Origin of the sequence: Microbacterium sp. (genome assembly GCF_035687345.1) — a bacterium.
Taxonomy (GTDB): domain Bacteria; phylum Actinomycetota; class Actinomycetes; order Actinomycetales; family Microbacteriaceae; genus Microbacterium.
On record NZ_DASRXZ010000072.1, the window covers coordinates 1 to 43,777 of the forward strand.

The 43,777-nt window shown below is 71.0% G+C and carries 43 protein-coding genes; 39 read left to right on the forward strand and 4 right to left on the reverse strand.

Going from position 1 to position 43,777, the window contains the following annotated elements; translation table 11 throughout:
- Together VFF97_RS08490 and VFF97_RS08495 are read left to right on the forward strand one after the other, a co-directional pair.
- The coding region (locus tag VFF97_RS08490) for a GTPase (protein ID WP_325033063.1) at window positions 1–532 on the forward strand (532 nt) is incomplete at its 5' end.
- Window positions 519–899 (forward strand): DUF5655 domain-containing protein, encoded by a 381-nt coding sequence (locus VFF97_RS08495; RefSeq protein WP_325033064.1) that lies wholly within the window; start codon window positions 519–521, stop codon window positions 897–899. The genes VFF97_RS08490 and VFF97_RS08495, both read left to right, overlap by 14 nt.
- 15 nt (window positions 900–914) lie before the next feature.
- Here the strand turns inward: VFF97_RS08495 and VFF97_RS08500 are convergent, their stop codons facing one another.
- Window positions 915–2,843, reverse strand: coding sequence for a S9 family peptidase (locus tag VFF97_RS08500; protein WP_325033065.1), 1,929 nt, complete (start codon window positions 2,841–2,843; stop codon window positions 915–917).
- Window positions 2,844–3,093: 250 nt separating this feature from the next.
- Here VFF97_RS08500 and VFF97_RS08505 point away from each other — a divergent pair, with 250 nt between their 5' ends.
- Both VFF97_RS08505 and metE read left to right on the forward strand, forming a co-directional pair.
- Entirely contained in the window at window positions 3,094–4,020 is a 927-nt protein-coding gene (locus tag VFF97_RS08505) for a methylenetetrahydrofolate reductase (protein WP_325033066.1), read from the forward strand.
- Window positions 4,017–6,380, forward strand: a complete 2,364-nt coding sequence (gene metE, locus VFF97_RS08510; RefSeq protein WP_325033067.1) for a 5-methyltetrahydropteroyltriglutamate--homocysteine S-methyltransferase — start codon at window positions 4,017–4,019, stop codon at window positions 6,378–6,380. The genes VFF97_RS08505 and metE overlap by 4 nt, the downstream gene beginning before the upstream one ends.
- On the opposite strand, the gene VFF97_RS08515 is transcribed toward metE, so the two are convergent.
- Together VFF97_RS08515 and lexA are read right to left on the reverse strand one after the other, a co-directional pair.
- Window positions 6,370–7,815, reverse strand: a complete 1,446-nt coding sequence (locus VFF97_RS08515; RefSeq protein WP_325033068.1) for a hypothetical protein — start codon at window positions 7,813–7,815, stop codon at window positions 6,370–6,372. The genes metE and VFF97_RS08515 overlap by 11 nt on opposite strands.
- 166 nt (window positions 7,816–7,981) lie before the next feature.
- A complete protein-coding gene (lexA, locus tag VFF97_RS08520; RefSeq protein WP_325033069.1) occupies window positions 7,982–8,665 on the reverse strand; it encodes a transcriptional repressor LexA in 684 nt (227 codons plus the stop codon).
- A 274-nt stretch (window positions 8,666–8,939) separates the two neighbouring features.
- On the opposite strand from lexA, the gene VFF97_RS08525 reads away from it, so the two are divergent.
- The 7 genes from VFF97_RS08525 (at window position 8,940) to VFF97_RS08555 (ending at window position 14,774) form a co-directional block, all read left to right on the forward strand.
- The gene (locus VFF97_RS08525) at window positions 8,940–9,302 is read left to right on the forward strand and encodes a LysM peptidoglycan-binding domain-containing protein (RefSeq protein WP_325033070.1); all 363 of its coding nucleotides are present in this window, start codon (window positions 8,940–8,942) and stop codon (window positions 9,300–9,302) included.
- Window positions 9,303–9,317: 15 nt separating this feature from the next.
- Entirely contained in the window at window positions 9,318–10,412 is a 1,095-nt protein-coding gene (locus tag VFF97_RS08530; protein WP_325033071.1) for a histidinol-phosphate transaminase, read from the forward strand.
- Window positions 10,409–11,020, forward strand: coding sequence for an imidazoleglycerol-phosphate dehydratase HisB (gene hisB, locus VFF97_RS08535; protein WP_325033072.1), 612 nt, complete (start codon window positions 10,409–10,411; stop codon window positions 11,018–11,020). Before VFF97_RS08530 ends, hisB begins: the two co-directional genes overlap by 4 nt.
- Window positions 11,017–11,673 carry an imidazole glycerol phosphate synthase subunit HisH gene (gene hisH / locus VFF97_RS08540; protein WP_325033073.1) on the forward strand — a complete coding sequence of 219 codons (657 nt, stop codon included), beginning with the start codon at window positions 11,017–11,019 and terminating at the stop codon, window positions 11,671–11,673. The genes hisB and hisH overlap by 4 nt, the downstream gene beginning before the upstream one ends.
- 64 nt (window positions 11,674–11,737) lie before the next feature.
- Complete coding sequence (gene priA, locus VFF97_RS08545; RefSeq protein ID WP_325033074.1) at window positions 11,738–12,484, forward strand: bifunctional 1-(5-phosphoribosyl)-5-((5-phosphoribosylamino)methylideneamino)imidazole-4-carboxamide isomerase/phosphoribosylanthranilate isomerase PriA; 747 nt, start codon at window positions 11,738–11,740, stop codon at window positions 12,482–12,484.
- Entirely contained in the window at window positions 12,468–13,295 is an 828-nt protein-coding gene (locus VFF97_RS08550; protein ID WP_325033075.1) for an SseB family protein, read from the forward strand. Before priA ends, VFF97_RS08550 begins: the two co-directional genes overlap by 17 nt.
- An 87-nt stretch (window positions 13,296–13,382) precedes the next feature.
- Window positions 13,383–14,774, forward strand: coding sequence for a pyridoxal phosphate-dependent decarboxylase family protein (locus VFF97_RS08555; RefSeq protein WP_325033076.1), 1,392 nt, complete (start codon window positions 13,383–13,385; stop codon window positions 14,772–14,774).
- On the opposite strand, the gene VFF97_RS08560 is transcribed toward VFF97_RS08555, so the two are convergent.
- Entirely contained in the window at window positions 14,767–15,186 is a 420-nt protein-coding gene (locus tag VFF97_RS08560) for a DUF1844 domain-containing protein (RefSeq protein WP_325033077.1), read from the reverse strand. The genes VFF97_RS08555 and VFF97_RS08560 overlap by 8 nt on opposite strands.
- Window positions 15,187–15,379: 193 nt before the next feature.
- Here VFF97_RS08560 and infC point away from each other — a divergent pair, with 193 nt between their 5' ends.
- The 28 genes from infC to VFF97_RS08700 all read left to right on the forward strand — a co-directional run bounded on the left by infC (window position 15,380) and on the right by VFF97_RS08700 (window position 43,284).
- Window positions 15,380–16,066 carry a translation initiation factor IF-3 gene (gene infC, locus VFF97_RS08565; RefSeq protein ID WP_325033078.1) on the forward strand — a complete coding sequence of 229 codons (687 nt, stop codon included), beginning with the start codon at window positions 15,380–15,382 and terminating at the stop codon, window positions 16,064–16,066.
- Between the two features lie 97 nt (window positions 16,067–16,163).
- Entirely contained in the window at window positions 16,164–16,358 is a 195-nt protein-coding gene (rpmI, locus tag VFF97_RS08570) for a 50S ribosomal protein L35 (protein WP_179490915.1), read from the forward strand.
- Between the two features lie 32 nt (window positions 16,359–16,390).
- Window positions 16,391–16,774: a 50S ribosomal protein L20 gene (gene rplT / locus VFF97_RS08575; RefSeq protein WP_325033079.1), complete on the forward strand. Its 384-nt coding sequence runs from the start codon at window positions 16,391–16,393 to the stop codon at window positions 16,772–16,774.
- A 123-nt stretch (window positions 16,775–16,897) separates the two neighbouring features.
- On the forward strand, window positions 16,898–17,698 hold the full coding sequence (locus VFF97_RS08580; protein WP_325033080.1) for an RNA methyltransferase: 801 nt from the start codon (window positions 16,898–16,900) through the stop codon (window positions 17,696–17,698).
- Window positions 17,699–17,881: 183 nt separating this feature from the next.
- Window positions 17,882–18,601, forward strand: a complete 720-nt coding sequence (locus VFF97_RS08585) for an amino acid ABC transporter ATP-binding protein (RefSeq protein ID WP_325033104.1) — start codon at window positions 17,882–17,884, stop codon at window positions 18,599–18,601.
- Between the two features lie 124 nt (window positions 18,602–18,725).
- Window positions 18,726–19,628: a glutamate ABC transporter substrate-binding protein gene (locus VFF97_RS08590; protein WP_325033081.1), complete on the forward strand. Its 903-nt coding sequence runs from the start codon at window positions 18,726–18,728 to the stop codon at window positions 19,626–19,628.
- 82 nt (window positions 19,629–19,710) lie between these two features.
- Complete coding sequence (locus VFF97_RS08595; protein ID WP_325033082.1) at window positions 19,711–20,367, forward strand: amino acid ABC transporter permease; 657 nt, start codon at window positions 19,711–19,713, stop codon at window positions 20,365–20,367.
- Complete coding sequence (locus tag VFF97_RS08600; RefSeq protein ID WP_325033083.1) at window positions 20,364–21,278, forward strand: amino acid ABC transporter permease; 915 nt, start codon at window positions 20,364–20,366, stop codon at window positions 21,276–21,278. Before VFF97_RS08595 ends, VFF97_RS08600 begins: the two co-directional genes overlap by 4 nt.
- Window positions 21,279–21,331: 53 nt before the next feature.
- On the forward strand, window positions 21,332–22,396 hold the full coding sequence (gene pheS / locus VFF97_RS08605) for a phenylalanine--tRNA ligase subunit alpha (protein WP_325033084.1): 1,065 nt from the start codon (window positions 21,332–21,334) through the stop codon (window positions 22,394–22,396).
- Window positions 22,396–24,927 carry a phenylalanine--tRNA ligase subunit beta gene (gene pheT / locus VFF97_RS08610; RefSeq protein WP_325033085.1) on the forward strand — a complete coding sequence of 844 codons (2,532 nt, stop codon included), beginning with the start codon at window positions 22,396–22,398 and terminating at the stop codon, window positions 24,925–24,927. Before pheS ends, pheT begins: the two co-directional genes overlap by 1 nt.
- A 241-nt stretch (window positions 24,928–25,168) precedes the next feature.
- Complete coding sequence (locus VFF97_RS08615; RefSeq protein ID WP_325033086.1) at window positions 25,169–25,495, forward strand: GIY-YIG nuclease family protein; 327 nt, start codon at window positions 25,169–25,171, stop codon at window positions 25,493–25,495.
- Between the two features lie 146 nt (window positions 25,496–25,641).
- Complete coding sequence (locus VFF97_RS08620) at window positions 25,642–26,379, forward strand: dienelactone hydrolase family protein (protein ID WP_325033087.1); 738 nt, start codon at window positions 25,642–25,644, stop codon at window positions 26,377–26,379.
- Window positions 26,380–26,421: 42 nt separating this feature from the next.
- A complete protein-coding gene (locus tag VFF97_RS08625; protein ID WP_325033088.1) occupies window positions 26,422–27,192 on the forward strand; it encodes an ABC transporter ATP-binding protein in 771 nt (256 codons plus the stop codon).
- Window positions 27,174–28,754 (forward strand): hypothetical protein, encoded by a 1,581-nt coding sequence (locus VFF97_RS08630; protein WP_325033089.1) that lies wholly within the window; start codon window positions 27,174–27,176, stop codon window positions 28,752–28,754. The genes VFF97_RS08625 and VFF97_RS08630 overlap by 19 nt, the downstream gene beginning before the upstream one ends.
- 70 nt (window positions 28,755–28,824) lie before the next feature.
- Complete coding sequence (locus VFF97_RS08635; protein WP_325033090.1) at window positions 28,825–29,805, forward strand: NAD-dependent epimerase/dehydratase family protein; 981 nt, start codon at window positions 28,825–28,827, stop codon at window positions 29,803–29,805.
- Between the two features lie 214 nt (window positions 29,806–30,019).
- Window positions 30,020–31,096, forward strand: coding sequence for an N-acetyl-gamma-glutamyl-phosphate reductase (argC, locus tag VFF97_RS08640; protein WP_325033091.1), 1,077 nt, complete (start codon window positions 30,020–30,022; stop codon window positions 31,094–31,096).
- Window positions 31,093–32,250, forward strand: a complete 1,158-nt coding sequence (argJ, locus tag VFF97_RS08645) for a bifunctional glutamate N-acetyltransferase/amino-acid acetyltransferase ArgJ (protein ID WP_325033092.1) — start codon at window positions 31,093–31,095, stop codon at window positions 32,248–32,250. Before argC ends, argJ begins: the two co-directional genes overlap by 4 nt.
- Window positions 32,247–33,146 carry an acetylglutamate kinase gene (argB, locus tag VFF97_RS08650; protein WP_325033093.1) on the forward strand — a complete coding sequence of 300 codons (900 nt, stop codon included), beginning with the start codon at window positions 32,247–32,249 and terminating at the stop codon, window positions 33,144–33,146. Before argJ ends, argB begins: the two co-directional genes overlap by 4 nt.
- Window positions 33,143–34,396 carry an acetylornithine transaminase gene (locus tag VFF97_RS08655; protein ID WP_325033094.1) on the forward strand — a complete coding sequence of 418 codons (1,254 nt, stop codon included), beginning with the start codon at window positions 33,143–33,145 and terminating at the stop codon, window positions 34,394–34,396. Before argB ends, VFF97_RS08655 begins: the two co-directional genes overlap by 4 nt.
- Complete coding sequence (argF, locus tag VFF97_RS08660; RefSeq protein WP_325033095.1) at window positions 34,393–35,319, forward strand: ornithine carbamoyltransferase; 927 nt, start codon at window positions 34,393–34,395, stop codon at window positions 35,317–35,319. The genes VFF97_RS08655 and argF overlap by 4 nt, the downstream gene beginning before the upstream one ends.
- Before the next feature lie 13 nt (window positions 35,320–35,332).
- Window positions 35,333–36,508, forward strand: coding sequence for a heparan-alpha-glucosaminide N-acetyltransferase domain-containing protein (locus VFF97_RS08665; RefSeq protein ID WP_325033096.1), 1,176 nt, complete (start codon window positions 35,333–35,335; stop codon window positions 36,506–36,508).
- On the forward strand, window positions 36,505–37,935 hold the full coding sequence (gene argH, locus VFF97_RS08670) for an argininosuccinate lyase (RefSeq protein WP_325033097.1): 1,431 nt from the start codon (window positions 36,505–36,507) through the stop codon (window positions 37,933–37,935). Before VFF97_RS08665 ends, argH begins: the two co-directional genes overlap by 4 nt.
- Before the next feature lie 57 nt (window positions 37,936–37,992).
- The gene (locus VFF97_RS08675; RefSeq protein ID WP_325033098.1) at window positions 37,993–38,640 is read left to right on the forward strand and encodes a SatD family protein; all 648 of its coding nucleotides are present in this window, start codon (window positions 37,993–37,995) and stop codon (window positions 38,638–38,640) included.
- The gene (locus VFF97_RS08680; RefSeq protein WP_325033099.1) at window positions 38,637–39,350 is read left to right on the forward strand and encodes a hypothetical protein; all 714 of its coding nucleotides are present in this window, start codon (window positions 38,637–38,639) and stop codon (window positions 39,348–39,350) included. The genes VFF97_RS08675 and VFF97_RS08680 overlap by 4 nt, the downstream gene beginning before the upstream one ends.
- 70 nt (window positions 39,351–39,420) lie before the next feature.
- Window positions 39,421–40,374: an aldo/keto reductase gene (locus tag VFF97_RS08685; RefSeq protein ID WP_325033100.1), complete on the forward strand. Its 954-nt coding sequence runs from the start codon at window positions 39,421–39,423 to the stop codon at window positions 40,372–40,374.
- A 72-nt stretch (window positions 40,375–40,446) separates the two neighbouring features.
- Window positions 40,447–41,751 carry a tyrosine--tRNA ligase gene (gene tyrS, locus VFF97_RS08690; protein ID WP_325033101.1) on the forward strand — a complete coding sequence of 435 codons (1,305 nt, stop codon included), beginning with the start codon at window positions 40,447–40,449 and terminating at the stop codon, window positions 41,749–41,751.
- A gap of 4 nt (window positions 41,752–41,755) precedes the next feature.
- Window positions 41,756–42,586 carry a DUF4184 family protein gene (locus VFF97_RS08695; RefSeq protein WP_325033102.1) on the forward strand — a complete coding sequence of 277 codons (831 nt, stop codon included), beginning with the start codon at window positions 41,756–41,758 and terminating at the stop codon, window positions 42,584–42,586.
- Between the two features lie 62 nt (window positions 42,587–42,648).
- A complete protein-coding gene (locus VFF97_RS08700; RefSeq protein ID WP_325033103.1) occupies window positions 42,649–43,284 on the forward strand; it encodes a UdgX family uracil-DNA binding protein in 636 nt (211 codons plus the stop codon).
- The last annotated feature ends 493 nt before the right edge of the window (window positions 43,285–43,777 follow it).

The following is a 43,777-nucleotide window of genomic DNA, read 5'->3' on the forward strand; positions in this document are numbered from 1 at the left end:
GTCCGACGGTCGCGTGTACACGCTGACCGACACGGTCGGTTTCGTGCGCAACCTGCCGCACCAGCTCGTCGAGGCCTTCCGTTCAACACTCGAGGAGGTCGGCGAAGCCGACGTGATCCTCCATGTCGTCGACGGTTCGCACCCCGACCCGGCCGCGCAGCTCGCGACCGTACGGGACGTCATCGGCGACGTGGGCGCGCGCGATCTCCCCGAACTCGTCGTGTTCAACAAGGCCGACCTCGTCGACGACGACACGCGGATGCTGCTCCGCGGTCTCGAGCCGAAGGCGCTCTTCGTGTCGTCGCGCACCGGCGAGGGCATCGCCGAGCTGCGCGCCGCGATCGAGGACGCGCTGCCCCTGCCCGAGGTCGAGGTGCACGCGCTCGTGCCGTACGACCGGGGCGACCTCGTCTCGGCTGTGCACGAGCAGGGCATCATCCTGGCGCAGGACCACGAGGAGGAGGGCACACTCTTGCACGCGCGCGTGGGGCAGCACCTGGCTTCGAGGCTTGCGCCGTATGCCCGAACGTGAGGGCTGGACCGTCGAGGACCACCTCCGCGACAAGCCGGAGGCGAGCGTCGCGCTGTTCCGCGCCGTCGAGGCACTCGTGCTCGCGTGCGGGCCGGTGGAGTACTCCGTCTCTAAGACGACGATCACGTTCAAGGGCTCACGCCGCGGGTTCGCGGGCGCTCGCCCCGACCGCAACGGCGTCGTCGGCTATCTCGACCTCATGCGGCCGCTGACCGGCGATCCGCGCATCCGCTCGTCGTCGCTCTTCAGCCGCAATCTGTACGCGAACCACTTCCGTCTGCGCTCGCCGGACGAGCTCGACGACGCATTCGCGGATTGGGTGCGCGAGGCGTACGCCGTCGGCGAGGGCGCCCACCTCAGCCGCTGAGCGGGCGCGGTCGCGTCATGCGAGCTCGAGCCGCTCGACGCCGGGCGGATCGAATCCGAACACTTGTCCGAGGAAGCTGAGCTCGGCCTCGAGCGTGCGCACGATCGTCTCGGCGCGCCGGAAGCCGTGGCCCTCGTTCTCGAACGGCAGGTATGCGTGCGGCACGCCCCTGCGGGCGAGCGCGTTGCGCACCGCCTCGGACTGTGCCGGTGGCACGACGCGGTCCTCGAGCCCCTGCTCGATGAGCAGCGGTGTTGTGAGCCGGTCGAGGTGCGAGAGCGGTGAGCGCTCGAGGTAGAGCTCCTCGGCCTCGGGAAGCGGGCCGACCATGCCGTCGAGGTACCGCGACTCGAAGTCGTGCGTGTCGCGCGCGAGCGCGCGCAGGTCGGCGACGCCGTAGCGGCTGATGCCGGCCGAGAACACGTCGCTGCGGTAGAGCGCGCACAGCACGGTCCAGCCGCCGGCCGATCCGCCCGCGATGGCGAGGCGGTCGGGGTCGGCGAGACCCGCGTCGGCGAGGCCCCGTACGGCCGCGACGACGTCGTCGACGTCGACGACGCCCCACTGACCGAGGAGGCGCTCGCGGTAGGCGCGGCCGTAGCCGGACGATCCGCCGTAATTCACGTCGAGCACGCCGATTCCGCGGCTCGTCCAGTACGCGACCTTGGCGGATGCCGCGCCCCCGACATGCGACGTCGGGCCGCCGTGCACGAACACGATGTACGGCGGCTTCTCACCCGCGGGCGCGGTGTGGTGGTGGTTCGTCGGCGGGTACGCGAACGCGTGCACGGGTCCGTGCGGACCTTCGTACGTCACGGGTAGGGCTCGGGGCGACCATTCCGCACCCCACGGCGCGGTGCCCCCGCTCACGGTCACGATCTCGCCCGGGGCGTCCGCGTCGACGATCCACAGACCGCCCGGGGCATCCTGGCCGGCGCCCGACACGAGCACGCGCGACCCCGAGGCGTGCTCGACGCTCACGCCCGCGACCGCGGGGCAGGGGAGCGGCGTCGGCTCGCCCGACTCGAGGTCGATCGCGACGAGCTCGTCGGCGCCGTTCGTGCGCGCCGCGACGATGCGGCCGCCGTCGATGAGCGCGTACCAGCGGGTTCCGAGCGTCCACAGCGGCCCGCCGGTGTCGGCGTCGGCCGGCGACACCGGGCGGTGGTCGAGATCGGCGGACAGGCGCATGCGCCACAGGTTCCATCGGCCGGTCGGGTCGTCGACGTAGAGCAGGTCGTCCTCGTCGAGCCACAGCGGCTGGAGCGGGGCCGTTGCGGCATCCGGAGACACCGTCGTCCACTCCGCGACCGTGCCCTCCTCGATGCGGCCTACGCGCAGTTCCGTGCGGTCCCACGGCATGTTCGGGTGGTTCCACGCGATCCACGCGAGGTGGCTGCCGCCGGGCGACAGCGCCGGCTGCGCGAGGAAGTCGCTGTCGGCCACGAGGTCGGTGACCTCGGGCTCGTCGCCCAACGAGATCGCGACCAGGTCGCGGCGCGGGTGCCGGCGGCCGTTGTGGTCCTCACGGACGGCGATGAGCCGGCCCTCCTGCCACGAGAGAGCACCGTAGCGCGTGTCGCCCGCGGCGGGCGTGAGGGGGCGCGGCGGCTCACCCGGAGCCAGCAGCCACACGCGCTGATCGTCCTTCTCGACGAACGCGAGGCGACCGCCGTCGACCGCCGTCCAGGCGCCGCCGCCGTACTCGTGCACGCGCGAACGCGCGTTCCACGGCGCGGGCAGCACCTCTTCGACATCGCCCGAGGCAAACCGCCTGCGAATCGTCGTGCGTCCGCCTTCGGACGGCACGGTCTCGCCCCACCACACCTCGTCGGCGCCGCGGGGGCCGACGAACTGCGCGCCCTCGATGCGCGGAGACGCGGCGGCCACCGACTCTGCGGTGATCGGGGAGGGCCAGGTTCCGTAGGGCAGCTCGGTGGTCACTCCTCAACGCTAGCCGCGCGCGTGGACTGTCGCATGCGCGGAACGTTGCGAAACACGCGGCAATACGCCGACACATCCCGGCGAGGCGGAGCGCGCGGCGGCTATCGTGCTCGCACATGCCCGGCGCCGCCCGGGCAGGGAGCGACAGCCGAGCCCGGCACCCGCCCGCCGAGATCCTCATGCCCCAGCAGGCATGTGCGAGACCTGCGGCCACCAGGCCACTGAGACCGTCCCTGTCCGAGAGACCGCCATGACCGACAGCCCGAGCATCCTCACCGGCCGACCCGGCGCGGTGCCGTTCTCGTTCGAGGTCTATCCGCCGCGCACACCGGATGCCGCGGCCGCCCTGCACGAGTCGGTGCAACACCTCGCCGACGCGGGACCCCGCTTCATCTCCGTCACGTTCGGAGCGGGCGGGTCGACCGGCGGCCGCTCCCTCGAGCTGCTCCGGTACATCCGCGAGTCGACCGACGTCGAGCCGCTCGCTCACCTCACGTGCGTCGGACACACGACCGCGCGGGCGGAGGCGCTCGTGCGCGAGTTCCTCGACGCCGGCGTCGACCGCTTCCTCGCCCTGCGAGGCGACCCGCCCGCAGGCCTCGGCGAGGACGACGTGTTCCTCGGCGACCTCGCGCGCGCGGCCGACCTCGTGCGGCTCATCCGCCGCGTGCGCGCCGAGCGCGGTGTCATCGAGGTGCCCGGCGCACCCGACATCGCGGTCGCGGCGTTCCCCAACGGCCACCCGCGATCGCGAAACGCGCGGCATGACATCGACGCCCTCCTCGAGAAGCAGGCCGCCGGCGCGACGCTCGCGATCACTCAGGTCGTGTTCCGCGCCGACGACCACCTCGCCTTCGTGGAGCGTGCTCGGCGTGCGGGCGTGCACATCCCGATCGTGCCGGGCATCATGCCCGTCACGTCTCCCGCGCGCCTGCGCCGCGTGCTCGAGCTCACGGGGGAGCGGGAGCCGACCGACCTCGCGCTCGACCTCGAGCTCGCCCCCGACGCGCATGCCCGCCGCGAGGCCGGCATCGCCCACGCCGCGCGGCTGGCGCGCGAGCTGCTCGCGGGCGGCGCATCCGGCATACACCTCTACGCCTTCAACGTCCACGACACGGTGCTCGCGGTGCTCCGCGAGGCCGGCATCCCCACCCACGAGAAGGAGACCGCACGATGACCGCATTCCCCGCCGGGACGATCCTCGGCTATCCCCGCATCGGACGCCGCCGCGAGCTCAAGCGCGCGCTCGAGGCGCACTGGGCCGGCGAGATCGACGACGCGGAACTCGAGACCCGCACCGCCGCCCTGCGCCGAGCGACGCGCGAGCGGCTCGCCGAGCTCGGCCTCGGCCGCGACGACTCGTCGATCCCCGAGTCGTTCTCCCTGTACGACCAGGTGCTCGACGCGGCGCTCGCGGTCGGCGCCCTCCCCGCACGCTTCGACGCGCTGCGCGAGCCCGACGGCTCGATCGGGCTCGCCGCGACCTTCGCCGCCGCGCGCGGAGCGGCCGACCAGCCGCCGCTCGAGCTCACGAAGTGGTTCGACACGAACTACCACTACCTCGTGCCCGAGATCGGCCCCGAGACGGTGTTCGCGCCGTCGTCCGATCGCCTCGTCCGCCAGTTCGTCGAGGCGCGCGAGGACGGGTTCGTGATGCGACCCGTGCTCGTGGGGCCGGTGACGCTGCTCGCACTGTCGAAGGCGACGGATGCCGCGGCCCCGCGCCACGGCGGCGCGCACGCCCCCGCCTTCCGTCCGCTCGACCGGCTCGAGTCCGTCGTCGGCGCCTATGCGAGCCTTCTCGCCGACCTCCACGAGGCGGGAGTCGCGTGGGTGCAGCTCGACGAGCCGGCGCTCGTGAGCGAGAGCCTGCCCGTGCCCGCCGTCGAACTGGCGGCCGCGGCATCCGTCGCCTACCAGACGCTCGGGAGAGCGGCACGCCGCCCGTCGATCCTCGTCGCCGCCCCCTACGGACGACTCGGCGACGATGCGTGGCGCGCGCTCGCCGCGGCCCCGATCGAGGCGATCGCACTCGACCTCGTTCGCGGCGTCGTGCCGCTGCCGACGTCCGGGCTCGAAGGCAAGACGCTCGTGGGCGGCGTCGTCGACGGCCGAAACGTGTGGCGCGGCGACCTGGAGGCCGCATGGTCGTCGCTCGAGGCGCTGCGCGAGCTCGGGGCACGGGTCTCCGTGGGCACCTCGACGTCGTTGCAGCACGTGCCGCACGACGTCGCCGACGAGACGGCGCTCGATCCGCGGCTCGTGTCGTGGCTCGCGTTCGCCGACCAGAAGGTCGGCCAGGTGACGACGCTCGCGCGGGGTCTCGCCGACGGGCGCTCCGCGATCGAGCACGCGCTCGCCGAGGCATCCGCCGCCCTCGCCGACCGCCGTGACGCGCCCGGGGTGCGCGACGAGGCGGTGCGCGCACGCGTCGCCGGGCTCTCCGACGACGCTTTCCGGCGCACGGATGCCGCGCGCCGTCGTGCCCTGCAGGAGGACGAGCTCGACCTGCCGCTGCTGCCGACCACCACGATCGGGTCGTTCCCGCAGACCGCCGAGATCCGGCGCCTGCGCGGGCGCCGCGACCGCGGAGAGCTGAGCCGGGCCGAGTACGAGGAGCTGCTGCGGCTCGAGATCACGACGGTCGTGGGACTGCAGGAGGAGCTCGGCCTCGACGTGCTCGTGCACGGCGAGCCTGAGCGGAACGACATGGTGCAGTACTTCGCGGAGCACCTCGACGGCTTCGCGGTGACGCGGCACGGCTGGGTGCAGTCGTACGGGTCGCGTGTCACACGCCCGTCGATCCTGTGGGGCGACGTCACCCGCCCGGCGCCCATCACGGTCCGATGGTCGCGCTTCGCGCAGTCGCTCACCGAGAAGCCGGTGAAGGGCATGCTCACCGGACCCGTCACGATCCTCGCGTGGTCATTCGTGCGCGACGACCAGCCGCTGCGCGACACCGCGAACCAGGTCGCGCTCGCGCTGCGCGACGAGATCCGGGACCTCGAGGCCGCCGGCATCCGGATCGTCCAGGTCGACGAGCCCGCGCTGCGCGAGCTGCTGCCGCTGTCGCGTGCGGCCCAGCCCGACTACCTCGACTGGTCGGTGCGCGCGTTCCGGCTCGCGACCGGGGGAGCCGCCGACACGACCCAGGTGCACACCCACCTCTGCTACTCGGAGTTCGCCGACGTCATCGACGCGATCGCCGCGCTCGACGCCGACGTCACGTCGATCGAGGCGGCGCGCAGCCGCGGCGAGCTGCTCGGCGACCTCGGCGAGTCCGGGTTCGAGCGCGGCATCGGGCCGGGTGTGTACGACATCCACTCGCCGCGCGTGCCCTCGGTGGCGGAGCTCGTGGCGCTCATCGAACGCACGCTCCAGCACGTGCCGCTGTCGCAGGTGTGGGTCAACCCCGACTGCGGGCTCAAGACGCGCGCTTATCGCGAGACGGTGCTCTCGCTGCAGAACCTCGTCGAGGCGACGCGGCTCGTCCGTGAGCGCGCGGGGATCGCGGGCGCGGTGCGGGTCAACGGGTAGCGCGCGTTTCGACCGGCTCGGAGTGATCGGCGAGGTCGCCGACAGCGGATGCCTCGGCTGCGGCAGGAGCATCCGCTGATCCGTGTGCATAGGCGGTCGCGCCCGTCGCGTCGGGATCGCGTTGCACGAGCTCGGCGATGAGCCATACGACGAGTGCGAGCACGACCGTGAGGACGATATCGCCGACCGACAGCGGTCTCAGCGCGAAGAGGAGGACGATCGCGAGCACGAGGATCACGATGCGCACGAGCAGGCGCTGCCGGTGCATCCAGTCGCCGAAGGCGCCGGTGTCGAAGCCCCAGCGGCGCAATCCGGTGCGCGCACGGCCCGTGAGCGAGGCCGCGAGGGCGCGGACCCGCGCAGCCGGCTCCCACCGGCCGCCGAGCCAGGCCGCGATCGCGATGACGATGCCGAGGACGGTCGCGACGATCGCGGTGTCGCGCATGGCGCCCGTCACGGCGAAGAAGATCGAATCGGTCGTGGCAGGGGCGACGCCGAGCGCGGGGGCGTTCAGCGAGAGGATCGCGCGGGCGGTGCCGAGCACGATCACGAGGACCGCTCCGCCGACGGCGAGGGCGACGCCCGTGCCGAGGAGCGCCGTCGAACGCCGGCGCGCGACGAGGATGCCGACCACGAACAGAGCGAGCGCGATGAGGGGGAGCCACCATCCGATCGCGACCGCGACGTTGTAGATCGCGATGACGAGCGGGAGCGCGTCGGACTGGGCTATCACGATCGTGCGGTCGACGGGAGGGATCGCCTCGGCGAGGCCGATCCCGCGGTCGACGAGTCGCTGCTTGAGCTCTTCGACGATGGGCCCGAGCTGGATGCCGAGAACACCCGCTTGGTCGATCGTCACGACTCCCGAGCCGTCGCCGGTCGCCGCCGCGACGAGTGATCGGTGGCTCGCGATGAGCGCACGCTGCCACACCTCCGTGAAGGCATCCGATTCGACGACCCGCGTGACCGTGTTCTCGATGAGGTTCTGAAGCCCCGAGGCGGCCGGCGTGCGCAGCAGCTCGAGAGCGCGCAGCGCCGCGGGCGGGAGGTCGAGCCGCGCGAGACCGTCGAACAGGTCGTCGGTGAACGACTCGACGTCGAGCGATTCGTCGATCGCCGCGGTCGACTGCTCGATGACGAGCTCCTGGACTCCGGGGTCATCGGCGAGAGGTGCGAACGTCTGCACGAAGGTCGCCTCGTCGACCAGCTGCGCACGCGTCCACGTCGAAACGATCGTGACCGGCACGAGGATGCCGGCGAGCACGATGCACACCGCCGAGACGAACGCGCGCCATCCGTTGCGACGACGGGGCGGGGCGGTGTCGGATGCCGCGCCTTCGGGTTCGACGGATTCCGTGCGCATCGCGCGGAGCCGCTCGTTCTCACGGCGAAGCTCCTCGAGCTGCGCGCGGAGGTCGTCGACGTCGGATGCCATCGTCCCACCCACCTCTCGGCCGTCCGCGCCGCATCGGCGGCGGAACCTCGTTCGGCGGACCGCGTCCGGTGTGCGTGGGCGCGGCCGACGAGGCTCACACTAGCGGGGCATCGCGCCGGCGCGCAGGCGTATCACCCGGGACGGGCGAGAGTTCGGCTGCGGGGGATCAGACGGCGCGCAGCACCGCGACGACCTTGCCGAGCACGACGGCTTCGTCGCCGAGGATGGGCTCGAACGCGGAGTTGCGGGGGAGCAGCCACGTGTGGCCGTCACGGCGACGGAACGTCTTGACGGTGGCCTCGCCGTCGAGCATGGCGGCCACGATGTCGCCGTTCTCGGCGGTGTTCTGCGAGCGGACGACGACCCAGTCGCCGTCGCAGATCGCGGCGTCGATCATCGAGTCCCCGCTGACCTTGAGCATGAACAGGTCGCCCTTGCCGACGAGCTGGCGGGGGAGCGGGAAGATCTCTTCGATCTGCTGGTCGGCCGTGATGGGCACGCCCGCCGCGATGCGGCCGACGAGCGGCACGAGCGCGGCGTCGCCGACGGGAGGCGCGACATCGGCGGGGTTCTCGGCGGCGGTGCCGGGCAGGTCGATGAGCACTTCGAGGGCGCGCGTCTTTCCGGCGTCGCGCCGCAGGTAGCCGCTCAGCTCGAGCTGGTTGAGCTGGTGCGTCACGCTCGAAAGCGACTTCAGGCCCACGGCGTCGCCGATCTCGCGCATGCTCGGCGGATAGCCGTGGCGGGCGATCGACCGCTGGATCACCTCGAGGATGGCGAGCTGCTTCTCGCTCAGGCTCTTGCGGCGGCGCGTCTGGGGCTTCTCTCGCCCGATGCTCGCGTCGGTCATCTTCGTGCTCCTGTCTCACGCGCTCGGCCTGCATGGCGGGTGCAGCGGTATTCGAATGTCGGAGCCCTGTGGTGGGGTGCTCTTGTCGAAACCGTATCCGGTTGCGACGGGTTCGTCGGACACCCGGCGGGCGTGTCGTCTTTCGAACGATCCGGCTTCGGCGCCGCACTTGACAGCCTACAGCATCGAAGATACGTTCGGTACAGAGGTTCGCATCCGGCTCTCCCGGCCGAGTGCCGGATGCGAATCTCTTCCCACCGCACAGGAGGATCCCATGAGCGCGATCACCGTTCCCGCCCCCGCAGCTCCTGTCACGCGCCTGCGCCTGACGGTGCGCGGCCGCCGGGTCCTCGCCGCTCTCGCGGCGCTCCCGGCCGTCATCGCGCTCTGGATCGCGATCATCGGCGGCGGCTCCGCGCTCGCGTCGCGCGACGAGGGCGTTCCCGGCGGTGGATTCGTGACCGTCACGGTCGAGCCGGGCGACACGCTGTGGGCGATCGCCGAAGAGGTCGCGCCGGCCGCAGACCCGCGCGATGTGGTCGACGCGATCGTGCGGCTCAACGCGCTCGAGGGCGTGACCATCGCCGCGGGGCAGGAGATCGCGATCCCGGCGCAGTACGCGCCGACGGCTCCCTGACGCACGCGCTCTACGATGGGACGGGTGACCGCCACCCTCGATGACCTCCCCCTACGTGATGACCTCCGCGGCCAGAAGCCGTACGGCGCGCCGCAGGCGCCGCTTCCGGTCGCGTTGAACGTCAACGAGAACACGCACCCCGTTCCGCAAGAGGTCGCCGACGACATCCTCGACTCGGTCGCCCGTGCGCTGCGCGACGTCAACCGGTATCCCGACCGCGAGTTCACCGCGCTGCGCGAGGCGTTCGCCGATTACCTCGGGCACGGACTCATGCGTGACCAGATCTGGGCGGCCAACGGCTCGAACGAGGTGCTGCAGCACATCCTGCAGGCATTCGGCGGTCCCGGGCGCACGGCGTTCAGCTTCGCGCCGACGTACTCGATGTACCCGATCATCACGCGCGGCACGGGCGCCACGTGGACGGCCGGCACGCGGGGTCACGACTTCACCCTCGACCCCGCCGACGCCGCATCCCAGGTCGAGGCCGCGGCGCCCGACATCGTCTTCCTGTGCGCGCCGAACAACCCCACGGGCACACCGCTCCCGCTCGACGTCGTCGAGGCGGTGTACGACGCCACCGACGGCATCGTCATCGTCGACGAGGCGTACCAGGAGTTCGCCCCGCGCGACGAGAGGTCGGCGCTGACCCTCCTTCCCGGGCGCGAGCGGCTCGTCGTGTCCCGCACGATGAGCAAGGCGTTCGCCTTCGCCGGAGCCCGCGTCGGCTACCTCGCCGCCGATCCCGCGTTCATCGACGCGCTTCGCCTCGTGCGCCTCCCGTACCACCTGAGCGCCCTCACCCAGGCGGCCGCGACGGCGGCGCTGCACCACGCCCCGACGATGCTCCGCATGGTCGACGAGATCGTCGCGCAGCGCGACCGCATCTCGGCCACGGTCGAGGCGCTCGGTTACCGCCCGTACGAGTCGTGGACCAACTTCGTCCTCTTCGACGGGGTCGAAGACAGCGCCGCGACGTGGCACGCGCTGTACGAGCGCGGCATCCTCGTGCGCGACGTCGGGATCCCGCACCACTTGCGCGTGACCGCCGGCACCGAGGAGGAGACGACCGCGTTCCTCGATGCCCTGGCCTCGGTAGGATCGGCGTCATGACCGGCGCAGCCCACCGCACCGCCTCGCTGCGTCGCGCGACGAGCGAGTCGACCGTCGAGCTCGAGCTCGACCTCGACGGCACGGGTCGCAGCCGCATCGACACGACCGTCCCGTTCTTCGACCACATGCTGACGGCGTTCGCCAAGCACTCGCTCACCGACCTCACGGTGCGCGCCTCGGGCGACACCGAGATCGACGTGCACCACACCGTCGAGGACGTCTCGATCGTGCTCGGGCAGGCCATCCGGCAGGCGCTCGGCGACAAGTCCGGCATCACCCGGTACGGCGACGCGCTCGTGCCTCTCGACGAGGCCCTCGCGCAGGCGGTCGTCGACATCAGCGGCCGGCCCTACCTCGTGCACAGCGGCGAGCCCGCGGGGTTCGAGTTCCACCTCATCGGCGGCCACTTCACGGGCTCGCTCGTGCGCCACGCGTTCGAGGCGATCGCGTTCAACGCCGCGCTCACGGTGCACGTGACGGTGCTCGGCGGACGCGACCCGCACCACATCGCCGAGGCCGAGTTCAAGGCGTTCGCGCGCGCATTCCGCCAGGCGAAGGCCCTCGACCCGCACGTCGAGGGCGTCCCGAGCACGAAGGGCGCGCTGTGACCGACGACCGGCCCTTGGTCGCGGTCCTCGATTACGGCTCGGGCAACGTCCACTCCGCCGTCAAGGCCCTGCAGGCGGCGGGGGCGGATGCGCGGCTGACGGCCGACCGCGGACTCATCCTCGACGCCGACGGCCTCGTCGTTCCCGGCGTCGGCGCGTTCCGCGCCGTCATGGACGCGCTCCGCGCGCGGCGTGGCGACGAGCTCATCGGCCGGCGACTCGCGGGCGGACGCCCCGTGCTCGGCATCTGCGTGGGCATGCAGGTGCTGTTCGAGCACGGCGTCGAGCGGGGCGCCGACACGGAGGGCATGGGCGAGTGGCCCGGCGCCGTGACCGAGCTCGATGCGCCCGTGCTGCCGCACATGGGGTGGGACACCATCCAGGCCGGCGAGGGCTCGCGCCTGTTCCACGGCATCGAGAACGAGCGGTTCTACTTCGTGCACTCGTTCGGCGCGCAGCACTGGCCGATGGAGCCGCAGACGCCGTTCCCGCAGCCCATCCTCACGTGGTGCTCGTACGGACGACAGCCGTTCCTCGCCGCGGTCGAGAACGGGCCGCTGTCGGCGACGCAGTTCCACCCCGAGAAGTCGGGTGCTGCCGGCATCCGTCTCCTCTCCAATTGGATCGGCGGGCTCGGCGGGCGTAGCCTTTGACCTCGTGCCCACCGGGGGCAGCCGGTACGCGCTCGCCCCGCACCCTTCCGCCGCACGAGGAGCCATGAACGATTTCGCGTCCACGCCCGAACTGATCCTGCTTCCCGCCGTCGACGTCGCCGACGGCAAGGCGGTGCGCCTCACGCAGGGAGAGGCGGGCACGGAGTCGAGCTTCGGCGACCCCGTCGAAGCGGCCGAGGAGTGGGCGCGCCAGGGCGCGAAGTGGATCCACCTCGTCGACCTCGACGCGGCGTTCGGCCGTGGCAGCAACTCGAACGTGCTGCGCAAGGTCATCCGCCAGGTCAAGGGCGTGCAGGTCGAGCTCTCGGGCGGCATCCGCGACGACCGCTCGCTCGAGACCGCGCTCGAGATCGGCGCCGCGCGCATCAATCTCGGCACAGCGGCTCTCGAGAATCCGGAATGGGCGGCCGACGTCATCAGCCGCTACGGCGAAGTCGTCGCCGTCGGCCTCGACGTGCGTGGCACGACGCTCGCGGCCCGCGGTTGGACCCGCGAGGGCGGCGACCTGTGGACCGTGCTCAAGCGACTCGAGGAGGCCGGCTGCAGCCGCTACGTCGTGACGGATGTCACGAAGGACGGCACGCTGCGCGGACCGAACCTCGACCTCCTGCGCGAGATCACGTCGCGCACCCCCAAGCCCATCGTCGCGTCGGGCGGCGTCGCGACCCTCGACGACATCGCAGCGCTGCGCGACCTCGTGCCGCTCGGCGTCGAGGGCGCCATCATCGGGAAGGCGCTCTACACAGGCGCCTTCACCCTCACCGAGGCGCTGGATGTCGCCGGCGGCTGACCGTCACGAGGACGACCACCCCCACGGCGGACCTGTCCACGGGGGCGAGCACGCGCACGGCGACAGCGCCGACTCCGCCGGCGTGCCCTGGCAGGGCCGCAGCTTCCAGGCCAATCCGCACGCGGGCGACGACGGCTCCGCCGATCCGGCGCTCCTCACCGCTCTCACGGCGTTCCGAGAGGGATGCGGCGACCAGGTCGCGATCGTTGACGCGTTCCGCGCGGCGCGGCTGCTGATCCCGCTCATCGCCGAGAAGGGCGACGAGGGGGTCGGCCCCACGGGGCTCGCCGTCGACAAGACGCAGGAGCTGTCGATCGTGACGGTCGCGGCTCCCGACGGGCGTCGTGTGCTCCCCGTGTTCACATCGGTCGAGACGATGACCCGTTGGGACGCGTCGGCGCGCCCGGTCCCCGCCGACGGCGTGCGCGTGGCTCTCGCCGCATCCGCCGATGACACGGATCTCATCGTGATCGATCCGGGATCCGGGACCGAGTTCGTCATCCGACGCCCGGCCGTGTGGGCGATCGCGCAGGGGCAGCCGTGGGAGCCGGCGTTCACGTCGCCCGACGTCTACACCGCGCTACAGGCGAGCATCGCGGGGGAGCTCGCGGTGATCGACCTCTCCGTGCAGCCCGGCGACCCGACCGGGCGGCTGCGCGGGCAGGAGCTCATCGTGCGTCTGCACCTCATGGCCGGGCTCACGCAGGAGGAGCTCGACGCCGTGCTGCAGCGCCTCGCGAAGCGCTGGGCCGCCGACGACCGCATCGCCGTGCTCGTCGACTCCCTCACGGTCAAGCTCGTCCGGTCCTGACCGGCGGCGCGGGCGGACGCGCTCCCGTCTGCGTACTGCGAAGCGGCCTCTTGCGCACCCGTCGGCGGGGGCGAAGGATCGGCACCCATGGGGCGAATCGACGACGAGCGCCGCGCCGCGCTCGAGGCGGCACACCGTCATGCGCGGGAGTGGCTCGCATCGGTGACCGAGAGGCCCGTTCGGCCGGAGCTCGACGTCGAGGGTGTGCGGGAGCGGCTCGGCCTGGAACTCCCCGAGGAAGGACTCCCCGCCGCGGACGTGGTCGATGAACTCGCCGCCGCGGCCGGCGACGGTCTCATGGCGATGGGCTCGCCGCGGTTCTTCGGCTTCGTGATCGGCGGCGCGTACCCCGCCGCGCTCGGGGCGGACTGGCTCGTGGCCGCGTGGGATCAGAACAACGGCTCGCGACAGACCACCCCTGGGGTGGCGGCCGTCGAGGAGGTCGCCGCCGCGTGGCTGCTCGAGCTGCTCGGGCTTCCGGTCGGGAGCGGCGTCGGCTTCGTGACCGGCGGCACGATGGCGAACTTCTCGTGCGTCATCGCGGCGCGCGACGCGGTGCTGCGCGCGAGGGGCTTCGACATCGCGACGGGCGGATTGCAGGCCGCGCCGCGCGTGCGGTTCCTCGCGGGAGACCAGGTGCACACGTCGATGGTGCTGGCCGGTCGTCTGGCGGGCCTCGGGCCGCCGCACACGGTCGGCGCCGACGACCAGGGGCGCATCGACGTCGACGGGCTCGAGCGGGCGCTCGCGGAGGATCCGGATGCGGCGACCATCGTCGCGCTCCAGGCGGGCGACGTGCACTCGGGTGGCTTCGACGACTTCGCCCGCGCGATCGACGTCGCCCACGCCGCCGGTGCGTGGGTGCACGTGGACGGCGCGTTCGGGCTGTGGGCCGCGGCGAGTCCGCGCTTCGCCCCCCTCGTGCGCGGGCTCGCCGACGCGGACTCATGGGCGACCGACGCGCACAAGACACTCAACGTGCCGTACGACTGCGGTGTGGCGATCGTGCGCGACGAGGCGGCGATGACGGCGGCGCTCGGCGCGCACGCCGCGTACCTCCCGGCCGTCGCGAGCATCTCCGACCCCTACGACCGCACCCCCGAGCTCTCGCGACGCGCGCGGGGCGTGATGGTGTGGGCCGCGCTGCGCTCGCTCGGGCGGACCGGCGTGCGCCGACTCGTCGAAGGGCTGGCGGATGCCGCATCCGCCCTCGCCGACGGATTCCGCGCGATCGGCGGCCTCGAGGTCCTCAACGACGTCGTCTTCACGCAGGTGTGCCTCGCCGCGCGGGACGACGAGACGACGGTCGCGCTGGGGGAGTGGCTTCGCTCGGAGGGGACGATCTGGGCGTCGTCGTCCCAGTGGCGGGGGCGCACGGTCGTGCGGTTCGCCGTCAGCAACTTCGCGACCGACGCCGAAGCGGTGCGGCGCACGGTCGACGCGGTCGAGCGAGGCCTCGCGGCCGTCACGACTAGGTGACGGGGCCGGTCCACTTCTCGCCGGGGCCCTTGCCGATCGGGTCGGGAATGACGGATGCCTCGCGGAACGCGAGCTGAAGAGACCGGAGGCCGTCGCGCAGCGAGCGGGCGTGCATGTCGCTGATCTCGGGCGCGCCTGCGGTGATGAGCCCGGCGAGGGCGTTGATGAGCTTGCGGGCCTCGTCGAGGTCGAGCTGCGAAGCCGGGTCGTCGGCGAGGCCGACCTTGACGGCCGCGGCGCTCATGAGATGCACGGCCGTCGTCGTGATGACCTCGACCGCCGGGACGTCGGCGATGTCACGCGTGGCGGATGACGCGGCCCGTTCCTGCTCCTCCCAGCGCGCGAGACGCTCGGCGTCGGTGGTCTGGTCGGTCGGCCGGGCGTTGTCGCCGGCATCCGGAATCGTGCTCACGTGCCACTCTCTGATAGACTTTGCCGGGCTCCGGAGTGATCTGCTCCGGAACGAAAGAGGATCACATCCCACCCGCGCTTGCCGCTCCAGGCTACCGGGTCACGCGCTCCGCCCCGTCCGCACAGCGGCCGGGGTAGTCCCGATCTGGGATCAGGGTGCAGCAAGCAGGTGCTTCGGCGCCTCGCCGGGTGGAGTGAGACTCTTCGCCCGCGACACACCGTGTCGCGGTGCCATCCATCCGCACGAAGAGGAGTTCCGCATCAGCGATCCCCGCACCAACGAGCGCATCCGTGTGCCCGAGGTCCGACTCGTCGGTCCGAACGGCGAGCAGGTCGGCATCGTCCGCATCGAGGTTGCGCAGCGTCTGGCTCAGGAGGCGGATCTCGACCTGGTCGAGGTCGCCCCGAACTCGAGGCCTCCCGTGGTCAAGATCATGGACTATGGCAAGTACAAGTACGAGGCCGCGCAGAAGGCGAAGGAAGCACGCCGCAACCAGGCCAACACCGTCCTCAAGGAGGTCCGGTTCCGCCTGAAGATCGAGCCGCACGACTATGAGACCAAGCGCAAGCGCGCCGAAGGGTTCCTCAAGGCGGGCGACAAGGTCAAGGCGATGATCCTGTTCCGCGGTCGCGAGCAGTCGCGTCCCGACCAGGGTGTGCGCCTGCTGCGCAAGTTCGCCGAAGACGTGGCCGAGTTCGGCACGGTCGAGTCCAACCCGACCATCGACGGCCGCAACATGGTGATGGTGATCGCTCCGCACAAGAACAAGTCCGAGGCGAAGGCGGAGCAGAACGCGCAGCGCGCGGCGAACCGCGAGGCGGCCCGTTCGGCCCGCACCGGCGCCGGCGACGCGCCCGCCGAGGGTGAGAGCGAGAGCTAGCACCCTCCCCACGATCTCCCGCACGACGCGGGATCCGACTCCCGCGCTGCGGGATGCCACACGAAGCCCGTACGGGCGAAATCGATAAGGAACGAAGATGCCGAAGCAGAAGACCCACTCGGGCGCCAAGAAGCGCTTCAAGGTCACCGGCAGCGGAAAGCTCATGAAGCAGCAGGCGAACCTTCGCCACAACTTCGAGGGCAAGCCCACGCGCCGCACCCGCCGCCTCTCGCAGGACCAGGTCCTCGCCAAGGGCGACGCGAAGGTCGCGAAGAAGCTTCTCGGCCGCTGACGCGGCCTGCGCACGAATAGGAACGAAACGAAATGGCTAGAGTCAAGCGGGCCGTCAACGCCCACAAGAAGCGTCGCGTCATCCTCGAGCGCGCCTCGGGATACCGGGGTCAGCGCTCGCGCCTGTACCGCAAGGCGAAGGAGCAGGTCACCCACTCGCTCGTCTACGCGTACCGCGACCGCCGCAAGCGCAAGGGCGACTTCCGCCGCCTGTGGATCCAGCGCATCAACGCCGCCGCGCGTCAGAACGGCATCACGTACAACCGCTTCATCCAGGGCCTCGGCCTCGCGGGTGTGCAGGTCGACCGCCGTATGCTCGCCGAGCTCGCGGTGAACGAGCCGAAGACGTTCGCGTCGCTCGTCGAGACCGCGAAGAAGGCGCTGCCGTCCGACGTCAACGCTCCGAAGAGCGCCTGACGCCGCATCCGTCGCCTGACGAGGGCGTCCTCCGCAGGGAGGGCGCCCTCTTCGCGTGTCCGGACGGACGAGACGGATGCCGCGGCGCACGGGCCCGACGGGCGCGGGACATACACTGATGCTGTGCTCGAGAACCCGCGTTCGCCGCGCGTGCGCGCGGTCGCGAAGCTGACCAAGCGCAGCGCCCGGCAGGAGACCGGGCTGTTCCTGTTGGAGGGTCCGCAGGCCGCGCGGGAGGCGCTCGCGTACCGTCCCGACACGCTCGTGGAGATCTTCGCGACGCCCACGGCGCTGGAGCGCCACCCCGATCTGCGCGACACGGCGCGCGACGCCGGCGTCGAGGTCGTGTTCACGACAGAGCCCGTCCTCGACGCGATGGCCGACACCGTCACCCCGCAGGGCATCGTCGCCGTCGCCCGGCAGTCGCCGACCTCCGTGCGCGACGTGTTCGCCGCCGCGCCGCGCCTCGTCGCGATCTGCGAGGAGGTGCGCGATCCGGGCAACCTCGGCACGATCATCCGCGCCGCCGACGCCGCCGGGGCCGATGCCGTCGTGCTCACGGGGCGCACCGTCGATCCGTACAACCCCAAGGTCGTGCGGGCGACCACGGGGTCGCTGTTCCACCTGCCCGTCGCGCTCGGCGTCGACCTCGCGACGGCGGTCGAGCGCGCCCACGCCGTGGGCGTGCGCGTGATCGCGGCGGATGTCGGGGGAGAGGACTTCCTCGAGTCGCGGAACCTCCTCTCCGAGCCCACGGCGTGGCTGTTCGGCAACGAGGCGCGCGGCCTCGGCGAAGAGGCCCTCGCGCTCGCGGATCTCGCGCTGCGGCTCCCGATCTACGGCAAGGCGGAGTCGCTCAACCTCGCCACCGCCGCCAGCGTGTGCCTCTATGAGACCGCTTTCGCGCAGCGCGCGGGCGAATGAGCGCCCGCGCGGGCGCCGCGGCGCGGCATCCGCACCTGTTACAGATCGGTAAAGGGTCGCGTCGCGAGTGGAACAGCGTCCGACCACCGCCATAGGGTGATCGTCATGGCGACACCTGACGTGCCGGCTGCGGCACCGCAGACCTCGAACATCAACGTCCGCAGGGGTGAGCCCCTCGTCGTCATGACCGACGTGCAGAAGCACTACGGCGACTTCCAGGCGCTGCAAGACATCAACCTCACGGTGAACCGGGGCGAGGTCGTCGTCGTGATCGGGCCGTCCGGCTCGGGCAAGTCGACGCTGTGCCGCACGATCAACCGGCTCGAGACGATCACGAGCGGCACCATCACGATCGACGGCAAGGAGCTGCCGAAGGAGGGCAAGGCGCTCGCTGCGCTCCGCGCCGACGTCGGCATGGTGTTCCAGTCGTTCAACCTCTTCTCGCACCTCACGATCCTCGACAACGTCACGCTCGGGCCGATCAAGGTCAAGGGCATGAAGAAGGCGGATGCCGAGCGTGCCGCGCACACGCTGCTCGAGCGCGTCGGGGTGGCGCAGCAGGCGTCGAAGCTCCCGGCGCAGCTGTCCGGTGGTCAGCAGCAGCGCGTCGCGATCGCGCGCGCTCTCGCGATGAACCCCAAGGTCATGCTGTTCGACGAGCCCACGAGCGCCCTCGACCCCGAGATGATCAACGAGGTGCTCGACGTCATGGTGAACCTCGCGCAGGAGGGCATGACGATGATCGTGGTCACCCACGAGATGGGCTTCGCCCGCAAGGCCGCCGACCGCGTCGTGTTCATGGCCGACGGTCAGATCGTGGAAGAGGCCACCCCCGACGAGTTCTTCACGAACCCCCAGAGCGCGCGTGCGAAGGACTTCCTCTCGAAGCTCATCACGCACTGACGCGAAGCCCCATCGACGAAAGGATCACGCCAGAGCAGCACCACCCCGCCCCATCGGCGGAGTCCGCACGACCCGAAGTCGGATACCAACGCACCCCACAAGGAACAACCCCAGGAGAACTCACATGCGAAAGTCACGAATTCTCGTCGGCGCCGCGCTCGCGATCGCGGCACTCACGCTGACCGCCTGCAACACCGGCACGCCCGGAGGCACATCCACCGACGCGGGCGGTGACACCGGCGGAGACGAGGCACTCTGGGAGGTCGCCACGGATGTCTCGCTCGAAGGCAGCCCGACGTTCGAGGCCATGACCGAGCGCGGCGGCGTCGTGGTCGGCGTCAAGAACGACCAGCCCGGTCTCGGCTACGAGGACGCCACGACCGGCGAGCGCACCGGCTTCGACGTCGACATCGCGCGCTGGATCGCCGCGTCGCTCGGCTTCTCGGAGGACCAGATCGAGTACGTCACGATCCCGTCGGCCAACCGCGAACAGGCGCTCGTGAACGGCGACATCGACTATTACGTCGGCACCTACTCGATCACCGACAAGCGCAAGGAGCAGATCGACTTCGCCGGCCCGTACTTCATCACGGGTCAGGGTCTGCTCGTCGCGGCGGACAACGAGGACATCAACGGCCCCGATGACCTCGAGGGCAAGATCGTCTGCTCCGTGACCGGTTCGACGCCGCTGCAGCGCATCCGCGACGAGTTCAACCCCGGCGACACGGTCGAGTACGACACGTACTCGCAGTGCGTCGAGCAGCTGCTCGCCGGCTCGGTGGACGCGATCACGACCGACGAGGCGATTCTCGCAGGCTACGTCGCGCAGCGTCCCGACGAGCTCAAGATCGCCGGTGAGCCCTTCAGCGAGGAGCGCTACGGCGTCGGCATCCCGAAGGGCGACACCGCTCTTCAGGACCACATCAACCAGCTGTTCACCGACGGCGGCGACGTGTGGCAGGCGCTGTTCGACCAGCACCTCGCTCCGGCGGGCATCGCGGGCGACCAGCCTCAGGTCGACGACTGATCCACGCGGGTGGGGCGGCCGCGAGGCCGCCCCACCCCTCAGCCGTCGCACCGACGGCTGACCGACAAGGAGAGGAGCGCGAGTGGGCGTCATCACCGACAATCTGGATCTCTGGCAGGAGACCCTGATCGGCACGCTCATCCTGTTCATCGCGGGCGGGCTCGTCGCGCTCATCCTCGGCACGATCGTCGGAGCGATGCGTGTGTCGCCGATCCCGATCGCGCGCGCGGTGGGAACCGTGTACGTGAACACGATCCGCAACACGCCGCTCACACTCGTCTTCTTCGCGTTCGCCTTCGCGCTGCCGCCGTTGCTCGGCCTCAGGCTGACCGCGCCGGTGTCGCTCACCCTCGCGATCTTCGCGCTCGGCATCTACACGGCGACCTATGTGGCCGAGACGATCCGCTCCGGCATCAACACGGTGCCGGTCGGCCAGGCCGAGGCCGCTCGCGCCCTCGGCCTCACCTTCGGGCAGGTGATGAGCCAGGTCGTGATGCCGCAGGCGTTCCGCTCGGTCATCCCGCCCATGATGAGCGTGTTCATCGCGCTCCTGAAGAACACGACGGTTGCGGCGGGCTTCTCGGTCGTGAACCTCGGATCGATCCGCAGCTACATGAGCGAGCGCGGCGAGAACCAGTTCCTCGTGATCCTGTGGGTCATGGCGATCTTCGTCGCGCTCGTGCTCCTGCTGTCATGGGCTCAGCGAGCTCTCGAGAACCGGTGGAAGGTGGCGCGATGAGCTCGTCCGTCCTCTACGACGTCCCCGGACCTCGGGCGATCGTCCGCAACCGCATCCTCGGCGTCATCACGGTGCTCGTGGTCGCGGCGGTCATCGGATTCTTCGTATGGCGGCTCGCCGCCACGGGGCAGTTCTCGGCCGAGAAGTGGGCCGCGTTCACGTACACGAACGTGTGGATCCAGATCGGGCTCGCGACGCTGCGCACGCTCGGCGCATTCGCCGTCGCAGCGGTCGGCGCGCTCGCGCTCGGCTTCATCCTCGCGCTCGGCCGACTCTCGCTGCACCGCTGGGTTCGTTGGCCGGCCGGCGCTCTCGTCGAGGTGCTCCGCGCGATCCCGGTCCTGATCTTCATGTTCCTGCTGTACTACGGCCTTCCCGTGCTCGGCATCCGCATGGAGCCGTACTGGGCGGTTGTGATCGCGCTCATCGCGTACAACGGCTCGGTGCTCGCCGAGGTCATCCGCGCAGGCGTCGAGTCGCTCCCGCGTGGCCAGAGCGAGGCGGGGTACGCGATCGGCCTGCGCAAGTCCGGCGTCATGCGCCTGATCCTGCTGCCGCAGGCGATCCGAGCGATGCTCCCGGTGATCATCGCCCAGCTCGTCGTGACACTGAAGGACACGGCGCTCGGCTTCATCATCACGTACCCCGAGCTGCTGTTCTACGCGCGATTCATCGGGTCGCAGTCCACGCTGGGGTCGCCGATCGTGCCCGCCACGATCATCGTCGGCGCGATCTACATCGGCCTGTGTCTGATCCTGTCGGCGATCGCGACGCTCGTCGAGCGGCGCCTGCGTCGCTCGGCCCGCACGACCCGCGTCGCAGGTGCGAACCAGCCGACGCAGGAGGTCACCGACACCGAACTCATCGCGATGCAGAAAGGCGCGGGCAAGTACGACGCCCAGGGCCTCTGAGCGGGAGACGGCGCGCGAAGTCACCCTCGCCGCCGTCGGTAGACTCGGTACTCGTGTCCGACGCACCCGAGAACCCCGTCGCCGCTCCGGCGCAGATCACCCCTGAGGCGGTCGAGAGTGCGGTCCAGTCCGCGCTCGAAGCGATCGCCGCGGCATCCGACTCCGCCTCCCTCAAGGCCGCGCGCTCCGCGCACGCCGGCGAGGGCTCGCCGCTCGCGAAGCTGAACGCGCGGCTGCGCGACGTCCCGCCAGAGAAGAAGGCGGAGTTCGGCAAGCTCGTCGGCCAGGCGCGTGGGCGTGTGAACCAGGCGTTCGCGGCGCGCGAGCAGGAGGTCATCGCCGCCGAGACAGCGGCCCGCCTCGAGGCGGAGCGCGTCGACATCACGGCGCTCCCGAGCCGCGCGCGCGTGGGGGCGCGGCATCCGATCTCCCTCCTTCAGGAAGAGGTCGCCGACATCTTCGTCGGCATGGGGTGGGAGATCGCCGAGGGCCCCGAACTCGAGCACGAGTGGTTCAACTTCGACGCGCTCAACTTCGACGAGGACCACCCGGCACGCCAGGAGCAGGACACGTTCTACGTCGACCCCGTCGCGCGTCACCTCGTGATGCGCACGCACACGAGCCCCGTGCAGGTGCGTTCGATGCTCGAGCGCGACCTTCCGATCTACGTGCTGTGCCCGGGCCGGGTGTACCGCACCGACGAGTTCGACGCGACGCACCTGCCCGTGTTCACGCAGTTCGAGGGCCTGGTCGTCGACAAGGGCATCACGATGGCGCACCTCAAGGGCACGCTCGACCACGCCGCGCGTGTGCTGTTCGGACCCGAGGCGAAGACCCGGTTCCGCGCGAACTTCTTCCCCTTCACCGAGCCGTCGGCCGAACTCGACCTGTGGCACCCGACGTTCAAGGGCGGTGCCCGCTGGATCGAGTGGGGCGGCTGCGGCATGGTCAACCCGAACGTGCTCCGCGCGGCGGGAATCGACCCCGAGGAGTACTCCGGCTTCGCGTTCGGCATGGGCATCGAGCGCACGCTCATGTTCCGCAGCGATGTGCAGGACATGCGTGACATGGCCGAGGGCGACGTCCGTTTCAGCGAGCAGTTCGGGATGGTGGTGTGATGCGCGTCCCGCTTTCGTGGCTGCGTGAGTATGTGGACGTTCCGGCGGATGCCACGGCCGAGGACGTCCTGGCGGCACTCGTGTCGGTCGGGTTCGAGGAGGAGGACGTCCACCGCTTCGAACTCCAGGGTCCGATCGTCGTCGGCGAAGTGCTCGAGTTCGTCGAGGAGCCGCAGTCCAACGGCAAGACGATCCGCTGGTGCCAGGTGCAGGTCGCGCCCGAGGGTGAGACCGCGGCGGACGGCGGCCCCGCGGTGCACGGGATCGTGTGCGGCGCGCGCAACTTCTTCGTGGGCGACAAGGTCGTCGTGACGCTGCCCGGCTCGGTGCTCCCCGGGCCGTTCCCGATCGCGGCGCGCAAGACCTACGGCCACATCTCCGACGGCATGATCGCATCGGCGAAGGAGCTGGGGCTCGGCAACGAGCACTCCGGCATCCTGCGCCTGGTCGAGCTCGGCATCGACGCGCCGGTCGGCACCGACGCGATCTCGCTCCTCGGCCTCGACGATGTCGCGATCGACATCAACGTCACCCCCGACCGCGGCTACGCGCTGTCGGTGCGCGGCGTCGCGCGTGAATACTCGCACGCGACCGGCGCGGAGTTCCGCGACCCCGCGGCGCGGTACGCGTCCGAAGAGCTCGCTCCGGGTTCGGGCTTCCCGATCGCCGTGGACGACGAGCATCCGATCCGCGGGCGGGTCGGCGCATCCGAGTTCGTCGTCCGCGTCGTGCGCGACGTCGACCCGACCAAGCCGACGCCGCCGTGGATGGTGGCGCGGCTCGGGCTCGCCGGCATCCGCTCACTCGGGGTCCTCATCGACATCACCAACTACGTGATGCTCGAGCTGGGCAACCCGATCCACGGCTACGACCTCGACAAGCTGCAGGGCGGCATCACCGTGCGTCGTGCGCGCGAGGGCGAGAAGCTCGAGACGCTCGACGGCCAGCTGCGCGCGCTCAACACCGAGGACCTGCTCATCACCGACGACTCGGGGCCTATCGGCCTCGCGGGCGTCATGGGCGGCGGCACGACCGAGATGTCGGATGCCACGCGCAACGTCCTCATCGAGGCGGCGATCTTCGACACGGTGTCGATCGCGCGTACCGCGCGTCGCCACAAGCTGCCGAGCGAGGCGTCGCGCCGCTTCGAGCGCGGCGTCGACCCGGCCATCCCGTTCGTCGCGGCCCGCCGCGTCGCCGACCTCATGGTCGAATACGCGGGCGGAACCCTCGACACCGAGTACGGCGGAGCGCTCTTCGCCGAGATCGAGCGCACGACGATCGACCTGCCGGCCGGCTTCGTATCGGGTCTCATCGGCGTCGACTACACGGCGGAGCAGATCGCGCACGCGCTGCGCCTCATCGGATGCGACGTCACGACGACCTCGCACGGCTGGACGGTCGTGCCGCCGACGTGGCGACCCGACCTCACCGACAGGTGGACCCTCGCCGAAGAGGTCGCGCGCATCGAGGGGTACGACCAGATCCCGTCGGTGCTGCCGCTCCCGCCGTCGGGCCGCGGCCTGACCCCCGCACAGCAGGGCCGCCGCCGCGTCGCGAACGCGCTGGCCGCGGCGGGCTTCGTCGAGACGCCGTCGTTCCCGTTCACCACGGAGGAGCAGAACGACCTGCACGGATCCGCGTCGGGGGAGCACCTGCCGAGCATCCGCCTCGCCAACCCGCTCGACGGGCAGGCGGCGTTCCTGCGTCGCTCGCTCGTTCCGGGACTGCTGCAGGTCGCGCACCGCAACGTGTCGCGCGGATTCACCGACCTCGCGCTCTTCGAGACCGGGACCGTCTTCCTGCCGGAGCCGGGCGTCGAGTACGGCACGTCGTTCATCCCGCCTCTGGCGGTGCGACCGGATGCCGCGACCCTCGCCGAGCTCGACGCGTCGATCCCTCCGCAGCACCGTCACGTCGCGGTCCTGCTCACGGGCAACCTCGTCGCGAAGCAGCCGGGCCAGCCCGCGGTGCCCGCCGAGCTAGCCGACGCGCTCGACGCCGTCCGCACGATCGCGGCGGCGGCCGGGGTCTCTGTCGTCGTGGAGCAGGGAGAGCGCGCGGCGCTGCATCCGGGTCGTACGGGCGTCGTGTCGGTCGACGGAAGCGAGGTGGGCTACGTCGGAGAGCTGCTGCCGGCGGTCGCCGAGGCATCCGACCTGCCGGGCCGCGTCATCGTGGCCGAGCTCGACCTCGATCTCGTGCTCTCACTTGCGGGGCAGCGTGTCGTCGCGGCGTCGCTGTCGGGCTTCCCGGCTGCGACGCAGGACGTGTCGCTCGTCGTGGGGGCGGACGTGCCGGCCGCCGAGGTGCGCGACGCCCTCGTCGAGGGGTCGGGTGAGCTGCTCGAGTCACTGCGGCTCGTCGACGACTATCGCGGCCAGGGGCTTCCCGACGGCACGAAGAGCCTCACGTTCGCGTTGCGCTTCCGCGCGCCCGACCGCACGCTCACCGCTTCCGAGGCGAGCGAGGCGAAGCTCGCGGGCGTCGCCGTGGCCGCCGAGCGGTTCGGCGCCTCCCTCCGCGAGTAGACCTCCCCCCGGGTCCGTGAGCCCGTCGAAGGGTCGGTTCCTGAGGCGGTTGGTCCCTGAGCTTGTCGAGGGGTCGGTTCCTGAGGCGGTTGGTCCCTGAGCCTGTCGAAGGGTCGGTTCCTGAGGCGGTTGGTCCCTGAGCTTGTCGAAGGGTCCTCCACAGCGCGCCCGCTCTCAGCATCCGCCCACAGTTCCGCAGAGCACCGCCGCGCTGCGTAAGCGGGGGCGACACGCTGGCGGCATGCCCTCCATGTACATCGCCCGCTGCCAGGACGGCAGCTACTACGTCGGAAGCACGGACAAGGATCCCGAAGCGCGGATCTGGGAGCACAACAACGACGACGACCTCGCCGCGCGCTACACGATCAAGCGCCGCCCGGTGACGCTGGTGTACACGGAGTCGTTCGAGCGGATCGACGAGGCGTTTCGTCGCGAGAAGCAGGTTCAGGGTTGGAGCCGCGCGAAGAAGGAGGCCCTCATGGAGGGCCGAATGGACGAGCTTCCCGTTCTCGCGCGGGGCCGGCGGCGAGACGCTTCGACGAGCTCAGCGACCGGGGTTGCGGACTGAGGTGGGGCGACGCTTCGACGGGATCAGCGACCGGGGTTGGGGCCGCGCTTCGACGGGCTCAGCGACCGCGCTTCGACGGGCTCAGCGACCGGGTGGGGGCGACGCTTCGGCGGGCTCAGCGACCGGGGGCGGGGTAGCGTGGCGTCATGCCTGAGACGATCACGCCCGAAGTCGACGGCGACCCGTTCGACGTCTACGTCGCGCGCCCCGCGGGGGAGCCCGTGGGCGGGCTCGTGCTCATCCACGAGATCTGGGGTCTGGTCGACCACATCAAAGACGTCGCCGACCGCTACGCCGCCGAGGGGTGGGTCGTCGCGGCGCCCGACATCCTGAGCCACGCGGGCGTCGAGCCGGCTCTCGGGGCGGAACTCTTCGCCCTCCGCAACGGCGACGATGAGGAGGCGAAGGCGGCGACGCAGCCGCGCATGCGCGAGATGCTGTCGGCCGCGCACGCCCCGGAGTACGCGCGGTGGGCGGTCGCGGCGCTCCGCGCGACCGTCGACTGGCTCGTCGAGGAGGCCGGTGTCGGCGACCGCCTCGCCGTGACCGGATTCTGCTTCGGCGGCACGTACGCCTTCGCGCTCGCGGCCGCCGACGACCGCATCCGCGCCGCGGTGCCGTTCTACGGCACCGCACCCACGCCCGATCGGATCGCGGAGATCAAGGCACCGGTCCTCGCCCTCTACGGGCACCACGATCCCGCCCTCATCGACGCGCTCCCCGAGGTGGCGAGGGCGATGGCCGACGCGGGCGTCGACTTCGAGAGCGTCGTCTACCCCGAGGCGGGTCACGCGTTCTTCAACGACACGGGACTGCGATACGACGCGGATGCCGCCGCCGACGCCTGGCGTCGGACGCTCGCGTTCCTGCGCGAGCACGTCTGACGCGTCATCCGCACCCTCCACGGCCCGTTAGGGTCGAGAGTGATGAGCCTCACCACCGCTGCTCCCGCCCTTCAGCTCGCGGGACTCGTCAAGAGCTTCGGTCCGAAAGTCGCGGTCGCGGGGTTGGACCTCGTCGTCCCCACGGGGTCGTTCTTCGGGCTCGTCGGCCCGAACGGCGCCGGCAAGACCACGACGCTTTCGATGGCGACGGGCCTCCTGCGCCCCGACGCCGGACGAGCGTGGGTCCACGGGATCGACGTGTGGGAGCATCCGGTCGAAGCCAAGCGCATCATCGGCAACCTGGCCGACGGCGTGCAGCTGTTCGACCGGCTCACGGGTGAGCAGCTGATCACCTACACCGCGATGATGTTCGGCATCCCGCGCCACGAGATCGCCGGTCGGGTCGCCGACCTGCTCGAGCTCATGGGATTGCAGGAGGCGGCGGGCACCATCGTCGCCGACTATTCGGCCGGCATGACGAAGAAGATCGCGCTCGCATGCGCGCTCGTCAACGCGCCGCGGCTGCTCGTGCTCGATGAGCCGTTCGAGTCGGTCGATCCGGTCTCGGCCGCGAACATCGAGGACGTGCTGCGCGGGTACACCGCGTCGGGCGGCACGGTCATCGTCTCGAGCCACTCGATGGACCTCGTGCAGCGCATGTGCGACCACGTCGCCGTGATCGCCGAGGGCCGTGTGCTCGCGGCGGGGACGGTGGAGGACGTGCGGGCCGGTCAGACACTCCAGGAGCGATTCCTGTCGCTCGTCGGTGGCCGTCACGTGTCGGAGGGGCCGCAGTGGTTGCGACAGTCCTGAGGCTTCGCTACCGCATCCTCGGCAACACCCTCGCCCGTCGCCCGTGGCAGCTCGTCGGGTTCTGCATCGGCCTGCTGTGGGCGCTGTGGGCGCTCGTCGGCGTCGTGGCCGGATTCATCGCGCTCAACGCCTTCCAGGGGCTCGACGTCGCGCGCACCGTCGCCGTGCTGGCAGGGTCGGCGCTCGTGCTCGGCTGGACCATCGGCCCGGTGCTCGTGGCGGGGACCGAGTCCACGGTCGACGCTCGGCGGCTCGCGCCGTTCCCGCTTACGACCCGCCAGATCATGTCGGCGCTCGCAGCCACCGGCCTGACCGGAATCCCGGGGATCGTCACGAGCCTCGGGGCGCTCGCGAGCGTCGTGCTGTGGCTGAGGTGGCCGGCGGCCGCCGTGATCGCGGTTCCGTCGGCCGCGCTCGGCGTGCTCATCTGCGTCGTGGCGAGCCGCCTCGTGACGACCCTGTCGACCGGCTTGGGCGGACACCGGCGGGGTCGCGAGATCTTCGGCACGATCCTGCTCGGCGTCGTGATCATGACGGGGCCGATCATCACAGGCATCCTCGCGCTGCTGAGCTCCGCGGGCGACGTCCTCGGCCGCTTGGCGCAAGCCGCGGTCGTCCTCGGCTGGACGCCGATCGGGGCGGCGTGGGCCGTCCCCGGAGACGCGGCGGCGGGAGACTGGATCCCCGCGATCGCCAAGTTCGTCATCGCCGCGGGAACGCTCGCCGTGCTCGGGCTCCTGTGGGAGCGCGCGCTCGAGGCGTCGGTCAGCGCCCCGCCGCGCCAGACCGCCCGCACCGTCGCTCCCGGTCGGCTCGGCTTCTTCGCCGTCATGCCCACGGGAGGGGTCGGCGCCACGTGGGCGCGGTCGCTGACGGCGTGGCTTCGCGATCCGCGCTACTTGCGGCAGCTCATCTTCGTACCGCTGTTCCCGGTGCTCTTCGCCTTCACGACGGGCATCGACGGCTGGCTGTTCAGCGTGTCGCCGCTCATGGTCGCGCTGATCCTGTCGATCGCCGGGTACGCCGACATCTCGTACGACGGTACGGCCTTCGCCTCGGTGCTCTCGACGGGAGTCAGCGGTCGTGCGGATCGCTGGGGGAGACTTCTGGGCGCCGCATCCGTCGGCGTGCCGGCCGTCACCGTCGTCGCGATCGTGACCGCCGCGATCGCGGGCACCTGGACGACCCTGCCTGCAGTGCTGGCCGCTGCGCTCGGCATCCTGCTCGCCGGCTACGGCGTGTCGGCTGTGTCGTCCGCGCTCCTCGTCGTTCCCGTCGCGAAAGCCGGTGACAGCCCGTTCAAGACCGTGCCGGGTCAGACGTTCGTCAACGGCCTCGTCGTGTTCCTCGTGCTCGGCGTCACGATCGTCCTCGCCGCGCCGGCGCTCGTGCTCGCGATCGTGTCGACGGTGACCTCGTCGGCTATCCTCGCGTGGATCGCGCTCGCCGTCGCCGTCGTCGCCGGAGCGGGGATCATCCTCGGCGGGATCGTCGTGGGCGGACGCACTCTCGAACGCACGGGCCCCGACCTGCTCGCGCGCATCAAGGCGTTCCCGTCCTGATCGGCGGGCGCGTTTCCGCCCTGAGCGGAAACGGATGCTGCGTCCGCGCCGCCTCTGCTGGGATGAGGCCATGACGAACGTTCTGATCCTCGGCGGAACCGGCTGGCTGAGCGGACGGGTCGCCGGTCGCTGGCTCGAGGAGGGGGCCGCCGTCACGTGCGTCGCGCGAGGGGCGCGCCCCGCGCCCGACGGGGCTGAGCTCGTGATCGCGGATCGCGCCGAGCCCGACGCGTACGCGGCCGTGGCGGACCGCGAGTGGGACGAGATCGTCGACATCTCTTCGCGCGCTGAGCACGTCGCGGCGGCCGTCGAGGCGCTCGGAGCCCGCACGAAGCACTGGACGTACGTCTCGACGATCTCGGTGTACGCCGACGCCACGATGGCCGGTGCCGACGAGTCCTGTCCGCTGGCCGAGCCGGCCGAGCCGGGCGACGAGTACGACTACAGCCGCGAGAAGGTGGCGGCCGAGGCATCCGCCCGCTCCGCCGTCGGCGATCGTGCCGCCATCGTGCGCGCGGGACTCATCGTCGGCCCCGGCGACCCGACAGACCGTTTCGGGTACTGGGTGTCCCGCTTCGCGCTCGCGGGGAAGGAGCCCGTGCTCGTTCCGGAGGCCGCGGGCCTCATGGTGCAGGTCATCGACGTCGACGACCTCGCCGCGTACATCGTCGCGGTCGGTCGCGGTCGGTGGAGCGGCACCGCCAACGCGACGGGGGATCCGATCCCGTTCACCGAGTTCGTCCAGCTCGCGCGGCGCACCGCGGCGCACACCGGTGAGCTTGTGGCGGCCGATCCCGATTGGCTCGCCGCGCACGAGGTCAACCATTGGATGGGGCCGCGCTCGCTGCCGCTGTGGCTGCCCGCCGACATGCCCGGCCACTCGACGCGCACGAACGCCGTGTACCGCTCGACCGGGGGAGCGCTGCGCCCCGTCTCCGAGACCCTGGCGCGCACGCTCGACGACGAGCGCGCCCGCGGCCTCGACCGCGAACGGCAGTCGGGCCTGACCCGCGCCGAGGAGCTCGCGCTGATCGCCGACCTCACCGGCTGACGCCTCGTGCGATTTGCGGATGCCGCGCCCCGCCCGCTATCGTCGCTCCATGCTTTCGGCGAACCGGGGTCTCGAGACGCTCTTCACGAGCGCCGCTCCCTCGCGCCGACGTCTGCCTCGCCGACTCTAGGCGACTCCGCGTCGTGCCCGCTCTGCGGGCATCTGCGGGAGTCGCCCGTCTCAGGCCCCGATCCGCAGACAATAAGGTTGAAGCATGACCTATTCGGTCGCCGTATCCGGCGCATCCGGCTATGCAGGAGGCGAGATCCTCCGCCTCCTCGCCGCGCACCCCGACATCGAGATCCGCACCGTCACGGCGCACTCGAACGCCGGCCAGCGCCTCATCGAGCACCAGCCGCACCTGCGTTCGCTCGCCCATCTCGAGCTGCAGGAGACGACTCCCGAGATCCTCGCGGGGCACGACATCGTCTTCCTCGCGCTTCCGCACGGCCAGTCCGGTCAGTACACGGACGCTCTCGGCGACGTGCCGCTCATCATCGACGCGGGCGCCGATCATCGGCTCGAATCCGTTGCCGATTGGGACCGGTTCTACGGCGGCTCATTCCACGATCCGTGGACGTACGGCGTGCCCGAGCTGCCCTTCCGCGGTGGCAAGCAGCGCGAGCGGCTCGTGGGGGCGACCCGCATCGCGGCTCCCGGCTGCAACGCGTCGACCGTGAGCCTGTCGCTCGCGCCGGGAGTCGCCGCGGGCGTGATCGACCCGTCCGACATCGTGAGCGTGCTCGCGGTCGGCCCGTCGGGCGCGGGCAAGAGCCTCAAGCCGCACCTGCTCGGCAGCGAGCTGCTCGGCACGGCGAACCCGTACGCGGTCGGGGGCGTGCACCGGCACATCCCCGAGATCCGGCAGGCGCTCGCGGCGGCGCGGGTGCCCGGCTCAGCGACCGGGGATGAGGCTGCGGATCGCGGCATCCGCATCTCGTTCACGCCCGTGCTCGTGCCGATGGCACGCGGGATCCTCGCGACCTCGTCCGCGCCGATCGCGGAGGGTGTGACGGATGCCGACATCCGCGGCGCGTGGGAGGCCGCGTACGGCGACGAGACGTTCGTGCAGCTGCTGCCCGAGGGCTCGTTCCCGCGCACGGCTGACGTGCTCGGCGCCAACACCGCGCTCATGGGGCTCGCGATCGATCGCGCCGCGAACCGCGTCGTGGTCGTGACCGCCGTCGACAACCTCGTGAAGGGCACGGCCGGCGCCGCGATCCAATCCATGAACATCGCGCTGGGACTCCCCGAGGACCGCGCCCTGACCGTGAACGGAGTCGCCCCGTGAGCGTCACCGCAGCGAAGGGCTTCGAGGCGGCGGGTGTCGTCGCCGGGCTCAAGTCGACCGGCAAGGCGGATGTCGCGGTCGTCGTCAACCGCGGGCCGCTCAAGGTCGGCGCGGCCGTGTTCACGAGCAACCGCGCCAAGGCGAACCCGATCCTGTGGTCGCAGCAGGCGATCCAGGACGGCGTCGTCGAGGCGGTCGTGCTCAACTCCGGCGGGGCGAACTGCTTCACGGGGTCGTTCGGGTTCCAGACGACGCACCAGACGGCCGAGAAGGCGGCGGAGCTGCTCGGCGTGAGCGCGGGCGATGTCCTCGTGTGCTCGACAGGCCTCATCGGCACGGGTGACGACGTCTTCCGGCAGAAGGTGCTCGAGGGCACCGAGCGGGCGATCGCCGAGCTGTCCGAGGACGGCGGCGTCGCCGCATCCGAAGCGATCATGACGACCGATTCGCGCCCGAAGCGCGCCGAGCGCTCGCAGGACGGTTGGACGATCGGGGGAATGGCGAAGGGCGCCGGCATGCTCGCGCCGGGCCTCGCGACCATGCTCGTCGTCATCACGACCGACGCCTTGCTCACCGCCGAGGAGGCCGACGCACACTTGCGGGCGGCGACTCGTGTGACGTTCGACCGGCTCGACTCCGACGGGTGCATGTCGACCAATGATCAGGTGACGCTCATGGCGAGTGGTGCGAGCGGGGTCACGCCCGACCCCGAGGAATTCCGCGCGCGTCTCACCGAGGTGTGCGACGACCTCGCGGCCCAGCTGCAGGGCGACGCCGAGGGCGCGAGCCACGACATCACGATCCGCGTGACGAACGCGGCGTCCGAGCACGACGCGGTGGTCGTCGGACGCTCCGTCGCACGCAACAACCTCTTCAAGGCCGCGATCTTCGGCAACGATCCGAACTGGGGCCGGGTCCTCGCGGCGATCGGCACGACCGACGCCGCGTTCGACCCGTACGACGTCGACGTGTGGATGAACGGCGTGCGCGTGTGCACCGCCGGCGGTCCGGACCGACCTCGCGAAGAGGTGGACCTCACGCCCCGTGCGACCGACGTGCTCATCGACCTCAAGACCGGCCCGGCGTCGGCGACGATCCGCACGAACGACCTGACCCACGACTACGTGCACGAGAACAGCGCCTACTCCTCATGACCGATCTGCAAGACACCGACCCGGCCGAGGCATCCGCCAAGGCCGCGACGCTCATCGAGTCGCTGCCGTGGCTGCGGCGATTCCGCGACCAGATCATCGTGATCAAGTACGGCGGGAACGCGATGATCAGCGATGAGCTGCAGGACGCCTTCGCGGCCGACATCGCCTACCTGCGGTACGTCGGGGTCAAGCCCGTCGTCGTCCACGGCGGCGGTCCGCAGATCTCCTCGATGCTCGACCGGCTCGCCATCCCGAGCGAGTTCAAGGGCGGCTATCGCGTCACGAGCACCGAGGCGATCTCGGTCGTGCGCATGGTGCTCACGGGCCAGATCAACCCGCAGCTCGTGTCGAAGATCAACGCGCACGGGCCGTTCGCGACCGGCCTGTCGGGCGAGGACGCGGGCCTGTTCGGCGGCCGCCGCCGCGGGGTCGTCGTCGACGGCGTCGAGCACGACCTCGGTCGCGTCGGCGATGTCGTGCAGGTCGACCCGCAGCCGGTCCTCGACCACCTCGCGGCAGACCGCATCCCGGTGGTCTCGAGCATCGCGCCGGATCTCGACAACCCGGGGCACTCCTTGAACGTGAACGCGGATGCCGCTGCCGCCGCTCTCGCCGTCGCGCTGGGCGCCGCGAAGCTCGTCGTCCTCACCGATGTGCCGGGCCTGTACGCCGATTGGCCCAACCGCGACTCGCTCGTGTCGCACCTGACCTCCGACGAGCTGCGTGCGATGCTGCCGCGGCTCGAGTCCGGCATGATCCCGAAGATGCAGGCGTGCCTCGACGCGGTCGAGGGCGGCGTCGAGACCGCCGCCATCATCGACGGGCGAGTGCCGCATTCGGTGCTCGTGGAGATCTTCACCAGCAAGGGAATCGGAACAGAGGTGGTGGCACGGTGACCGACAGCGACAAGGCGGCATGGCAGGAGGACGCGCAGCGCGATCTCCTGCGCAACGCGGGGGACCGGCTCGCGCTCATCGTGCGCGGCGAGGGCGCGCACGTGTGGGACGACGAGGGCCGACGCTACCTCGACTTCCTCGCCGGCGTCGCGGTCAACTCGCTCGGGCACGCGCACCCCGTGTTCGTCGAGGCCGTGTCGAAGCAGGCGGCGACCTTGACGCACATCTCGAACTACTTCGCGACGCCGCCGCAGCTCGCGCTCGCGGCGCGCCTCAAGCGGCTCGCCGGCACGGGCCCCTCGGGCCGCGTGTACTTCGGCAACTCGGGCGCGGAGGCAAACGAGGCCGCGTTCAAGCTCGCGCGTCTGCACGGCGGCAGCGAGCGCCCGCGCATCCTGTCGCTGCGCAACGCGTTCCACGGCCGCACGATGGGCACGCTCGCGCTCACGGGCAAGCCCGCCATGCAGGAGCCGTTCCTGCCGATGGTCGCCGGGGTCGAGCACATCGACTCGACGATCGAGGCGCTCGAAGCCGCGATGGACGACCGCGTCGCCGCCCTGTTCGTCGAGCCGATCAAGGGCGAGGCGGGCGTCGTCGAGTTGCCGGGCGGCTACCTGAAAGCCGCGCGCGAGATCACCGAGAGACACGGCGCGCTGCTGATCCTCGACGAGATCCAGACCGGAGCCGGCCGCACGGGGGCGTGGTTCGCGTTCCAGCACGAGGGCATCACGCCCGACGCCATCACGGTAGCGAAGGGCATCGGCGGTGGCTTCCCGATCGGCGCGCTCATCACCTTCGGCGCCGCGGGCGACCTGTTCTTCCCCGGCAGCCACGGCTCGACGTTCGGCGGCAACGCACTCGCGACGGCCGTCTCGGACGCGGTCCTCGCCGAGATCGAGTCCGCCGGGCTCGTCGAGAACGCGGCCGAGCGCGGCATCGAGCTGCGCGAGGCCGTAGAGGCCATCGGCTCGCCGCTCGTGAAGGGCAGCGCCGGCCAGGGTCTGCTGATCGGCATCCGTCTCACGCACGCCGTCGCGGGCGCCGTGGCCGCCGCAGCGCAGCAGCACGGCCTCATCGTCAACCCCGTCAACGACGAGACGATCCGTCTCGCGCCGCCGCTCACGATCGGCGACGAGGAGATCCGCGAGTTCTCCGAGCTGTTCGCCGCCGCGCTCGCGACCGTCGAGTCGGCGGTGCTGCTCGATGTCGACACGGATGCCGCGACCGACCCCGAGGGGGTGACCTCGTGACCCGCCACCTGCTGCGCGACGACGACCTCACGCCCGCCGAACAGGACGAGATCCTCGATCTCGCGGTCGCGCTCAAGAAGGACCGCTGGAAGCTCAAGCCCCTCGCCGGTCCGCAGACCGTGGCGGTGATCTTCGACAAGTCCTCGACGCGCACGCGCGTGTCGTTCGCCGTCGGCATCGCCGACCTGGGCGGCTCCCCGCTCATCATCTCGACCGCCAACAGCCAGCTCGGCGGCAAGGAGACGCCCGCCGACACGGCGCGCGTGCTCGAACGGCAGGTCGCCGCGATCGTGTGGCGCACGTACGCGCAGGCCGGCCTCGAGGAGATGGCGCGCGACACGCGCGTGCCCGTGATCAACGCGCTGAGCGACGACTTCCACCCGTGTCAGCTGCTCGCCGACCTGCTCACGATCCGTGAGCACAAGGGCGACCTGAAGGGCCTCACGCTCGCGTTCTTCGGTGACGGGCGCTCGAACATGTCGCACTCGTACGTGCTCGCGGGTGTCACCGCCGGCATGCACGTGCGGGTCGCGTCGCCCGAGTCGTATGCGCCGCGCGACGACGTCGTCGCCGACGCGGATCGTCGCGCCGCCGAGACGGGCGGCTCGGTCACGCTCTTCACCGACCCCAACGAGGCGGCGGCGGGTGCCGACGTCATCGTGACGGACACGTGGGTGTCGATGGGCAAAGAGGAGGAGAAGCTCGCGCGACTGCGCGACCTCGGCGGCTACAAGGTCACGCAGGAGCTCATGTCCCTTGCGAAGGACGACGCGATCTTCATCCACTGCCTGCCGGCCGATCGCGGCTACGAGGTCGACTCCGAGGTGATCGACGGTCCGCAGAGCGTCGTGTGGGACGAGGCCGAGAACCGGCTCCATGCGCAGAAGGCCCTGCTGGTCTGGCTCCTGCGGCAGCAGGGCTGACCGGAGGCCGCCGATGAGCCAGGAGGCCGGGCGCATTCCGACCGAGAGCGGTGCGCAGACCCGGCCCTGGCTCGCGACCCGCTGGGATCGCCTCAACGGGCCGGCGCGCGTCGCGGGCGTCGACCTCGCTCGCGGGCTCGCCGTCCTCGGCATGTTCGCGGCGCACCTCCTGTGGATCCGCGAGGTCTTCGACTGGGGGGACCCGACGACGTGGATCCACATCGTCGACGGACGCTCGTCGATCCTCTTCGCGACGCTCGCCGGGGTCTCGATCGGTCTCGTGACGGGTGGGCCCTCACCTCTGGCGGGTCGGCGGATGGAGACCGCTCGCCTGCGGCTCGTGGTGCGCGCCTTCCTGCTCTGGCTGCTCGGCCTGCTGCTCGACTCGACCGGCGTACCGGTGTACGTCATCCTGCAGGCCTACGGCATCCTCTTCATCCTCGCGGTGCCGTTCACGAGGCTGCGCGCACGCACGCTTTTCGTCACCGCCGGCGCGGTCGCCCTCGTCATGCCGTTCGTGCAGGTATGGCTCGACGCGAACCCTTTCTGGCTCACGGCGACCGGCGCCCTCACCGCGACGGCGCTCGGCTGGCACTACCCGTTCACCGTGTGGATCGCGTTCGTGCTCGCCGGGCTCGGCGTCGCCCGGGCGGGCATCCTGCGCACGCGCGTGCAGGTCTGGACTCTCGTCGTCGGGGCGGCGCTGGCGGCCGTGGGGTACGGCCTGCACGCTGTGAGCGGGTCGGATGCGGCATCCGAGCAGTCGTCGTTGGGCGCGGCGCTGTGGACGGCGCGTCCGCACTCCACCGGGCTCCTCGAGGTGATCGGCACGGGCGGGTTCGCGCTCGCGGTCATCGCGACGTGCGTGCTCGCGTGCCGCACCGTGCTCGTGTGGATCGTGCTCCCGCTGCGTGCGGTGGGCTCCATGCCGCTCACGGCCTACACGGCGCAGCTGCTCGTGTGGGCGGGGGTCGCGTCCGCCGTGCTCGGCACGTCGCGAGACCTCGGCGGCTTCCGCGACCTCGAGCCGTTCGTGCCACTCGCGGTGTGGACGGTGATCGGGTGCACCGCCTGGGCCCTGCTCGTCGGGCGCGGTCCGCTCGAGTGGGCTTTCGACCGCTTCACACGTCTCGTCGTGAAGGAGCCGGCGAGTGTCGGAGGACAGCCCCTCGATAGGGTGGAGCGGTGAGCGACGAGAAGGCCGACGGCACCAACCCCGGCGCCCTGTGGGGCGCCCGATTCGCGGGCGGACCCTCGCCCGAGCTCGCTGCGCTGAGCGTCTCGACCCACTTCGACTGGGAGCTCGCGCTGTACGACATCGCCGGGTCGCATGCTCACGCCACGGCTCTCGCGGCCGCCGGGTACCTCACCGCCGACGAGGAGCGCCGCATGCACGCGGGCCTCGACTCCCTCGCCCGACGCGTGTCGGACGGATCGCTGCGCCCGGGCCCCGACGACGAAGACGTGCACGGCGCGCTCGAAGCGGCGCTCATCGCCGAGGTCGGCCCGGAGCTGGGCGGCAAGCTGCGCGCCGGCCGCAGCCGCAACGACCAGATCGCGACGCTCGTGCGGCTCTACCTGCTCGACCACGCGCGCACGATCGCGCGCGAGATCCTGCGCCTCATCGACTCCCTGGTCGCGCAGGCCGAAGCGCACCCCGACGCCATCATGCCCGGCCGCACGCACCTGCAGCACGCGCAGCCGATCCTCCTCGCGCACCACCTGCAGGCGCACGCGTGGCCGCTCGTGCGCGAGCTCGAACGCCTGCGGGACTGGTCGGTGCGGGCATCCGTCTCGCCGTACGGCGGGGGAGCGCTCGCGGGATCGACGCTGGGTCTCGATCCGCAGCTCGTCGCGACGCGGCTCGGGCTCTCGCGCCCCGCCGAGAACTCGCTCGACGGCACCGCGGCCCGCGATGTCGTGGCCGAGTTCGCGTTCATCGCTGCGATGATCGGCGTCGACCTGTCGCGCCTCGCCGAGGACGTCATCATCTGGAACACGCGCGAGTTCGGGTTCGTGCGGCTCGACGACGCCTACTCCACCGGGTCGAGCATCATGCCGCAGAAGAAGAACCCCGACATCGCCGAGCTGGCGCGCGGCAAGTCGGGCAGGCTCATCGGCAACCTGTCGGGGTTGCTCGCGACCCTCAAGGGCCTGCCGCTCGCGTACAACCGCGATCTGCAGGAGGACAAGGAGCCGATCTTCGACTCCGTGCGCACACTCGAGATCGTGCTCCCCACCATGGCGGGCATGATCGCGACACTGACGTTCGACACCGAGCGCATGGCCGAGCTCGCGCCGCAGGGCTTCTCACTCGCGACGGATGTCGCGGACTGGCTCGTCAAGCGCGGCATCCCGTTCCGTGAGGCGCATGAGATCTCGGGCTCGCTCGTGCGGCTGTGCGAGCAGGAGGGGATCGAGCTGCACGAGGCGACCGACGAGATGCTCGCTTCGGTGTCTGCGCACTTGACGCCCGAGGTGCGCGAGGTGCTGACGATCGAAGGCTCGGTCGCGAGCCGCGACGGCGCGGGCGGCACGGCGCCCGTGCGGGTGGCCGAGCAGCGTACGGAGTTGGTCGCTCGGGCCCAGTCGGCGGTCCACGCGTTGGGCTTATAAGTCACAGAAATAAGCGAAGAACTTATATTTTCTGCATATAAGGCGTATGCTGGCGCCATGACCGTCGCAGTGATCGCCGACATCGTGGGCTCACGTCGCATGCCCGACCGCTCGGCCGCACAGCGCGCGCTCGAATCCGCCATCGCGCGCGTGGAGCGCGACCTGCCGCTCGCGCGCGAGCCGCTGAGCCCAACGGTGGGCGACGAGCTGCAGGGCGTCTACGATGCGCTGCCCGACGCCCTCGGCTCGCTCCTGCTGCTGCAGCTCGCGCTGCCCGACGGCGTCGAGTGCCGGTTCGGCGTGGGCATCGGCGAGATCGGCCCCGTCGCCTCGTCGACGGCGACGCTGTCGGACGGCGCCGGGTGGTGGTCCGCCCGCGCCGCGATCGAGACCGTCCACCGCCTGCAGAAGCGCACCGCGCCGAACGCGCGCACGTGGATCGTCGCATCCCCGGAGCAAGATGACAGCATGCGTCCCTCCGTCGATCTCGCCAACGCGTACGTGCTCGCGCGCGACCAGCTCGTCACCTCGATGAACGACCGTGCGCGCCGACTCACGTACGGGCGGTGTCTGGGCGTGAGCCAGGCCGCCCTCGCGAAGGAGGAGGGCGTGACCCAGCCGGCCGTGTCGCAGGCGCTCGCGGCAGCAGGTGCATCCGCCGTCGTCGAAGGCTTCCTCGCGCTTCGAGCGGAGCGCGCCGCGTGATACTCGCGGGGCTGTCGCTGCTGGCCGTCGGGGGAGCGGACCTCATCCGCCAGTTCCTGCCGTCCAAGCGACGCTGGATGGTGCAGGTCGCCGCGGCGCTCGTGCTGTTCCTCGTGGCATCCGGGTTCGATGCGGCGGTGTGGGCGTTCATCGCGATCGCCGTCGCCGCGATCTGGGTCTTCGTCGTGCCGTCCGACGGGTCGGGGCGTGCCGGGTTCTGGCCCGTCGCGGGGCTCGCGGTGCTGTGCGCCGCCGCCGTGTCGACGATCGGGCTCCGCGAGGCGACCGGCCCGCTCGGAGACGTGTGGCGGATCTCCGGGCCGAACGGCGTCGTGCATCCGGATGCGGCGATCCTGCTCGTCGGCGCCATCGCGTTCCTCCTCGAATCCGGCAACGTCATCGTGCGCACGGCGCTGCGCGAAGAGGCGGTCGCCGACGAGAACGACGATGAGGGCGAGCCCGGGCTCAAGGGCGGGCGACTCATCGGCCCGCTCGAGCGGGTGCTCGTGTTCGCGCTGACCCTCGCGGGCGCGTACACGCTGCTGGCCGCGGTGCTCGCAGCCAAGGGAATCGTGCGCTTCCCCGAGATCTCACGCGACACGGCGACCGGCAATCGCGCGGAGTACTTCCTCGTCGGCAGCCTCGTGAGCTGGGTGGCGGCTCTCGCGAGCGCGCTGCTCGTGTGGTGGGCGTTCACGACGCTGCTCTGACCGGATGCCGCGCGACCCGTCTGCGGGGGGCGCTTGACTTAGAGTGCGCTCGAAGTTGCACGCTGGGGCCATGACGACTTCGACACCTCCCACCACGCCGCTCGTCCTGGGCGCGATGATGTTCGGCACGACGATCGACGAGAAGACGTCGTTCGCGCTGCTGGACCGGTTCGTCGAGCGCGGCGGCGTCTGGATCGACACCGCGGACTGCTACAGCTTCTGGGCGAGCGAGTCCGGGCAGGGCGGCGACAGCGAGCGCGTCATCGGCCGGTGGCTCGCCGCACGACCCGGCGTGCGCGAACGCGCGCGCATCTCGACGAAGCTCGGCGCCGAGCCGCTATGGGCGGGCTCATGGCCGGAGCGCCGTGCGGGACTCTCCCGCCGGGCCGTCCTCGACGCCTTCGCGGGCAGCCTCGACCGTCTCGGCGTGGACTCCGTCGACCTGCTGTGGCTCCATCAGGAGGACCGCACCGTCCCCATCGAGGAGACGGTCGATGCCCTCGCGGAGCTCACCGGCCAAGGCCTCGCGCGCCGCGTCGGCGCCTCCAACCACCCCGCGTGGCGAGTCGAGCGCGCGCGGGCGCACGCCCGCTCCATCGGCGCGCTCCCGCTCGACGCGCTGCAGCTCAACAGCACGTACCTGCGCATCCGTCCGGGCACCCTGCCGCCCGGGGTCGTTCACCCGTTCGGTGTGCTGAGCGACGAGCAGCTCGACTACGCGCGAACCCACGGCCTCGAGGTCTGGGCGTACACGCCGCTCCTCTCGGGCGCGTACGACAACCCCGAGAAGGAGATTCCCGAGGTCTACGACCACCCGGGCACGACGCGGCGCCTCGAAGCGCTCGACACCGTCGCGAGCGAGCTCGGCGCGTCGCGCGGGCAGGTCGTGCTCGCGTGGCAGGTGGCGCGCGGCATCCGGCCCATGCTCGGCGGCAGCCGACTCGAGCAACTCGACATCGCCCTCGACGGCGTGCGCCTCGAGCTCTCGCCCGAGCAGTTGGAGCGCCTCTCCTCCCCAGTCTGACGAATCGACGGATGCCTCGGCCCGCTGGTGCGCGGGCCGGGGCATCCGCGTCGCGCTGATAGCCTGAAACCCGTGTCTACGCCCCTCGTGAGCGCGACCACCCCGGCCAACGATCCCTCGTTCGAGAACGTGTGGGATGAGATTGTCTGGCGTGGGCTCGTGCATGTGTCCACCGATCAGGATGCGCTGCGCGCGCTGCTGGCCGGAGACCCGATCACGTTCTATTGCGGGTTCGACCCGACGGCGCCGAGCCTGCACCTGGGCAACCTCGTGCAGCTCATCACGATGCGTCGCCTCCAGCTCGCCGGTCACAAGCCGCTCGGGCTCGTGGGCGGCTCGACGGGCCTCATCGGCGACCCGCGCCCGAGCGCGGAGCGCACGCTCAACACGAAGGAGACGGTCGCCGAGTGGGTCGAGCGGCTGCGCGCGCAGGTCGAGCGGTTCCTGAGCTTCGAGGGCGACAACGCGGCCCGCATCGTCAACAACCTCGACTGGACGGCGCCGCTGTCGGCGATCGACTTCCTTCGCGACATCGGCAAGCACTACCGCGTCAGCACGATGCTCAAGAAAGACGCGGTCGCGGCGCGTCTCAACTCCGAGGCCGGCATCAGCTACACCGAGTTCAGCTACCAGATCCTCCAGGGGCTCGACTACCTCGAGCTCTACCGCCAGTACGACTGCGTGCTGCAGACGGGCGGCTCCGACCAGTGGGGCAACCTGACGAGCGGCGTCGACCTCATCCACTACGTCGAGCACGCGTCGGTGCACGCGATCGGCACGCCGCTCATCACGAACAGCGACGGCACGAAGTTCGGCAAGAGCGAGGGCAACGCGATCTGGCTCGACCCCGAGATGTGCAGCCCGTACCGCATGTACCAGTTCTGGCTGAACACGCACGACGACGACGTGATCTCGCGCATGAAGGTCTTCACGTTCCTCACGCGCGACGAGATCGAGGAGTACGAGCGCCTCGTCGCATCCGAGCCGTTCAAGCGCGAGGCCCAGCGCCGGCTGGCGCTCGAGGTCACGAGCTTCGTGCACGGTCCGGATGCCACGGCCGCCGTCATCGCGGCATCCGACGCGCTCTTCGGGCAGGGTGACCTCTCGGCGCTCGACGCGCCGACGCTGCGGACCGCGCTCGAGGAGCTGCCGAACGCGACACTCGCGAGCGGCACGCCCGTCGTGCAGGCTCTCGTCGAGACCGGCCTCGTGTCGAGCCTCAGCGAGGGGCGCCGTGCGATCGCCCAGGGCGGTGTGTCGCTCGACGGCGCGCGCGTCGAAGACGACACCGCGGTCGTGACCGGCTCGCTGCCGGGTCGTGTCTCGGTGCTGCGGCGAGGCAAGAAGACCCTCGCCGGCGTGTTCGTGCACGACTGATCGCATGCCCTTCACGCCGAGCCACGCGGTCGTCGCGCTTCCGTTCGCGCGCACGCCGCTGGTTCCGGCCGCGATCGCCGTCGGCGCGATGACGCCGGACCTGCCGCTGTTCGTGCGCGGAACCCCGATCCAGTACGGATGGACGCACGACCTCCTGTGGCTTCCGGCGACCGTCGGTCTCGCGCTCGCGCTGCTGCTCGTGTGGCGGTGCGTACTGCGTCCCGCGGTGCGGGAACTGTCGCCGACGCCGCTGGCGGCGCGGCTTCCGGGGGAGTGGGACAAGGGGGCGGCCTCGGCACTGCGCGAGACCTTCGGACTGCGCCGACCGGATGCCGCGCACCCGCGCCGCCCGTGGGCGACGGTGCTGCTGCTCGTGGCGTCGCTCGTGATCGGCGTGCTGTCGCACATCGTGTGGGATCTGTTCACGCATGAGGGACGGTGGGGCGTCGCCGCGATCCCGGCCCTCGGCGAGGCGTGGGGCCCGCTCGACGGATACAAGTGGCTGCAACACGGCTCGAGCGTCGTCGGCCTCGCGATCCTCGCGGTGTGGGGGCTTGCGTGGCTCGCTCGGCGCCGGCCCGAGGCATCCGTCTCTCGTGTCCTCCCCGCGTGGACGCGCTGGGTGTGGATGCTGTCGCTCCCGGCGATCCTCGTCGCGGCGCTGGCGGTCGGCTACGCGATGTGGGGACCGTTCGACGCTCGGTTCACGGTGCAGCACCTGGCGTACCGGATGCTCCCGCCGGCGAGCGCGGTGTGGGGAGTCGTCACCCTCGTGCTGTGCATCGTCGTACAGGTGGTGCGTGCACGACGTGGCGCGGTCGTGAGCGCACGCTAGTCCGTCGTGACGGGCCGCGCCAGGGTCTGCGCTCGCGCGCGAGCGGGCCGTAGCGTCGTGACATGGGCGAGCCTGAGCGGCCGGGCGCGGAGGCGTGGGTCCCCGCGGATGCCGGCATCGACGAGCTGCGCGAAGCGTCGCAGGGCTGCCGGGGCTGCGAGCTGTGGAAGGACGCGACGCAGGCCGTGTTCGGCGACGGCGATGACGCGGCGCGGATCATGCTCGTGGGCGAGCAGCCGGGTGACCGCGAGGACCTCGCCGGCGAGCCCTTCGTCGGACCCGCTGGTCGCGTGCTCGATGAGGCGCTTGCGGATGCCGGGATCCCGCGCGACTCCGTCTACCTGACGAACGCCGTGAAGCACTTCCGGTTCGAGCAGCGCGGGAAGCGCCGCATCCACGAGAAGCCCACGGTCGCGCACATCAACGCGTGCCACGCATGGCTCGAGGCGGAGCTCCGCACGGTCGAGCCCGACATCGTCGTGTGCCTCGGCGCGACCGCTGCGCGCGCGGTTCTCGGACGCACGGTGCGGATCGGAGACGAGCGCGGACGACCGCAGGAGCACGGGGGAGTGCTCGTGGTCATCACGGTGCACCCGTCGTCGGTCATCCGCATCCGCGACGACGACGCTCGTGCCGCCGCGCGGGCGGAGCTGGCAGCGGATCTGAGGGCCGCGGCGCGTGCGGCGAAGCGGGCGTGAGAAGAGCAGGCCGAGCGGCTGATCGGGCGCCCGGATGCCGCGACACGCCCGGGTTGCGAAGGCGATTTTGCGGTCCGTGCGAGAGGCACGTACAGTATTCGTTGTTCGCCCCAAAGGAGCGCGGTGAGGCTCGCAGCTTCCCCTCCTCAAGCGGAGAACATCTCCTCCTCGAAACACCGTCGATCGACTCGCGTCGGTCGTCAGGATCCGAGGCAGGAAGCCCCGCTAGAGACGCCCAGTCTCGACCCGTCGGAGGCTCGCTCAGAGCGCCGGCGGCGATTTGACCGGAACCGCTCACAGGGGCTAAGATAGAGAGGTTGCCCTGCAGGGAAGGCCGAGAGGTCTGAAGGCAGGAGCGTCCGATCCTTGAGAACTCAACAGCGTGCACTTGTCAAATGCCAATTTATTTCCGCTGGCCATTTTTGGTTGGTGGGGGTTTTTGGATCAATTCATGGATTGTCAGTGATGGCATTCTGTTTTGGTCATGATTGAA

Bases quoted from the DNA above. Each gene is read 5' to 3' on its own strand.
- argB (WP_325033093.1), top strand. From the start codon at position 32,247: ATGACCGATCTGCAAGACACCGACCCGGCCGAGGCATCCGCCAAGGCC.
- VFF97_RS08620 (WP_325033087.1), top strand. From the start codon at position 25,642: ATGCCTGAGACGATCACGCCCGAAGTCGACGGCGACCCGTTCGACGTC.
- VFF97_RS08625 (WP_325033088.1), top strand. From the start codon at position 26,422: ATGAGCCTCACCACCGCTGCTCCCGCCCTTCAGCTCGCGGGACTCGTC.
- VFF97_RS08550 (WP_325033075.1), top strand. From the start codon at position 12,468: ATGTCGCCGGCGGCTGACCGTCACGAGGACGACCACCCCCACGGCGGA.
- VFF97_RS08590 (WP_325033081.1), top strand. From the start codon at position 18,726: ATGCGAAAGTCACGAATTCTCGTCGGCGCCGCGCTCGCGATCGCGGCA.
- VFF97_RS08585 (WP_325033104.1), top strand. From the start codon at position 17,882: ATGACCGACGTGCAGAAGCACTACGGCGACTTCCAGGCGCTGCAAGAC.
- rpmI (WP_179490915.1), top strand. From the start codon at position 16,164: ATGCCGAAGCAGAAGACCCACTCGGGCGCCAAGAAGCGCTTCAAGGTC.
- pheT (WP_325033085.1), top strand. From the start codon at position 22,396: ATGCGCGTCCCGCTTTCGTGGCTGCGTGAGTATGTGGACGTTCCGGCG.
- metE (WP_325033067.1), top strand. From the start codon at position 4,017: ATGACCGCATTCCCCGCCGGGACGATCCTCGGCTATCCCCGCATCGGA.
- hisB (WP_325033072.1), top strand. From the start codon at position 10,409: ATGACCGGCGCAGCCCACCGCACCGCCTCGCTGCGTCGCGCGACGAGC.
- VFF97_RS08530 (WP_325033071.1), top strand. From the start codon at position 9,318: ATGGGACGGGTGACCGCCACCCTCGATGACCTCCCCCTACGTGATGAC.
- lexA (WP_325033069.1), bottom strand. From the start codon at position 8,665: ATGACCGACGCGAGCATCGGGCGAGAGAAGCCCCAGACGCGCCGCCGC.
- VFF97_RS08685 (WP_325033100.1), top strand. From the start codon at position 39,421: ATGACGACTTCGACACCTCCCACCACGCCGCTCGTCCTGGGCGCGATG.
- VFF97_RS08525 (WP_325033070.1), top strand. From the start codon at position 8,940: ATGAGCGCGATCACCGTTCCCGCCCCCGCAGCTCCTGTCACGCGCCTG.
- VFF97_RS08700 (WP_325033103.1), top strand. From the start codon at position 42,649: ATGGGCGAGCCTGAGCGGCCGGGCGCGGAGGCGTGGGTCCCCGCGGAT.
- rplT (WP_325033079.1), top strand. From the start codon at position 16,391: ATGGCTAGAGTCAAGCGGGCCGTCAACGCCCACAAGAAGCGTCGCGTC.
- VFF97_RS08635 (WP_325033090.1), top strand. From the start codon at position 28,825: ATGACGAACGTTCTGATCCTCGGCGGAACCGGCTGGCTGAGCGGACGG.
- priA (WP_325033074.1), top strand. From the start codon at position 11,738: ATGAACGATTTCGCGTCCACGCCCGAACTGATCCTGCTTCCCGCCGTC.
- VFF97_RS08615 (WP_325033086.1), top strand. From the start codon at position 25,169: ATGCCCTCCATGTACATCGCCCGCTGCCAGGACGGCAGCTACTACGTC.
- VFF97_RS08695 (WP_325033102.1), top strand. From the start codon at position 41,756: ATGCCCTTCACGCCGAGCCACGCGGTCGTCGCGCTTCCGTTCGCGCGC.
- VFF97_RS08505 (WP_325033066.1), top strand. From the start codon at position 3,094: ATGACCGACAGCCCGAGCATCCTCACCGGCCGACCCGGCGCGGTGCCG.
- VFF97_RS08600 (WP_325033083.1), top strand. From the start codon at position 20,364: ATGAGCTCGTCCGTCCTCTACGACGTCCCCGGACCTCGGGCGATCGTC.
- VFF97_RS08675 (WP_325033098.1), top strand. From the start codon at position 37,993: ATGACCGTCGCAGTGATCGCCGACATCGTGGGCTCACGTCGCATGCCC.
- VFF97_RS08665 (WP_325033096.1), top strand. From the start codon at position 35,333: ATGAGCCAGGAGGCCGGGCGCATTCCGACCGAGAGCGGTGCGCAGACC.
- VFF97_RS08555 (WP_325033076.1), top strand. From the start codon at position 13,383: ATGGGGCGAATCGACGACGAGCGCCGCGCCGCGCTCGAGGCGGCACAC.
- VFF97_RS08495 (WP_325033064.1), top strand. From the start codon at position 519: ATGCCCGAACGTGAGGGCTGGACCGTCGAGGACCACCTCCGCGACAAG.
- VFF97_RS08515 (WP_325033068.1), bottom strand. From the start codon at position 7,815: ATGGCATCCGACGTCGACGACCTCCGCGCGCAGCTCGAGGAGCTTCGC.
- argC (WP_325033091.1), top strand. From the start codon at position 30,020: ATGACCTATTCGGTCGCCGTATCCGGCGCATCCGGCTATGCAGGAGGC.